52 protein-coding genes, 2 pseudogenes and 1 riboswitch (1 of these 55 cut by a window edge) are annotated in these 55,127 nt (G+C 72.0%); of the genes and pseudogenes, 32 read left to right on the forward strand and 22 right to left on the reverse strand.

Going from position 1 to position 55,127, the window contains the following annotated elements; all coding sequences use genetic code 11:
• The first annotated feature begins 233 nt into the window (after positions 1 to 233).
• From ACLJWH_RS08845 to ACLJWH_RS08855, 3 genes are all read left to right on the forward strand, one after another.
• A complete protein-coding gene (locus ACLJWH_RS08845; RefSeq protein WP_411141048.1) occupies positions 234 to 1,208 on the forward strand; it encodes an ABC transporter substrate-binding protein in 975 nt (324 codons plus the stop codon).
• A 66-nt stretch (positions 1,209 to 1,274) separates the two neighbouring features.
• Positions 1,275 to 2,216, forward strand: a complete 942-nt coding sequence (locus ACLJWH_RS08850; RefSeq protein ID WP_411141049.1) for an amino acid ABC transporter permease — start codon at positions 1,275 to 1,277, stop codon at positions 2,214 to 2,216.
• Positions 2,217 to 2,263: 47 nt separating this feature from the next.
• Entirely contained in the window at positions 2,264 to 3,016 is a 753-nt protein-coding gene (locus tag ACLJWH_RS08855) for an amino acid ABC transporter ATP-binding protein (protein WP_411141351.1), read from the forward strand.
• A 173-nt stretch (positions 3,017 to 3,189) separates the two neighbouring features.
• On the opposite strand, the gene ACLJWH_RS08860 is transcribed toward ACLJWH_RS08855, so the two are convergent.
• Positions 3,190 to 3,951, reverse strand: coding sequence for a class I SAM-dependent methyltransferase (locus ACLJWH_RS08860; RefSeq protein WP_411141050.1), 762 nt, complete (start codon positions 3,949 to 3,951; stop codon positions 3,190 to 3,192).
• 93 nt (positions 3,952 to 4,044) lie between these two features.
• Between ACLJWH_RS08860 and ACLJWH_RS08865 the strand changes: the two genes are divergently transcribed.
• Positions 4,045 to 4,674, forward strand: coding sequence for a CGNR zinc finger domain-containing protein (locus tag ACLJWH_RS08865; RefSeq protein WP_411141051.1), 630 nt, complete (start codon positions 4,045 to 4,047; stop codon positions 4,672 to 4,674).
• On the opposite strand, the gene sodX is transcribed toward ACLJWH_RS08865, so the two are convergent.
• Entirely contained in the window at positions 4,578 to 5,054 is a 477-nt protein-coding gene (gene sodX, locus ACLJWH_RS08870; protein ID WP_411141052.1) for a nickel-type superoxide dismutase maturation protease, read from the reverse strand. The two genes, ACLJWH_RS08865 and sodX, sit on opposite strands and share 97 nt — an antisense overlap.
• A gap of 167 nt (positions 5,055 to 5,221) precedes the next feature.
• Here sodX and sodN point away from each other — a divergent pair, with 167 nt between their 5' ends.
• Positions 5,222 to 5,617 (forward strand): superoxide dismutase, Ni, encoded by a 396-nt coding sequence (gene sodN, locus ACLJWH_RS08875; protein ID WP_033298259.1) that lies wholly within the window; start codon positions 5,222 to 5,224, stop codon positions 5,615 to 5,617.
• Positions 5,618 to 5,759: 142 nt separating this feature from the next.
• Here sodN and ACLJWH_RS08880 read toward each other — a convergent pair whose 3' ends face one another.
• Complete coding sequence (locus tag ACLJWH_RS08880) at positions 5,760 to 6,719, reverse strand: LysR family transcriptional regulator (protein ID WP_411141053.1); 960 nt, start codon at positions 6,717 to 6,719, stop codon at positions 5,760 to 5,762.
• A 219-nt stretch (positions 6,720 to 6,938) separates the two neighbouring features.
• Here ACLJWH_RS08880 and snpA point away from each other — a divergent pair, with 219 nt between their 5' ends.
• On the forward strand, positions 6,939 to 7,583 hold the full coding sequence (snpA, locus tag ACLJWH_RS08885) for a snapalysin (protein ID WP_411141054.1): 645 nt from the start codon (positions 6,939 to 6,941) through the stop codon (positions 7,581 to 7,583).
• Positions 7,584 to 7,754: 171 nt separating this feature from the next.
• Here the strand turns inward: snpA and ACLJWH_RS08890 are convergent, their stop codons facing one another.
• The 4 genes from ACLJWH_RS08890 to ACLJWH_RS08905 all read right to left on the reverse strand — a co-directional run bounded on the left by ACLJWH_RS08890 (position 7,755) and on the right by ACLJWH_RS08905 (position 9,882).
• The gene (locus ACLJWH_RS08890; protein ID WP_411141055.1) at positions 7,755 to 8,297 is read right to left on the reverse strand and encodes a GNAT family N-acetyltransferase; all 543 of its coding nucleotides are present in this window, start codon (positions 8,295 to 8,297) and stop codon (positions 7,755 to 7,757) included.
• A gap of 306 nt (positions 8,298 to 8,603) precedes the next feature.
• Positions 8,604 to 8,978 (reverse strand): fluoride efflux transporter CrcB, encoded by a 375-nt coding sequence (gene crcB / locus ACLJWH_RS08895; protein ID WP_411141056.1) that lies wholly within the window; start codon positions 8,976 to 8,978, stop codon positions 8,604 to 8,606.
• Positions 8,975 to 9,433 (reverse strand): DUF190 domain-containing protein, encoded by a 459-nt coding sequence (locus ACLJWH_RS08900; RefSeq protein WP_411141352.1) that lies wholly within the window; start codon positions 9,431 to 9,433, stop codon positions 8,975 to 8,977. Before ACLJWH_RS08900 ends, crcB begins: the two co-directional genes overlap by 4 nt.
• Positions 9,434 to 9,444: 11 nt before the next feature.
• Positions 9,445 to 9,882, reverse strand: coding sequence for a fluoride efflux transporter FluC (locus ACLJWH_RS08905; RefSeq protein ID WP_411141057.1), 438 nt, complete (start codon positions 9,880 to 9,882; stop codon positions 9,445 to 9,447).
• Between the two features lie 281 nt (positions 9,883 to 10,163).
• On the opposite strand from ACLJWH_RS08905, the gene ACLJWH_RS08910 reads away from it, so the two are divergent.
• Both ACLJWH_RS08910 and ACLJWH_RS08915 read left to right on the forward strand, forming a co-directional pair.
• Positions 10,164 to 10,985, forward strand: a complete 822-nt coding sequence (locus ACLJWH_RS08910) for a FadR/GntR family transcriptional regulator (RefSeq protein WP_411141058.1) — start codon at positions 10,164 to 10,166, stop codon at positions 10,983 to 10,985.
• Positions 10,978 to 12,267 carry a CynX/NimT family MFS transporter gene (locus ACLJWH_RS08915; RefSeq protein ID WP_411141059.1) on the forward strand — a complete coding sequence of 430 codons (1,290 nt, stop codon included), beginning with the start codon at positions 10,978 to 10,980 and terminating at the stop codon, positions 12,265 to 12,267. The genes ACLJWH_RS08910 and ACLJWH_RS08915 overlap by 8 nt, the downstream gene beginning before the upstream one ends.
• A gap of 46 nt (positions 12,268 to 12,313) precedes the next feature.
• Here ACLJWH_RS08915 and ACLJWH_RS08920 read toward each other — a convergent pair whose 3' ends face one another.
• Together ACLJWH_RS08920 and ACLJWH_RS08925 are read right to left on the reverse strand one after the other, a co-directional pair.
• A complete protein-coding gene (locus ACLJWH_RS08920) occupies positions 12,314 to 13,399 on the reverse strand; it encodes a magnesium and cobalt transport protein CorA (RefSeq protein ID WP_411141353.1) in 1,086 nt (361 codons plus the stop codon).
• 136 nt (positions 13,400 to 13,535) lie between these two features.
• Complete coding sequence (locus ACLJWH_RS08925) at positions 13,536 to 15,065, reverse strand: MFS transporter (RefSeq protein ID WP_411141060.1); 1,530 nt, start codon at positions 15,063 to 15,065, stop codon at positions 13,536 to 13,538.
• Positions 15,066 to 15,293: 228 nt separating this feature from the next.
• On the opposite strand from ACLJWH_RS08925, the gene ACLJWH_RS08930 reads away from it, so the two are divergent.
• The 3 genes from ACLJWH_RS08930 to ACLJWH_RS08940 all read left to right on the forward strand — a co-directional run bounded on the left by ACLJWH_RS08930 (position 15,294) and on the right by ACLJWH_RS08940 (position 19,107).
• Entirely contained in the window at positions 15,294 to 16,427 is a 1,134-nt protein-coding gene (locus tag ACLJWH_RS08930) for a helix-turn-helix transcriptional regulator (RefSeq protein ID WP_411141061.1), read from the forward strand.
• A 107-nt stretch (positions 16,428 to 16,534) separates the two neighbouring features.
• Positions 16,535 to 16,750, forward strand: a complete 216-nt coding sequence (locus ACLJWH_RS08935) for a hypothetical protein (RefSeq protein ID WP_411141062.1) — start codon at positions 16,535 to 16,537, stop codon at positions 16,748 to 16,750.
• Positions 16,747 to 19,107: a heavy metal translocating P-type ATPase gene (locus tag ACLJWH_RS08940; protein ID WP_411141063.1), complete on the forward strand. Its 2,361-nt coding sequence runs from the start codon at positions 16,747 to 16,749 to the stop codon at positions 19,105 to 19,107. Before ACLJWH_RS08935 ends, ACLJWH_RS08940 begins: the two co-directional genes overlap by 4 nt.
• 89 nt (positions 19,108 to 19,196) lie before the next feature.
• On the opposite strand, the gene ACLJWH_RS08945 is transcribed toward ACLJWH_RS08940, so the two are convergent.
• A complete protein-coding gene (locus tag ACLJWH_RS08945; protein WP_411141064.1) occupies positions 19,197 to 19,472 on the reverse strand; it encodes a hypothetical protein in 276 nt (91 codons plus the stop codon).
• Between the two features lie 493 nt (positions 19,473 to 19,965).
• Here ACLJWH_RS08945 and ACLJWH_RS08950 point away from each other — a divergent pair, with 493 nt between their 5' ends.
• Together ACLJWH_RS08950 and ACLJWH_RS08955 are read left to right on the forward strand one after the other, a co-directional pair.
• A complete protein-coding gene (locus ACLJWH_RS08950) occupies positions 19,966 to 20,904 on the forward strand; it encodes a beta-ketoacyl-ACP synthase III (RefSeq protein ID WP_411141065.1) in 939 nt (312 codons plus the stop codon).
• Between the two features lie 141 nt (positions 20,905 to 21,045).
• The gene (locus tag ACLJWH_RS08955; RefSeq protein ID WP_411141066.1) at positions 21,046 to 21,513 is read left to right on the forward strand and encodes a VOC family protein; all 468 of its coding nucleotides are present in this window, start codon (positions 21,046 to 21,048) and stop codon (positions 21,511 to 21,513) included.
• Positions 21,514 to 21,597: 84 nt separating this feature from the next.
• Here the strand turns inward: ACLJWH_RS08955 and ACLJWH_RS08960 are convergent, their stop codons facing one another.
• The 3 genes from ACLJWH_RS08960 to ACLJWH_RS08970 all read right to left on the reverse strand — a co-directional run bounded on the left by ACLJWH_RS08960 (position 21,598) and on the right by ACLJWH_RS08970 (position 23,553).
• The gene (locus ACLJWH_RS08960) at positions 21,598 to 21,831 is read right to left on the reverse strand and encodes a hypothetical protein (RefSeq protein WP_411141067.1); all 234 of its coding nucleotides are present in this window, start codon (positions 21,829 to 21,831) and stop codon (positions 21,598 to 21,600) included.
• Positions 21,832 to 21,917: 86 nt separating this feature from the next.
• Positions 21,918 to 22,835, reverse strand: a complete 918-nt coding sequence (locus ACLJWH_RS08965; protein WP_411141068.1) for a glutaminase — start codon at positions 22,833 to 22,835, stop codon at positions 21,918 to 21,920.
• A 10-nt stretch (positions 22,836 to 22,845) separates the two neighbouring features.
• Complete coding sequence (locus ACLJWH_RS08970) at positions 22,846 to 23,553, reverse strand: helix-turn-helix domain-containing protein (RefSeq protein ID WP_411141354.1); 708 nt, start codon at positions 23,551 to 23,553, stop codon at positions 22,846 to 22,848.
• Between the two features lie 212 nt (positions 23,554 to 23,765).
• Between ACLJWH_RS08970 and ACLJWH_RS08975 the strand changes: the two genes are divergently transcribed.
• The 5 genes from ACLJWH_RS08975 to ACLJWH_RS08995 all read left to right on the forward strand — a co-directional run bounded on the left by ACLJWH_RS08975 (position 23,766) and on the right by ACLJWH_RS08995 (position 29,881).
• Positions 23,766 to 24,002 (forward strand): hypothetical protein, encoded by a 237-nt coding sequence (locus ACLJWH_RS08975; protein WP_411141069.1) that lies wholly within the window; start codon positions 23,766 to 23,768, stop codon positions 24,000 to 24,002.
• A 244-nt stretch (positions 24,003 to 24,246) separates the two neighbouring features.
• Complete coding sequence (locus tag ACLJWH_RS08980) at positions 24,247 to 24,837, forward strand: N-acetylmuramoyl-L-alanine amidase (protein ID WP_411141070.1); 591 nt, start codon at positions 24,247 to 24,249, stop codon at positions 24,835 to 24,837.
• Between the two features lie 71 nt (positions 24,838 to 24,908).
• A complete protein-coding gene (locus ACLJWH_RS08985; protein ID WP_411141071.1) occupies positions 24,909 to 25,883 on the forward strand; it encodes a 1-aminocyclopropane-1-carboxylate deaminase/D-cysteine desulfhydrase in 975 nt (324 codons plus the stop codon).
• A 147-nt stretch (positions 25,884 to 26,030) separates the two neighbouring features.
• Positions 26,031 to 27,368, forward strand: a complete 1,338-nt coding sequence (locus ACLJWH_RS08990; protein WP_411141072.1) for an alpha/beta hydrolase — start codon at positions 26,031 to 26,033, stop codon at positions 27,366 to 27,368.
• Entirely contained in the window at positions 27,365 to 29,881 is a 2,517-nt protein-coding gene (locus ACLJWH_RS08995) for a bifunctional lysylphosphatidylglycerol flippase/synthetase MprF (RefSeq protein ID WP_411141073.1), read from the forward strand. Before ACLJWH_RS08990 ends, ACLJWH_RS08995 begins: the two co-directional genes overlap by 4 nt.
• Positions 29,882 to 29,904: 23 nt before the next feature.
• Here the strand turns inward: ACLJWH_RS08995 and ACLJWH_RS09000 are convergent, their stop codons facing one another.
• Positions 29,905 to 31,506: a Na+/H+ antiporter gene (locus tag ACLJWH_RS09000; RefSeq protein ID WP_411141074.1), complete on the reverse strand. Its 1,602-nt coding sequence runs from the start codon at positions 31,504 to 31,506 to the stop codon at positions 29,905 to 29,907.
• Positions 31,507 to 31,567: 61 nt separating this feature from the next.
• Here ACLJWH_RS09000 and ACLJWH_RS09005 point away from each other — a divergent pair, with 61 nt between their 5' ends.
• The 4 genes from ACLJWH_RS09005 (at position 31,568) to ACLJWH_RS09020 (ending at position 34,269) form a co-directional block, all read left to right on the forward strand.
• Positions 31,568 to 31,828 (forward strand): UBP-type zinc finger domain-containing protein, encoded by a 261-nt coding sequence (locus ACLJWH_RS09005; protein WP_411141075.1) that lies wholly within the window; start codon positions 31,568 to 31,570, stop codon positions 31,826 to 31,828.
• Between the two features lie 196 nt (positions 31,829 to 32,024).
• The gene (locus ACLJWH_RS09010; RefSeq protein ID WP_411141076.1) at positions 32,025 to 32,531 is read left to right on the forward strand and encodes a GNAT family N-acetyltransferase; all 507 of its coding nucleotides are present in this window, start codon (positions 32,025 to 32,027) and stop codon (positions 32,529 to 32,531) included.
• Between the two features lie 294 nt (positions 32,532 to 32,825).
• Positions 32,826 to 33,239 carry an anti-sigma regulatory factor gene (locus tag ACLJWH_RS09015; protein ID WP_052860744.1) on the forward strand — a complete coding sequence of 138 codons (414 nt, stop codon included), beginning with the start codon at positions 32,826 to 32,828 and terminating at the stop codon, positions 33,237 to 33,239.
• A gap of 43 nt (positions 33,240 to 33,282) precedes the next feature.
• The gene (locus ACLJWH_RS09020; protein WP_411141355.1) at positions 33,283 to 34,269 is read left to right on the forward strand and encodes an RNA polymerase sigma factor SigF; all 987 of its coding nucleotides are present in this window, start codon (positions 33,283 to 33,285) and stop codon (positions 34,267 to 34,269) included.
• 39 nt (positions 34,270 to 34,308) lie between these two features.
• Here the strand turns inward: ACLJWH_RS09020 and ACLJWH_RS09025 are convergent, their stop codons facing one another.
• Positions 34,309 to 34,764 carry a hypothetical protein gene (locus ACLJWH_RS09025; protein ID WP_411141077.1) on the reverse strand — a complete coding sequence of 152 codons (456 nt, stop codon included), beginning with the start codon at positions 34,762 to 34,764 and terminating at the stop codon, positions 34,309 to 34,311.
• 84 nt (positions 34,765 to 34,848) lie between these two features.
• Between ACLJWH_RS09025 and ACLJWH_RS09030 the strand changes: the two genes are divergently transcribed.
• Both ACLJWH_RS09030 and ACLJWH_RS09035 read left to right on the forward strand, forming a co-directional pair.
• Positions 34,849 to 35,832, forward strand: coding sequence for a diacylglycerol/lipid kinase family protein (locus tag ACLJWH_RS09030; protein WP_411141078.1), 984 nt, complete (start codon positions 34,849 to 34,851; stop codon positions 35,830 to 35,832).
• 320 nt (positions 35,833 to 36,152) lie between these two features.
• Positions 36,153 to 36,410 carry a WhiB family transcriptional regulator gene (locus tag ACLJWH_RS09035; protein ID WP_003983230.1) on the forward strand — a complete coding sequence of 86 codons (258 nt, stop codon included), beginning with the start codon at positions 36,153 to 36,155 and terminating at the stop codon, positions 36,408 to 36,410.
• Positions 36,411 to 36,588: 178 nt separating this feature from the next.
• Here ACLJWH_RS09035 and ACLJWH_RS09040 read toward each other — a convergent pair whose 3' ends face one another.
• Positions 36,589 to 38,061 carry a sensor histidine kinase gene (locus ACLJWH_RS09040; RefSeq protein WP_411141356.1) on the reverse strand — a complete coding sequence of 491 codons (1,473 nt, stop codon included), beginning with the start codon at positions 38,059 to 38,061 and terminating at the stop codon, positions 36,589 to 36,591.
• Positions 38,062 to 38,494: 433 nt separating this feature from the next.
• Positions 38,495 to 38,656 (reverse strand): annotated as a pseudogene (locus ACLJWH_RS09045) (TetR/AcrR family transcriptional regulator); the annotation flags it as partial.
• Between ACLJWH_RS09045 and ACLJWH_RS09050 the strand changes: the two are divergent.
• Both ACLJWH_RS09050 and nagB read left to right on the forward strand, forming a co-directional pair.
• Positions 38,652 to 38,996 (forward strand): annotated as a pseudogene (locus ACLJWH_RS09050) (SDR family NAD(P)-dependent oxidoreductase); the annotation flags it as partial. The pseudogenes ACLJWH_RS09045 and ACLJWH_RS09050 sit on opposite strands and share 5 nt — an antisense overlap.
• Before the next feature lie 206 nt (positions 38,997 to 39,202).
• The gene (gene nagB / locus ACLJWH_RS09055; protein WP_411141079.1) at positions 39,203 to 39,985 is read left to right on the forward strand and encodes a glucosamine-6-phosphate deaminase; all 783 of its coding nucleotides are present in this window, start codon (positions 39,203 to 39,205) and stop codon (positions 39,983 to 39,985) included.
• A 476-nt stretch (positions 39,986 to 40,461) separates the two neighbouring features.
• Here nagB and ACLJWH_RS09060 read toward each other — a convergent pair whose 3' ends face one another.
• From ACLJWH_RS09060 to ACLJWH_RS09075, 4 genes are all read right to left on the reverse strand, one after another.
• A complete protein-coding gene (locus ACLJWH_RS09060) occupies positions 40,462 to 41,994 on the reverse strand; it encodes a glycoside hydrolase family 3 protein (protein ID WP_411141080.1) in 1,533 nt (510 codons plus the stop codon).
• An 8-nt stretch (positions 41,995 to 42,002) separates the two neighbouring features.
• A complete protein-coding gene (locus ACLJWH_RS09065) occupies positions 42,003 to 42,833 on the reverse strand; it encodes a carbohydrate ABC transporter permease (protein ID WP_411141081.1) in 831 nt (276 codons plus the stop codon).
• Positions 42,830 to 43,810: a carbohydrate ABC transporter permease gene (locus tag ACLJWH_RS09070; protein WP_411141082.1), complete on the reverse strand. Its 981-nt coding sequence runs from the start codon at positions 43,808 to 43,810 to the stop codon at positions 42,830 to 42,832. Before ACLJWH_RS09070 ends, ACLJWH_RS09065 begins: the two co-directional genes overlap by 4 nt.
• Before the next feature lie 257 nt (positions 43,811 to 44,067).
• Positions 44,068 to 45,297 (reverse strand): extracellular solute-binding protein, encoded by a 1,230-nt coding sequence (locus ACLJWH_RS09075; protein WP_411141357.1) that lies wholly within the window; start codon positions 45,295 to 45,297, stop codon positions 44,068 to 44,070.
• 280 nt (positions 45,298 to 45,577) lie between these two features.
• Here ACLJWH_RS09075 and ACLJWH_RS09080 point away from each other — a divergent pair, with 280 nt between their 5' ends.
• From ACLJWH_RS09080 to mctP, 3 genes are all read left to right on the forward strand, one after another.
• Positions 45,578 to 46,339 (forward strand): GntR family transcriptional regulator, encoded by a 762-nt coding sequence (locus ACLJWH_RS09080; RefSeq protein WP_052860734.1) that lies wholly within the window; start codon positions 45,578 to 45,580, stop codon positions 46,337 to 46,339.
• Positions 46,340 to 46,524: 185 nt separating this feature from the next.
• A complete protein-coding gene (locus ACLJWH_RS09085; protein ID WP_411141083.1) occupies positions 46,525 to 46,785 on the forward strand; it encodes a DUF3311 domain-containing protein in 261 nt (86 codons plus the stop codon).
• 56 nt (positions 46,786 to 46,841) lie between these two features.
• The gene (gene mctP / locus ACLJWH_RS09090; RefSeq protein ID WP_411141358.1) at positions 46,842 to 48,464 is read left to right on the forward strand and encodes a monocarboxylate uptake permease MctP; all 1,623 of its coding nucleotides are present in this window, start codon (positions 46,842 to 46,844) and stop codon (positions 48,462 to 48,464) included.
• Positions 48,465 to 48,557: 93 nt separating this feature from the next.
• Here the strand turns inward: mctP and ACLJWH_RS09095 are convergent, their stop codons facing one another.
• A complete protein-coding gene (locus tag ACLJWH_RS09095) occupies positions 48,558 to 49,151 on the reverse strand; it encodes a Uma2 family endonuclease (protein WP_411141084.1) in 594 nt (197 codons plus the stop codon).
• A 116-nt stretch (positions 49,152 to 49,267) separates the two neighbouring features.
• Positions 49,268 to 49,427, forward strand: a riboswitch (cobalamin riboswitch).
• A 161-nt stretch (positions 49,428 to 49,588) separates the two neighbouring features.
• Here ACLJWH_RS09095 and ACLJWH_RS09100 point away from each other — a divergent pair.
• The 3 genes from ACLJWH_RS09100 to ACLJWH_RS09110 form a co-directional block, all read left to right on the forward strand.
• Positions 49,589 to 52,036 (forward strand): ribonucleoside-diphosphate reductase subunit alpha, encoded by a 2,448-nt coding sequence (locus ACLJWH_RS09100; RefSeq protein WP_411141085.1) that lies wholly within the window; start codon positions 49,589 to 49,591, stop codon positions 52,034 to 52,036.
• Positions 52,036 to 53,136 (forward strand): ribonucleotide-diphosphate reductase subunit beta, encoded by a 1,101-nt coding sequence (locus ACLJWH_RS09105; RefSeq protein WP_411141359.1) that lies wholly within the window; start codon positions 52,036 to 52,038, stop codon positions 53,134 to 53,136. Before ACLJWH_RS09100 ends, ACLJWH_RS09105 begins: the two co-directional genes overlap by 1 nt.
• Positions 53,137 to 53,309: 173 nt before the next feature.
• Positions 53,310 to 55,127 carry the 5' portion of a transglycosylase domain-containing protein gene (locus ACLJWH_RS09110; protein WP_411141086.1) on the forward strand. 120 nt of this gene lie beyond the right edge of the window, so only the first 1,818 of its 1,938 coding nucleotides appear in the window; its start codon is at positions 53,310 to 53,312; the stop codon falls past the right edge of the window.

Here is a 55,127-nt window from a genome sequence, read left to right on the forward strand (position 1 = left end):
GACGGCCGCGCTCCACCAGGGACTTCGCGCGCTCCAGCGCCGTCGGGCCCTCCTTGGCACACAAGGCCCGCGCACCGCTCGCGCATTCCCGTTATCCGATTTTGACCTCTTCGGCAGTCCGGATTCCGGTGTCCGGATGGCAGGATTCCCAAATCAACCGGGGGCTCGACAGTCGAATCCGGGTGCCCCGGTCGCTGCCCGTCAGCTACTCCCTCATCAGCAGGAGGAACAGCATGACCGCACGCACCAGCCGTCGCCCGGCCGTCGGCAGGTCTCGCTCAGCCGTGGCCGCCGCGACCGCGGTCGCGGCCTCGTTGCTGCTGCTCAGCGGCTGCGGGGACCAGACCGACGCGGCGATAGCCAAACGCGAGGCGCAGAAGAACCGGAACACCGGCGCGCCGCTCTTCAAGATGCTCCCCAAGGACATCCAGGAGAAGGGCCTGATACAGGTCGGCTCGGACATCACGTACAAGCCGGTGGAGTTCCGCACCAACGGCGTGGTCGAGGGCATCGACCCGGATCTGGCGGCCGCGCTCGGCAAGGAGCTGGGCGTCAAGCTCAACTTCAACAACGCCACCTTCGACACCCTCATGGGCGGCCTCAAGTCCAAGCGCTACGACCTGGCGATGTCGGCGATGACCGACACCAAGGAGCGCCAGCAGGGTATCGACGGCAGCACCGGCAAGAAGATCGGTGAGGGCGTCGACTTCATCGACTACCTCAACGTCGGTGTCTCGCTCTACACGCAGAAGGGCAAGACCCAGGGGATCGACGGCTGGGAGGCGATGTGCGGGAAGAAGATCGCGGTACAGCGCGGCACCGTCTCGCACGACCTGGCCAAGGACAAGTCGAAGGCGTGCGAGTCGGGCGGTGAGGCGGCCATCTCCATCGAGGCGTTCGACAACGACTCGGAGGCCCAGACCCGGCTGCGCACCGGCGGCGTGGACGCCGTCTCCAGCGACTATCCGGTCGCCGCGTACGCGGTGAAGATCTCCGGCAAGGGCAACGACTTCCAGATGGTCGGCGGCGCACCGCTCAAGGCGGCGCCGTACGGCATCGCGGTCCCCAAGGACAAGCCGCAGCTGCGCGACGCCCTCAAGGCCGCCCTGGAGAACGCCATCAAGAACGGCTCCTACGCCGACGCCCTCAAGAAGTGGGACGTCAAGGACGCCGCGGTCAAGGACGTGCAGATCAACGGCGGTTCCTGACCCGCCCCTCGGCCGTCCCCCCGTTCCCTTCGCGCCACTCCCGCCGAACGCTGAAAGGCAACACCCGTGTCAGCTGACGTCGACAAGCCGGCCCAGCCGCCGGCGGACGCCCCGCCGTCCCCACCCGAGCCCATCAGGGCGATACCCGTCCGGCACTACGGGCGCTGGATCGCGGCGCTGGCCGTCCTCGCGGTGCTCTTCCTGCTCGTCCGCGCCTTCGCCGCCGGGAACGTCAACTGGGACGCCATACCGGAGTACTTGTTCAACGCGGACATCCTCAAGGGCCTGCGCAACACCCTGCTGATCACCCTGCTGTCGATGATCATCGGCATCGTCCTCGGGGTGATCCTGGCCGTGATGCGCCAGTCCAAGAACCCGGTGACCTCGACCGTCGCATGGTTCTACGTCTGGTTCTTCCGCGGTACGCCGGTCTACGTCCAGCTCTTCCTCTGGTTCAACCTCGGCCTGGTCTTCCAGTACATCGACATCATGCCGATCTACAAGGACGAGTGGTCGGACTTCATGACCCCGTTCCTGTGCGCGCTGCTGGGCCTGGGGCTCAACGAGGCCGCGTACATGGCGGAGATCTGCCGGGCCGGTCTGAACGCCGTCGACGAGGGCCAGACCGAGGCGGCGCACGCGCTGGGCATGAGCCACGGCAAGACCCTGCGCCGGATCATCGTGCCGCAGGCCATGCGGGTGATCGTGCCGCCGACCGGCAACGAGGTCATCAACATGCTCAAGACCTCCTCACTGGTGATCGCCGTGCAGTATTACGACCTGTTGCAGGCCGCGCAGAACGTCGGACGCGACTCCGGTGTCGTGGTGGAGATGCTGATCCTCGCCGCCGCCTGGTACCTGATCGCCACCACCGTCCTGAGCATCGGCCAGTACTACCTGGAGCGCTACTACGCCCGCGGCTCCAGCCGCCAGCTGCCGCCCACCCCGTTCCAGCGCGTCAAGGCGAAGCTGTCCGGCGGCCCCCACCGCGCCGGAGGCACCGCATGACCGCCAGCAGGACCACCAGCACGACGGCCGGGCAGAAGGCCGTCCCGATGGTCCGGGCCGAAGGCGTCCACAAGTCCTTCGGCTCGGCCCACATCCTCAAGGGCATCGACCTCGAAGTGGCGCCCAAGGAGGTCTTCTGCCTGATCGGCCCGTCCGGCTCCGGCAAGTCGACGTTCCTGCGCTGCATCAACCACCTGGAGAAGGTCAACGCGGGCCGGCTGTCGGTCGACGGCGAACTGGTCGGCTACCGCGAGCGGGACGGCAAGCTCTACGAACTGCGCGACCGCGAGGTGGCCGCCCGCCGCCGCGACATCGGCATGGTCTTCCAGCGCTTCAACCTCTTCCCGCACATGACCGCGGTGGAGAACATCATGGAGGCGCCGATCCAGGTCAAGGGCGAGTCGAAGGCCGCCGCCCGGGAGCGCGCCACCAAGCTGCTGGACCGCGTCGGACTGGCCGACAAGGCCGCCAACTACCCCTCCCAGCTCTCCGGCGGCCAGCAGCAGCGCGTGGCGATCGCCCGCGCGCTCGCCATGGAGCCGAAGCTGATGCTCTTCGACGAGCCGACCTCGGCCCTCGACCCGGAGCTGGTCGGCGACGTCCTGGACGTCATGAAGGACCTGGCGGCGGACGGTATGACGATGATCGTCGTGACCCATGAGATGGGGTTCGCCCGCGAGGTCGGCGACTCGCTGGTCTTCATGGACGACGGCGTGGTCGTCGAATCCGGCCATCCGCGCGAGGTGCTCGGCGCCCCGAAGCACGAGCGCACCAAGTCGTTCCTGTCCAAGGTGCTCTGAGCGCCGCGCCCGCTCTCCCCGTGCCCCACCGGAAAGGCGGTACGCGGCCCGCGCGGGGCCCCGTACCGCCTTCGTCCGTACCCGGCGGCGTCAGCCGGCCGCGCCGCGCCCGGTCACGCCGCGCCCGGTCACGCCGCCGCCCGTCGCGTCCGCACCGGCCGCACCGGCTCCGCTCACTTCAGCGCCAGCACCAGTGCGTCCGACGGCGAGCGCCACACCGTCCGCGCCTCGCCGAAACCGGCGTCGCGCAGCGCCTGGGCGTGCCACGCGGCGGAGGGGGTGTCGCCGTCCGCGTGCTCGCCGTAGATCTCGAAACGCTCGGCGGTCGGCCCGGCCAGCCGCGGGTCGGCGGCGGCCAGCTGCCACCAGCCGGCCCAGTCGACCGCGCCGGCCTCCTTGGCGCGGTCCATCCGCCGGTGCCGGAACTCCCGCTCCGCGGCGTTGATCCGCGGGGTGGCCTCGTCCGGCATGTGATCGGCGTTCATGAAGACCCCGCCGCCCCGCACCAGCGAGCCGAGCTGTCCGTACAGCGTCCGCAGATCGTCGCTGTAGAGCCAGTGCAGCGCGGTGGCGGTCAGCACCGCGTCGTACGCATCGTGCGGCAGCGCCTCCGTCCACCGCGGGTCCTTGAGGTCCGCCCGGACGAACCGGACCCGGTCCTCGCCCTCGAAGTACCCTTCGGCGATGGCCAGCAGCGCGGGATCCAGGTCCACCCCCACGCTCTCGGCCTTCGGGAACCGCTTGAGCAGCCGGTCGGAGATGGTGCCCGTACCGCAGGCCAGGTCCAGCACCCGGGGCGCGGTGCCGACCAGTGCCTCGACCATGTCGAGCATCACCCCGAACCGCTCCTCGCGGTCGGGGAGGTACCACTCCTGCTGCCGGTCCCAGCTGTGCTGCCACGACTGCCAGTCGGTACCGGTGACATGCTCGGTCATCGCTTCCCCTTCAGTCCGTAATACCCTCTAAGGGATAACACCCATTACGCACGCTCAGTACGCACCTTAGACCGCCCCCCGTAAGGACTACAAGTGGAACTGGCCTATTACTCGGACTACGCCGTGCGGCTGGTCAACACCGAGCAGCCCGAGCGCGGCGGCGACACCCTCACCTCCGTCGAGGCGGTACGCGAACTCTTCGGCGTCGCCCAGCAGGCCGCCCGGCGCGCGACGGACAGCGACGTCACCCGGCTGCGCGCGGTCCGCACCCGGCTGCGCGCCGTGTTCGAGGCGGCCGACGCCGGTGACGAGGTGCTCGCCGTCGACCTGCTGAACGCGCTGATGATGGAGTTCCCGGTCAGCCCGCAGATCTCCGGCCACGAGTTCCGGGACGACGACGGCCGCCCCGACTGGCACATGCACATCGCCGACCACGCGGCCAACGCCACCGCCGGCTACACCGCCACCGCCTGCATGGGCCTGGCCTTCCACCTCACCGCGCTGGGCGTCGACCGGCTGGGCATCTGCGAGGCGCGCCCCTGCCGCAACGTCTACCTCGACACCTCGACCAACCGCTCCCGGCGCTACTGCTCCGACCGCTGCGCGACCCGCGCCAACGTCGCCGCCTACCGCGCCCGCAAACGCCTGGCGAGCGAACGGTCCGCCCGCACCGGCCGGACCGCCGACAGCACCCAGGAGAGCGCCGCGCGCGGCGACCGCTGAACCCCGTGCGGCGGCCGCACCCGGACCCAGGCGCGGGCGACGACCAGTTCGTCCGGCACCGTCCCGAACTCCCGGCTGTCGTTCTCGACGTACGGGTTGTCGCCCTGCACCCACCACCCGCCGTCGCGCCGCTCCACGGCCCGCTTGACGATCAGCAGGTCCTGCCGGAACGGATGCCGCAGCACCACCACGTCACCGGGCCGCACCGCCGCGCCGTACTGCACCACCAGCTGGTCACCCGGCCGGAGCGTCGGCACCATCGACGGGTTGTAGACCTCCGCCAGCCCGAACGCCCGCAGCAGCCCGCGGCGCCCCCGGTCCTCCTCCGGATCGTCCCCCCGCTCGCGCTCCGGCCCGCGCTCGTGCACCCGCTCCGGCATCCCGTACCTCCCCGTCCCGCACCGGTCCGACCCGCTCACCGGTCCATCCTCCCTCAGTCCCGGTCCGGCACCGGACTTTTGCCCTAAGCCTCCGGGCCACCCGAGAAAACCCTTCCCGCACCGAGTAATCTCGCACCTGAGAAGACGATCACGAGGAAGGATGGAACATGCTCTCCCGCCTGTTCGCCCCCAAGGTCAAGGTAAGCGCCCACTGCGACCTGCCCTGCGGCGTGTACGACCCGGCCCAGGCCCGCATCGAGGCCGAGTCCGTCAAGGCCGTCCAGGAGAAGTACCAGGCCAACGAGGACGCGGACTTCCGCACCCGGGCCGTCCTGATCAAGGAGCAGCGCGCCGAGCTCGCCAAGCACCACGTCTCGGTGCTGTGGAGCGACTACTTCAAGCCCCCGCACTTCGAGAAGTACCCCGAGCTCCACCAGCTGGTCAACGACACCCTCAAGGCACTCAGCGCCGCCAAGGGCTCCAACGACCCGGCGACGGGCCAGAAGGCCCTCGACCTGATCGCCCAGATCGACAAGATCTTCTGGGAGACGAAGAAGGCTTGATCTCTGGTTAGGCCGTCTGACCTGCGAGTCCGCGGGTCGCATCGCCTACCTGCCCGCACCCGGTCCGCAGGCCGCCGAACACGGCGTCCACCGCGGACCGGGTGCGGTCGTATGTCCGGGCCGGGGCGACCGCCCGGCCCGTCTAGGTCGCCACCGGCAGCGGCCCCTCATTGCGCATCAGCCAGGCCCGGTAGGCGGTGCTCGCCCAGGCGATCTCGCGGTAGGAGGAGACCAGGTCCGCGAAGAGGGCTTCGGCGGGGGCGGCGAGGGGGGTGTCGGGGCGGCAGGCCATGAAGAGGCGGACGGCCAGGGGGTCGCCGTGGAGGGGGCGGATGGTCATGCCGTGGCGGGGGCGGGAGGTGGGCTGGCAGGGGGTGACGACCTCGCCGGCGGCGACCAGGTCCGCGGCGGTGAGGTAATCGCCGTGCACCACCCGGGGGTTGACGCCGGCCGCGGTCCAGATGCGGCGCAGGCCGGCCCATTCGCCGTCCACCGTCGGGTCGACCATCCACTGGTCGCCGGCGAGGTCCGCCAGTTCGACGACCGGCCGGGCGGCCGCCGGGTGGCTGATGGGCAGCGCGATGAACTGGGGCTCGCGGGCGATGAGTTCATGTATGGCGAGGCCCTCGGGGACCCGTAGCGGTGCGCCCTCGACCTCGTGCACGAAGGCGACGTCGAGCTGGCCCACGGCGACCATCTGGAGCAGCGCGTTGGCGGAGACGTCGATCCTTATCGTCGGGTCCGTCCCCGGCAGCCGGGCCCGCAGCCGGCGCAGCCAGCCGGCCACGGCGCGGCTGCTGGTGCTGCCGATGTGCAGCCGGGTGTCCCGGTCCCGTACGGTCGCCGCGGCGATCTCGTCGATCAGCGCCCGCATTTCGGCCAGTATCGGGCGGGCCCGGCAGAGTACGGAGTGGCCCAGGGGCGTCGGCCTGCTGCCGGTCGTTTCGCGGAAGAACAGCTGGCCACCGAGGGCTTTCTCGATGCGGTGGAGCTGGGTCGACAAGGAGGGCTGGGTCATCCCCAGCTGTCGGGCCGCTTTGCGTACGCTGCCGGAGTCGGCGATGGCACACAGTGCGCGAAGGTGCCTCACTTCGAGCTCCACGCCGGGAGCATAACGACGTTCGCGCCTGTCACACCAGACTCTCAAACCTGCTCGAACACTCCTTTTTTGTCCGGGGTATTGCCTGGTGCTATCGCCACCTGACATCTCCGTCCCCCAGGTGAACTCCGTCCAGACTCAGCGGCACCAAGAAATCCGCAGGGCCCCGGCCGCCGCCCCACACGGCGACCGTACGGCCCTCGGAAATTAAGGAGCCCCCACATGAGATCTCCCAAGACGGCGCTGTCGGCAGCGCTCGGCCTGGGCCTCGCCGCCGCACTCACCGCCGCAGCACCGGTGTCGGCAGCCTCCCCCACCTCCCCCTCCCACAGCACGCGCGCCTCCATCGCCGCGTACACCGGTTCGGCCGCGGAGAAGGCCGACACGAAGGCGTTCTTCCAGGCCGTGATGAAGTCGGCCAAGGCGAAGATGAAGGCGCACCCGGGCCTGAAGACGGTCACCGTCACCTATGACGCCAGCGGCGCCCCCACGTTCGCCGGCGAGATAGCGCAGACCGCGCAGATATGGAACAGCGCGGTACAGAACGTGAAGCTCCAGGCGGGCAGCGGCGGCGACTTCCAGTACCGCGAGGGCAATGACCCGCGCGGCTCGTACGCCAGCACCGACGGTCACGGCTCGGGTTACGTCTTCCTGGACTACCAGCAGAACCAGGAGTACAACTCCACCCGCGTCGCCGCGCACGAGACCGGTCACGTCCTGGGTCTGCCGGACCACTACTCGGGTCCGTGCAGCGAGCTGATGTCCGGCGGCGGCCCCGGCACGTCCTGCCAGAACACCCAGCCGGACGCGAACGAGCGCGCGCAGGTCAACCAGCTCTGGGCGAACGGCCTGGCCGGCCTGCGCTAGGCCCGCGGCCCGGCGAAACCGCGTCCTTCGCCTGCGATCACACGGTGGGGCTCTTCCCGGGCCCCACCGTGTGCGCGTGTCCGGGGCCGCTTCCCGGCCCGGACGTACCCGGGGCACCCGCGCGCCCGGGGAGCGGCACCGCCCGGAGCGCGGCGCCGCCCGGCCGCCGGGTCACGGCAACGACCGGCTCCACGCCTCCCGGTCGGACCGCTCACCGGCCGGCTGCGGCCAGCCGGCGGGCTGCCAGCCCCATGAGCGGAACGCGGCCCCGGCCGGTGCGTTGTCCGGTGCGACCAGGGCGACCGCCATCGCGGCCGTACTGCGGATCAGCAGCGTCTGCTGGAGCCGGGTGGCCACCCGGGTGCGCCGGTAGGCGGGCAGCACCATCAGTTCCGCGATGATGAACAGCCGCCCGGCGGCCCCCAGTTCGCGCATTTCCTGCGGCACCTCGCCGCGGAAGTCGCGGCACCACTCGCCGTCGCGGTCCGCGGCGTAGCCGTAACAGCAGCCGGCCAGCGCCGGATCGCTGCCGATGACCATCTCGAAGCCGGGGCGCTGGATGTCGTGCTCGGCGAACCGGCGCAGGAACTCCTCCCGCCCCTCGCCGCCGTCGGCCGGCCCGCCGCGCCGCGCCGCGACGTACAGGTCGGCTACGGACTCCCGTTGGGTCTCCGCCTGCCACCTGGTCAGACGCCGTAGGAACACCTCTGCCATGGGCTCTCCCGATTCTCCCGATTACGCGAATTCCAGCGGTTCTGCCGGTCCCGCCGACCCCATCCGTCCCGCCGAACTCGCGGCGGGACTGCGCCGGAACCCGTGTCGGAGATACCCGCAAGTTTACGGGGTGATCGTTCGTCAGGCCCCGGTCGGAATCAAGCCGGTGATCAGGGACGGGGAGCATCGGCAGCGGGGACGGGTCGCGTCGGTGTCGAGGACGGCGTCACGTCGGGTGTCAGGGCAGGTTCAGGGGCGGGCCGGGGCGGTGTGGCACCGCGGCCGACCGGTGTCCGCCCGGCCGGATCAGCCCCAGAGCGCCTGGGCCGCCGCCGCGCCGGCGAACGCGGCGCCCAGGCCGGCGACCACGCCGGCCAGGACGTTGGCGACGGCGTAGAACCGGGCGCCGTCCTCGGCCAGCCGGAGCGTCTCGTAGGAGAAGGTCGAATAGGTCGTCAGCGCGCCGCACAGCCCGGTCCCCACGAGGAGTTGGACGTGTGCGGAGGCGGCGCCCGCGACGACCGCGCCGGTCAGCACGCCGAGGATCAGACTGCCGACGACATTGACGGTGAAGGTCCCCCAGGGGAAGACCGTGTCGTGCCGGGACTGCACGAAACGGTCGGCGAGGAATCGCAGCGGCGCCCCCACCATCGCACCCGCCACCACCAGCACCCAGTTCACCCGCGCCCGCCCTTCTCCGCTCCCCTGTCCGTACCGCCCGTGCCCGTGCGGGTGCCCGCGTCCGGGTGCGCGCCGCCCGCCGGGGCCGGGCCCCGGTAGGTGATGACCTCACAGGCTTCGAGGGTCACCAGGCCGCCGGTCACGAGGAGTTCGTCCACCTGCGGGAGGAAGGCGCGCACCCGTTCCTCCGTATCGACGATGACGACCGCGACCGGCAGCTCCTCGCTCAGCGACAGCAGCCGCTGGGTGTGGATCAGGGAGGCGGCGCCGAAGCCCTCGATACCGCGGAAGACGCTGGCGCCGGCCAGCCCCGCCGCGCGGGCGCGGTGCACGATCTCCACGTACAGCGGCCGGTGGTGCCACACATCGCGTTCGCCCACCAGGACGGTGAGCCGCAGCGCCGGGCCGTCGAGGCGGGCCGCGCCGCGCGCCCCGTCGTGCCGCACGTCCCGCATCGCGTCACGCGTCATACCGATCGCCGCCTTCGTTCGAGGAGTCCGCGGGTGACCGCCATCGCGGCCCAGACGGCGGTCAGCGCGGCGAGCACCGTGGCGCCGAGACAGGCCATGCCCAGGGCCGCCCGCCGGGCGTCCACCAGCCGCTGGATGTCCACCGCGTACGTCGAGAAGGTGGTGAAGCCGCCCAGGATGCCGGTGCCGAGGAACGGGCGGACCAGCCGGTGGGGCGACCACACCTCGGTGATCAGCACCATCAGGACGCCCATCAGCGCGCAGCCGGCGGCATTGACGCCCAGGGTCGTCCAGGGGAAGGTGCCGCCGGGCGTGGGCCAGATCAGCGAGGCGCCGTAGCGGGCCGTGGCGCCGATGCCGCCGCCCACCGCGACCGCGCCGATCACCGGCCACTGTCCGCGCCAGGGCGGCTGCCCGCCCGGTTCCTTGCTCATACGTCTCCCACTCGCCGCCGCGTCGCGTCGCGTTCCGGTGCAAGCAGGGACCGTTGGCGGCGGATGCGCCGCGGTTCGGGTACGGCGGGCCCCACCGCCGCGCGGCGGTCACGGGGACCGCCGACCCCCTCAGGCTAACCCCGCCCATTTGACAGCGCTAAACATGGGATGTTCCCATCACCGGTGGAATATCCATGCTGAGGAATACCTGTGCGGAGGGCATGCCCATCCGCCCGGGGACGCCATGGACGTGGCCGACGAGAGAGGGAGGACGGCGCCCGATGCCGCTGCGCAGCACCGCCCGTACCAGCCTGGTGGACCTGGTCATCGAGCAACTGGAACGGCTGATCGCCGAGGGCGAGTGGGAGGTCGGGACGAAGATCCCCGCGGAACCGGTGCTGGTGGAGCAGCTCGACGTCGGCCGGAACACCGTCCGGGAGGCGGTCCGCGCGCTGGTGCACACCGGGATGCTGGAGCCGCGGCAGGGCGACGGGACATACGTCCGCGCCCGCAGCGACTTCGGCGCGGCCGTGCAGCGGCGGCTGCGGCGGGCCGAGCACCTGGAGGCGTACGAGGTACGCGCCAGCCTGGAGCGGGACGCCGCGCGCTACGCCGCCGAGCGCCGCACCGACGCGGACCTCGCCGCGCTGCGCGGTGCGCTGGCCGAGCGCGGCCGGGCCTGGGACAGCGGCGATGTGGCCGCCTTCATCGACGCGGACATGCACTTCCACCGCACGGTCGCCGCCGCGGCGCACAACAGCGTGCTGGCCGAGCTGTACGAGCATCTCGGCGACGCGCTGCACGCGACGTTGCAGGCGGTGGTGCGGACGCCACTGCCCGACGCGGTACGCCATCAGCTCCACGCGCACACCGCCATCGTCGACGCCATCGAGGCACGGGACGCCGACGCCGCCGAGCGGGCGGCGCTCGCACACCTCACCGAGGCCATGGACGCACTGCGCGAGCCGGGCCCCGACGACGGCGCCGCCACGGCCGGGCACACCCCGGCGGCGACCACGACGGACACCACCACGGACAGCTCGGCGGGGACCTCGGCGGACAGCCCGGGGGACGGCTCGGACGGAGAGGGCGACCATGCCTGACGAAGGACCGATACCGACCGGTGGCCCGACGGCCACCGTCTCCCCCGCCGGCCCGGCACCTGCACCGTCCGGACCCGCGCCCGCCGCCGCCCCGTCCGGCGTCACCGGACGGCAGGCGCTCTATCTCGGCGTCGGCGTCATCCTGCTGGCGCTGAACCTGCGCCCCGCCCTGGTCGCCGTCTCCCCGCTGGCCGGCACCATCCGCGCCGACAGCGGGATGTCGGCCGCCGCCACCAGCCTGCTCACCGCGCTGCCGCTGCTCTGCTTCGGCCTGCTGGCGCCCCTCGCGCCCCGGCTGGGGCGGCGGCTGGGCATGGAACGGTCGCTGCTCGCCACGATGGCGCTGATCTGCGCGGGCACCGCGCTGCGGCTGCTGGACTCGGTGGTGGCGCTGTTCGCCGGGACGATCGTGATCGGCGCCGGTATCGCCGTCGCCAATGTGCTGCTGCCCGGCCTGATCAAGCGGGACTTCCCGGCCCGCGCCGGGCTGATGACCGGTCTGTACTCCATGTCGCTGTTCGGCGGCGCCGCGCTCGCGGCCGGTGTCACCGTGCCGGTCCAGCAGGCGACCGGGATGAACTGGCAGGCGACGCTCGCCTGCTGGGGCGCGCTGGCGGTGATCGCGCTGGTCTGCTGGCTGCCGCAGACCCGCGCCCGTACCCGGGTGTCGGCGGACGCGGCCCGGCAGGCGGCGCACCCCGTGCGCGGGCTGTGGCGCTCCCCGCTGGCCTGGCAGGTCACCGGCTTCATGGGCCTCCAGTCGCTGAGCTACTACGCGGCCGCCGCCTGGCTGCCGACGATGCTCAAGGACGCGGGGATGAGCGCGGGCGACGCCGGCTGGATGCTCTCCTTCTCGTCCCTGCTGGGTATCGCGGGCTCCTTCCTGGCCCCCGTCGTCGTCGGCCGGCGGCTGCGCGCCGGGACGCTGGCCACCCTCGGTACGGTGCTGTGCGCGGCGGGCTTCGGAGGGATGCTGGTGGCGCCGGTCGGCGGCGCCTATGTCTGGATGACGCTGCTCGGCCTCGGCCAGGGCGCGGCGATCAGCCTGGCGCTGCTGTTCATCGTCCAGCGCGCGCCGGACACCCGGCACACCGCCCAGCTCTCCAGCATGGCCCAGTGCTTCGGCTACATCCTCGCGGCCACCGGCCCGGCCGTCCTGGGCGCCGTCCACGACGCCTCCGGCAGCTGGACGGTCCCCCTCGTCGTCCTGCTGGTGCTGCTGGTGCCGCAGATCGCGGTGGGCTGGGGCGCGGCACGGCCCCGGCACGTGTCCGGACGGTAGGCGGGGCGGGCGGTGCGGCCGGGCGCCCCGCGCCTTCCCGCCGGTCCTACAGCCAGCCGTTCCGTTTGAAGCCGCGGTGGATCAGCCCGCACACGGCGAGGGTCACGGCCACCACCAGCGGATAGCCGAACGGCCAGTCCTTCTCCGGCATGTACCGGAAGTTCATGCCGTAGATGCCACAGACCATGGTCGGTACGGCCAGGATCGCGACCCAGGAACTGATCCGGCGCATGCCCTCGTTCTGGGCGACGGTGACCTGGGCGAGATGCGCCTGGAGTATCGAGTTCAGCAGTTCGTCGAAGGCCGTGATCTGTTCGGTGACCCGGTCGAGATGGTCGGCGACGTCCCGGAAGTACGTCGTCAGCCGCGGGTCGACATGGTCCATCGGCTCACCGGCCAGCGCCTGCACCGGCCGGACCAGCGGGGCCACCGCCCGCTTGAGTGCGAGGAGTTCGCGCTTGAGCTGGTAGATCCGGCCGGCCCCGCGGCTGCCCCGGACGGAGAAGACCTCGCTCTCGACGTCGTCGATGTCGTCCTGGACGGCGGCCGTCACGTCCAGGTAGTCGTCCACGACCAGGTCCGCGACGGCGTGCAGCACGGCGGACGGGCCGAGCGCCAGCTGCTCGGGCACGCTCTCCAGTTGCTCGCGGAGCGGGCCCAGCGAGCCGTGCCCGCCGTGCCGCACGGTGATCACGAAGTCGGCGCCCGTGAAGAGCATGATCTCGCCGGTCTCCACCACTTCGCTGACGTCGGTCAGCCGGTCGTGCTCGACATAGCGGACCGTCTTGAAGACGGTGAACAGCGAATCGTCGTAGTGCTCCAGCTTGGGCCGCTGGTGAGCGTGGACCGCGTCCTCCACGGCGAGCGGGTGCAGCCCGAACAGCTCGACGATGCCCGCGAATTCCCGCTCGGAGGGCTCGTGCAGCCCGATCCACACGAATCCGTTCCCGCACTCCCGGACCTGGCGGATCGCCACGTCGGCCGGGTGGTCGCCGGGCTGCCGTACCCCGTCGGCGTACACCGCGCAGTTGACGACGGCGGTGCCGAGCGGCGAGCGCGCGGGGTGGCTGAGGTCGACCCCGCGGGTGCGCGGCTGCGGCAGCCGGACGGCTCTGCGGAGGTTGCTGATCATCGACACCGCGCCAGTATCCCGCGCGGGGCGGAGCAGCGGTATGTGCCGGACCCGGCTTCCGTACGGGGCGGCACGGGGCCGGGGACGCGCGTCCCCGGCGGCGCGCCCCGCCCCCGCCCGGACCGCGGGCCGGCCCTCAGACCAGCGCCGGCTGCTCCCGCCCGGTCTCCGTCCCGGCCTCCGCCCGGCCGTCGGCCGCCGGCTTCGCCGCGCCCCGCGTCCGTGCCCGCCGCGGCAGCAGGAACAGCAGCCCGAAGACGAGGACCAGACCGCCCGCCACCCACCACAGGGCGTTCGTGGTGGCGGCGACGAACGAGGCTCCCGGGGCGGTCCCGGCGCCGCCCGGGTCGCCGACGGCTCCGAAGAAGGCCACCGACGACAGTCCGAGTCCCAGTGCCATGCCCAGCTGGCCGGTGGTGTTGAAGATCCCGGAGGCCGAACCGGAGTGCTCGGCCGGCACCTCGGAGAGCACCGAGTCGGTGATCGGGGCGACGATCAGGCCCATCCCGACGCCCATCAGGACCATCGCGGGCACCATCTGCCAGGACGCCAGCGCGGTGCCGTAGTGGCCGGCCACGCCGATGTAGAGCAGCGCGCCCGAGAGCATGATCAGCGCACCGGCTTGCAGGACCCGCCGGCCGAAGCGCGGCACCAGCTTCTGTACGGACAGCCCGGCGGCGGCCGAGCAGGCGACCGAGAACGGCACCCCGGTCAGTCCCGCGTGCAGCGGACTCCAGCCCAGCCCGAGCTGCATATGGAGCGTCCAGATCAGGAAGAACAGGCCGTTGACGGCGCCGAAGGTCAGCTGGACACCGCTGCCCGCCGCGAACGTCCGGACCCGGAAGAGGGAGAGCTCCACCAGCGGCGAACCGTCCTTACGGGCCTTGGCGCGCTCGTAGCGGACGAACACCGCGAGGACGAGCGGGCTCGCGGCCATCGAGACGAAGCCCCACACCGGCCAGCCCGCCTCGCGCCCCTGGGTGAGCGGGTAGAGCACCATCAGCAGGCCGACGGTGGCCAGTGCCGTGCCGACGAGGTCGAGGCGGAGTGCCCCGGCCGCCCTGGACTCGGTGATGAAGCGGCGGCCGAGCAGGATGCCGGCGAGTCCGACCGGCAGATTGATCAGGAATATCGGCCGCCAGGCGAGGCCGAAGAGGTCTCCCTCGGTGAGCAGGGCCCCGATGAGCGGACCGCAGACCGCGCCGAGGCCGATGACCGCGCCGAACATCCCGAAGACCTTGCCACGCTCGTGGGCCGGAAAGCTGACGTGGATGATCGCCAGCACCTGCGGGACCATCAGCGCCGCCATCGCACCCTGCACGACCCGCGCGCCGATCAGCATTCCCGGGCCCGCGGCGAACCCGCACAGCGCGGAGGCGAGCGTGAAGCCGCCGATGCCCAGCAGGAAGAGCTTCTTGCGGCCGAAGATGTCGCCGAGCCGGCCGCCGGTGATCAGGCCGATGGCGAAGGCGAGGGCGTAGCCCGCGGTGACCCATTGCAGCGCGGTGAAGGACGCGCCGGTGTCGCGCCGGATGCTCGGGATGGCGATGTTGACGATGGTCGCGTCGACCAGATCCATGAAGCTCGCGGTCAGGACGACGGCGAGCGCGATCCAGCGTCTGCGGTCGGCCGCCTCGGGTGGTGCGGACGGGGCGGTGGTGGTCAAGACGTTCTCCTGAGTAGCGGAAAGGCTGAGCGAAAGGGCTGCGCGGACCGGCCGGCACGGACCGGCCGCAGCAGACCGGCCGAACGGACCGGCTGCGGGCGGCACCGAGGACGGCGCCGCGGGTGCGCCGTGGCGCGCCGGGGTCCGGCGCCACTGCCGCGTGACGTCCCGACACTAGGTCCCCTGTAGGACGGCTTCGGTCCTATATCGAGGGGCATCATCGGTGCCATGAGTGAGACATCGGCACGCCTGCTGAATCTGCTGTCCCTGCTCCAGACCCCGCGCGAATGGCCGGGCCGCGAGCTGGCCGAGCGGCTGCGGGTCACCCCCCGGACGATCCGCCGCGACATCGGGCGGCTGCGCGAGCTGGGCTATCCGGTCCACGCGACGATGGGCGCGGACGGCGGCTACCGGCTGGCCGCGGGGACCGCCATGCCGCCGCTGCTGCTGGACGACGAGGAGGCGGTGGCCATCGCGGTCGGCCTGCGGTCGGCCGCGGGGCACGCCATCGAGGGCATCGAGGAGGCGTCGGTGCGGGCGCTCGCCAAACTCGAACAGGTACTCCCCGCCCGCCTGCGCCGGCGGGTCGGCACGCTCGGCACCGCCACCGTACCGATGCCGGCCGGCGACGACCCGACCGTCGACCCGGAGCATCTGACGGTGCTCGCCGCGGCGGTCACCAACCACGAGCGGGTGCGGTTCCGCTATCGGGCGGGCGCGGGAGCCCGCAGCGAGCGCCTGGTGGAACCGCACCGGCTGGTCGCGGCGGGGCGCCGCTGGTACCTCGTGGCGTACGACAACGGCCGCGAGGACTGGCGGATCTTCCGGGTGGACCGGCTGACCGAGCCGTTCCCCACCGGCGTACGGACCCCGCCGCGCACGCTGCCCGCCACGGACGCCGCCGCGTACGTCCGGGAGCGGATGCGCGGGATGCACCCCTCGTACCGGGCGGTGGCGACGGTGTACGCACCGGCCGCGGTGGTCTCCGCCCGGCTGGGCGGCCCGGCGGCGGGCACGGTCGAGCCGGTCGACGCCGGGTCCTGCCGGGTGGTCAGCCGACCCGATGTACTGGAGCGGCTGGCCATGCGGCTGGCCATGCTGGGCTGCGAGTTCACGGTGCACGAACCGCCGGAACTGGCCGCGTACCTGCGCGCGCTGGGCGGCCGGGCCACGCGCGCGGCGGAGCCGGACACCGGGGACGCGAGGGATACCGGGGTCACGGAGGTGACGGGGGTCGCGGGGCCGGACAGGCCGGCGGGCACCGCCTCGGGCGCCCCCGCGGACACCGCCCCGGAGACGGTCCCCCCGGCTGCCCCACGGGCGGCCCCCGGCGCGGCGGACGAGGAAGCCGGTGCCGTATGACGGACGCGTGGCGGGAATACCCCAGGGGGGTATATGGTTCTCCGTGATGGATGACGGTCCCGCTGTCGTCCGACGGCATACGGGAGTCTCGCGATGAGGAGTACGCCATGACGGCCCTGACCACCCCGGTGAAGCTCGGCGGCTACGCACTGATCCTGCTCGTCGTCCTCGCCGGCGGCTTCGGCCTCGGCCGCGCGGTCGGCGGCGACGAGCGGGCCGGTCCCGCACCGCACTCCCGGCCCGCCCAGCACTCGCAGCACTCACAGCCCGTGCTTCCCGTGCAGCCCGTCCGGCACTCCCAGCCCACCGAGGAGCAGTCATGACCACCGCGACCGGCGCGCACCGCGTCGAGCTGGAGATCGGCGGGATGACCTGCGCCTCGTGCGCGGCCCGCGTCGAGAAGAAGCTCAACCGCATGGAGGGCGTCACCGCCACCGTCAACTACGCCACCGAGAAGGCCGAGGTGGCGCTCGCGGAGGGCAGCGGGATCGAGGCCGCGGACCTGATCGCCACCGTCGAGAAGACCGGATACACCGCCGCGGTCCCCGAGCCGCCGGCCGCCCGCGAAGACGCGGCCGGCGCGGACCGGGACGCCGACGCGCTCGCCCCGCTGCGGCAGCGCCTGCTCACCGCCCTGGCCCTCTCCGTACCGGTGATCCTGATGGCGATGGTCCCGGCCCTCCAGTTCACCAACTGGCAGTGGCTGTCGTTGACCCTGGCCGCCCCGGTGGTGGTGTACGGCGCCTGGCCGTTCCACAAGGCCGCCTGGACGAACCTGCGGCACGGCGCCGCCACGATGGACACGCTGATCTCGATGGGCACCCTGGCGGCGTTCGGCTGGTCGCTGTGGGCGCTGTTCTTCGGCACCGCGGGCACGCCCGGTATGACCCACCCCTTCGAGCTGACCATCGCGCGCACCGACGGCAGTGGCTCCATCTATCTGGAGGCGGCGGCCGGTGTCACCACCTTCATCCTGGCCGGCCGCTACTTCGAGGCGCGTGCGAAGCGGAAGGCGGGCGCGGCGCTGCGGGCGCTGCTCGAACTGGGCGCCAGGGACGTCGCCGTACTGCGCGACGGCCGCGAAGTCCGTATCCCCACCGCGGAGCTGAGCGTCGGCGACCGGTTCGTCGTACGCCCCGGCGAGAAGATCGCCACCGACGGACGGGTCGTGGAGGGGTCCTCCGCGGTGGACGCGTCGATGCTCACCGGCGAGTCCGTCCCGGTCGAGGTCGCCCCCGGCGACCCGGTCACCGGCGCCACCGTCAACGCGGGCGGCCGGCTGGTCGTCGAGGCCACCCGGGTCGGCGCGGACACCCAGCTCTCCCGGATGGCGCGGCTCGTCGAGGACGCGCAGAACGGCAAGGCCGCGGCGCAGCGGCTCGCGGACCGGATCTCCGCGGTCTTCGTACCGGTCGTCATCGCGCTCGCCGTCGGCACCCTCGGCTACTGGCTCGGCACCGGCGAGGGCGCGGTGGCCGCCTTCACCGCGGCGGTCGCGGTCCTGATCATCGCCTGCCCCTGTGCCCTGGGCCTCGCGACGCCGACCGCGCTGATGGTCGGTACGGGCCGCGGCGCCCAGCTCGGCATCCTGCTCAAGGGGCCCGAGGTACTGGAGTCGACCCGGCGGGTGGACACCATCGTCCTGGACAAGACCGGCACGGTCACCACCGGTGTGATGACGCTGACCGGCGTCCACCTCGCCGACGGTGTGACCCGGGACGAGGCGCTGCGGCTGGCCGGGGCGCTGGAGCACTCCTCCGAGCACCCGATCGCCCGTGCCATCGCCGCCGCGGCCGAGGCCGCCGAACCGTCCGGCGCGCTGCCGGTGCCCGAGGACTTCGCGAACGTACCGGGCCTCGGCGTCCAGGGCATCGTCGACGGGCACGCCGTGCTGGTCGGCCGCGAGCGGCTGCTGAACGACTGGAGCCAGCAGCTGACGCCCGAACTGGCCGCCGCCAAGTCCGCGGCGGAGACGGCGGGCCGAACCACCGTCGCCGTCGGCTGGGACGGCGCGGCGCGCGCGGTACTGGTCGTCGCCGACGCGGTGAAGCCCACCTGCGCCGAGGCCGTCCACCGGCTCCGCGCCCTCGGACTCACCCCGGTCCTGCTCACCGGCGACAACGAAGCCGTGGCCCAAGCGGTCGCCACCGAGGTCGGCATCGACGAGGTCATCGCCGAAGTCCTCCCCGAGGACAAAGTCGCCGTCATCCAACGACTCCAGGCCCAAGGCCGCTCCGTCGCCATGGTCGGCGACGGCGTCAACGACGCCGCCGCCCTCGCCACCGCCGACCTCGGACTCGCCATGGGCACCGGCACCGACGCCGCCATCGAAGCCGGCGACCTCACCCTCGTCCGCGGCGACCTCCGCGCCGCCGCCGACGCCATCCGCCTCGCCCGCGCCACCCTCGGCACCATCCGCACCAACCTCTTCTGGGCCTTCGGCTACAACGTCGCGGCGCTCCCGCTGGCCGCGGCCGGACTGCTCAACCCGATGATCGCGGGCGCCGCGATGGCCTTCTCCTCGGTCTTCGTCGTCGGCAACAGCCTGCGCCTGCGCCGCTTCCGGGCCCTGACGTCCCGGCCCGCCGCGGCGGGCCCGACGGGTACGGCGGACACGGCCGAGCCGACCGACCCGACGCATACGACGCATACGACGCATACGGCGAGGGCACGCGGCTGATCCTCGGCACCGACGGGGGCGGTCCCGGCAGCACCAGCTGCCGGGACCGCCCCCGCACCACGACCACGAGTCCGGCGCGGAGCGGCCGCCTACGGCACCGGCACCCGTGCCCCCTCCGGCGCCGCCGCGCGCCGCACCCGGCGCGTCATCAGCCCGCCCGCACCGACCCGCCAGTGCGGGCCGCTCTCCTCGGGCAGCCAGCCCCGCTCCCGCGCGAAGCGCAGCGCACCGCGTTCGACCTCCCCCACCGCCTCGTAGTGCAGCAGGGTGGCCGACGCCAGGATGCAGCCGTCCGCATCCGTGATGTCCATGACCGCGCCGTCCGTCTCGAACCGGACCTTCACCGCGCCGTACTCCGTCCCCATGTCCTGCCTCCTCGTCCCGTCCCGCCCCGCACCCGCCCGTATCGCCGTACGGGCGGCCGCCCGTACGTCCGCCCGCCCCGGGAATCCATGCCTCTGCACCTGCCAGCCTCTGCCCGTACCGGCGCCGTGTCACCGGCCGTTCGGCCCCTTCTGCCCAAAGGCACCGGGACTTCGGTCCCATCGGGTCGGCAGCGGGGAGCTGCCGGGACGCGCCCCGTCCGGAGCGACGCCAACGGGACGCCGTACGCCTGCCGTTGGACCGGCGAACGGCCGCCGCCCCGCCACGCGTACCCGCCACCCGTCCGACGAGAGCCCGCGGGCAGCCGCCTGCCGCCGTTACGTCCCCTACACGATGTGAGGCGTCCGTGGGGCGTGTGCGGCGGTCGGATGTCTCCAGATCTGGCGGCCGAAGATTGGCGGATCGCGCAACCGTCCGCCCTCACCGGCGGGTGAGACTGGTCGGGTATCGCTCGCCCACGTACAGGGGGAACTCATGACGGGGTCACGCGTCCTGTCTCTCGGCCACTACCAGCCCTCCGACGTGCTCACCAACGACGATCTCGCGAAGATCGTCGACACCGATGACGCCTGGATCCGCAGCCGGGCCGGCATCCGTACCCGTCATATCGCGGCGGCCGACGAGACCGTGGACGCGATGGCGTCCGCCGCGGCGGCCAAGGCGCTCGCCGCGAGCGGGCTGGCCCCGCACGACATCGATCTGGTGCTGGTCGCGACCTGCACGGCCGCCGACCGCAGCCCGAACACCGCGGCCCGGGTCGCCGCCCGGCTCGGCCTCGACGCGCCCGCCGCCATGGACATCAACGTCGTCTGCTCCGGCTTCACCCACGCGCTGGCCACCGCGGACCATGCCATCCGGGCCGGTTCCACGACGAACGCGCTGGTCATCGGCGCGGAGAAGTTCACCGACATGGTCGACTGGACGGACCGTTCGACGTGTGTGCTGGTCGGCGACGGCGCGGGGGCCGCGGTGGTCACCGCCTCACCGGAACCCCTGGTCGGACCGGTGCTGTGGGGTTCGGTCCCGGAGATGGGCAGCGCGGTGCGGATCGAGGGCGAACCGCCGCGGTTCGCCCAGGAGGGCCAGACGGTCTACCGCTGGGCGACGACCCAGCTGCCGGCCATCGCCCGCCAGGTGTGCGAACGCTCCGGCATCCGGCCCGAGGAGCTGGCCGGTGTCGTGCTGCATCAGGCCAATCTGCGGATCATCGAGCCGGTCGCGGAGCGGCTCGGCGCGGTCAACGCGGTGATCGCCCGGGACGTCGTCGAGTCCGGCAACACCTCCGCCGCCTCGGTGCCGCTCGCCCTGTCCAAGCTGGTCGAGCGCCGCGAGATCGCCTCCGGTGCCCCGGTGCTGCTGTTCGCGTTCGGCGGCAACCTCTCGTACGCGGGCCAGGTCATCCGCTGCCCGTAGGGCCGGCCGCGGCCGCCGGGGCCCGGCGGACTCCCGCGCGGTGGCGGCCCCCTGGGGCGGGGTGCGCGCCGCACGCGGAGCCGCCGCCCGGCGTCCGATTCGTTCAAGACCGGGCCCGCCCGCGCTGCCTACGCTCGCCGCATGAGCACTTCGCACCGGACCACGCACCGGACCGCCGAGCACGCCCCGGCACCGGCTCCACGGTTCTCCGCCATCGGCATGACCGTCGCCGACATGGCCGCCTCCCTCGCCTTCTACCGCCGCCTCGGGCTGGACATCCCCGCCGGCGCCGACACCGCCCCGCACGCCGAGGCCCCCCTCCCCGGTGGCCTGCGGCTGATGTGGGACACCCACGAGACCGCCCGCGCCATCGACCCGGACTGGACGCCGCCGCAGACCGGCACCCCGACCGGGCTCGCCTTCGCCTGCGCCGACGCCGCCGGGGTGGACACGGTCTACGCGGAACTCACCGCCGCCGGTTACGCGGGCGACAAGGCCCCCTGGGACGCGCCCTGGGGCCAGCGCTACGCCGTCGTGCGCGACCCCGACGGCCACGGCGTGGACCTCTTCGCCCCGCTGCCGCCGGCCGGGCCCGAGCAGGAGCGGTAGACCGGAGCGGCAACGCGTACGAGGGCGCTGCCCGGACCGGCCCCGGACGGAGCCGATCCGGGCAGCGCCGCCACCGCACCCGCCCTACCCGGTGTCCTGGGGGTGCTCCCGCAGGTACATCGCACCGCACGAGTGGCAGAACGGCTCTCCGGCGGGCGTCCCCCAGGCTTCGGCCGACTGGGTGGCGGCGGCCGGGTCCAGTTCGCGTCCGCACATCGCGTGCGCCCCGTCCAGCCGGACCATGTGCCAGATCTTGACCGGGGCGTCGGCCCGCGGCCGGCCGCTCTCCTCGTACTCGGCGCGCATCTCGTGCTCCATCGCGGTGCACCTCCTACCGCCCACGATGCGTCAGCGGGCCGGTGCCCACAACGGCAGTGGGCGCCCCGCCGGGGCCCGCCGGACGCTCAGAACACCGACCACCCGGTCAGCGTCGTGAAGTGGTCCAGGGCCGCGGCGCCCGCGACGGAGTTGCCGCGGGCGTCGAGACCCGGGCTCCAGACGCAGAGCGTGCAGCGGCCGGGGACCACGGCGATGATGCCGCCGCCGACGCCGCTCTTGGCGGGCAGCCCGACACGGTAGGCGAACTCACCGGCCGCGTCGTAGGTCCCGCAGGTCAGCATCACCGCGTTGATCCGCTTGGCCTCGCGGGCCTCCAGCAGCCGGCTGCCGTCGGCGCGCAGGCCGTGCCGGGCCAGGAAGCCACCGGCCGCGGCGAGATCCCGGCAGCTCATCTCGATAGAGCACTGCCAGAAGTAGTGCTCGATGACGCTGGGGACGGGGTTCTCCAGGTTCCCGAAGGACGCCATGAAATACCCGAGGGCGGTGTTGCGGTCGCCGTGCTCGGCCTCGGAATCGGCCACCGCCTGGTCGAAGGCGAGGTCCGGGTTGCCGCTCTCCTCGCGCAGGAAGTGCAGCATCGTGGTGCTGGCGTCACCGGTCAGGGTCTGCAACCGGTCGGTGACGACCAGCGCGCCCGAGTTGATGAACGGATTGCGCGGAATGCCGTTCTCCCACTCCAGCTGGACCAGCGAGTTGAACGGCGTACCGGACGGCTCACGGCCGACCCGGGTCCAGATGTCCTCGGTCGTACCGGAATGGGCCATCACCAGTGCCAGCGAGAAGGTCTTGGAGATCGACTGGACGGAGAACGGGGTCTCCCAGTCGCCGACCCCGTACACCTCGCCGTTGATGTCGGCCACGGCTATGCCGAACCGGTCGGCGGCCACCCGCTCCAGCGCGGGTATGTAGTCGGCGACCTGTCCCTGCCCCGCATACGGCCTGGCGTAGGCCGCTACCTCTTCGAGAACGGCCTGGTAGTCCATGACGGACACGCTAACCCGACCCGAGGAGCACCCCCATCGGGGCCCCCGCCAGCGCCTTCACCTCGCGCGCGAGATGCGCCTGGTCGGCATAGCCGGCGCAGGCCGCGACATGGGCGTACGGCATCCCGGAGCGGGCCAGGCCGAGTGCCCGGACGAACCGCAGCACCCGGGTCAGGGTCTTGGGGCCGTAGCCGAACGCGTCGAGGCAGTGGCGGTGCAGCTGGCGCTCGCTCAGCGCCACGGCGCGGGCGACCTCGGCGACCGGGTGGCCACGGTCGAGCGCCGCCGCGATCGCGGCGGTACGGCCGGACCGGGGCGGCGGGGCGGACCGGGCGGCGGGGCCGGATGCGGTCCGGTCGGCCGCGGCCCGGAGCCGGGCCACCGCGGTCTCCTCCAGGACGCGGCCCGGCGCCCCGCCCGCCGCCATCCGCCCGGCCAGCTCGCGCACCTGTGCCGCGGGCCACAGGTCCGCCAACGGCACCCGCAGATCGCGCAGTTCACGGGCCGGTACGCCGAAGACGGCGGGGCCCTGGCCGGGCGCGAAGCGCAGCCCGGTGTGGCGGGTGCCGGGCGGGGCCGCGTCCGGGAGGTGCGGGCCGGTGTCCGGCCCCGCCACCAGCAGCCGGCCCTCGCTCCAGATCAGGTCGGTACAGCCGTCGGGGAGCACCGGCCGGGTCGTGGCCGAGGTGGTGTGGGTCCACAGCACCGCGCCGGACAGCCGGGACGCCCGCTCGCGGTAAGCGCTGTGCGCGCTGTCCCCGGCGGGCGCCGTCGAGCCGGTGTCCGCACTGCCCTCACCCGTCCGGCCCACCGCACCGTGCGGCTCGCCCCTGTCGCGCTCTTCTCCCACATGCCCCAGCCTGGCACGGGAACCGGGCAGCCGGGTACGCCGTTGATCCGTTACGACACCGACCTTCACGGAGGCAGCACATGGCAGGGTTTCTCGACCGCGCCAAGGAGCAGGCACAGAACGCTCTGGAGCAGGGAAAGCAGAAGGTCGACGAGGTACAGCAGCAGCGGGCGGGCAACGACCTGCTGAAGAAGCTGGGCGCCGCCTACTACGCCGAACGGCGCGGCAGCGGTTCGCCCGACGCGACCCAGAGCGCACTCCAGGCCCTGGAGTCACACATCAACGCGCACGGGGACGGCTTCCTGCGCGGCGCCTGACGCGAGCGGCAGCGGGTGAGCGGGCCGGCCGGCGGCAGCACCGCCGCGGCCGGCCCGGCGGCGCGCGTACCGGACGGCCGCGCGCCGGACGGCTGCCTGCCGGGCGGCCGAAACCGCTCGCACGGACACCGAACGGCCGGTCCGTCTTGTGTTTTCCCCCTCCCCCGGTACCGCTCCGTCCCGTACAAGCGGGACAGGGGGCGGTGCGCGGTCGGCGGCCGCCGCGCACCGATCGGAGTCGGCCATGTCCACACCGCTGTCCGCCGCCCGTTTCCTCGACGCCCTGAAGAGCGAGGGGCTGCGGGTCGTCGAGGTCGGCGACTGGCAGACGCACAACCGCGACGGCCACGGCCCGTGGGGCCCGGTGCACGGCGTGGTGATCCACCACACCGCGACCACGGGGTCCGACAGCACCGTCCGGCTCTGCCAGGAAGGCCGCCCGGACCTGCCGGGTCCGCTCTGCCACGGCGTCATCACCAAGGACGGCACGGTGCATCTGGTCGGCTGCGGCCGCGCCAATCACGCGGGTCTCGGCGACGGCGACGTCCTGCGCGCCGTGCTCGCCGAGAAGCGGCTGCCCCCGGTCACGAAGGCCGATACGGACGGCAACCTCTGCTTCTACGGCTTCGAGTGCGAGAACCTCGGCGACGGAGCCGACCCGTGGCCGCCGGCCCAGATGGCGGCCGTCGAAAAGGCCGCCGCGGCACTGTGCCGGGCGCACGGCTGGCACGAACGCTCGGTGATCGGCCATCTGGAGTGGCAGCCCGGCAAGGTCGATCCGCGCGGCTTCACGATGGACGCGCTGCGCGAGCGGATCGCCGAACGGCTGAAGTGAGCCGGGCCACCGGCCGGCGCGCACCGGGCACCGGCCCGCGCCGGTCCGCGGCGCGCGGGGACAATGAGGGCGTGACCAGCACCGTCCCCGACCCGCCGGCCCCGCCACCGGACCGGCGGCCACCGCCCGCGCCCGGCGCGCTGCGGCCGTGCCTGCCGTCCCCGCTCCAGGAGATCGAGGACGCGCCGTTCGCCCGCCGCGGCATCCGGCTGCTGCTCAAACGGGACGATCTGATCCACCCCGATCTGCCGGGCAACAAATGGCGCAAGCTGGCGCCCAATCTGCGGGCCGCCGCCGCGGCGGGCGACCGGACGCTGCTCACCTTCGGTGGCGCGTACTCCAACCATCTGCGCGCCACCGCGGCGGCCGGCCGGCTGCTGGGCTTCGCCACCATCGGCATCGTACGCGGCGAGGAACTGGCCGGCGCGCCGCTGAACCCGTCGCTGGCCCGCTGCGCGGCCGACGGGATGCGGCTGCACTTCCTCGACCGCGCCGGCTACCGCCGCAAGGACGGCCCGGAGGTGCTCGGCGCGCTCCGCGACCGCTTCGGCGCCTTCCGCCTGATACCGGAGGGCGGCAGCAACTCCCTGGCCGTCCAGGGCTGTACGGAGCTGGGCCGGGAGCTGCGCGGGGCGGTCGGCACGGTCGCGGTGGCCTGCGGGACCGGCGGCACCCTGGCCGGGCTGGCCGCCGGGCTCGGCCCCGGTCAGCGGGCCCTCGGCTTCCCCGTCCTCAAGGGCGGCCGCCCGCACTTCCTCCAGGAGGCCGTCGAGCGGCTCCAGCACGCGGCGTTCGGCGGGCCGCGCGGCGACTGGCGGCTGGCGGACCGCTTCCACTGCGGCGGGTACGCCCGCCGTACCCCGGAGCTGGACGCGTTCGCGGACGCCTTCGAGGACCGGCACGGCCTGCCGCTGGAGCGGCTCTATGTCGCCAAGATGCTGCTCGGGCTGACGACGCTCGCCGGCGAGGGGGCCTTCGCACCGGGCAGCACCGTCGCCGCCGTGATCACCGGCACCCCCGAACCCGGCCCCGGCCCCGGCCGCTGAACGGCCGTCCCGCACGCGCCCGTCCGCCCGTCGCGCGCTCCCCCGCCCCGGCGTCACCCTTCCGGTCCCGCCCGGCGTGTACCGCCGCACGGACCCTGATGAGGTCGTCGAGAACCCGTAGGGCGCACCCAGGAGGGACCGGACCGGATGCCGCCGCCTTCCTCCCTCACCGCGCTCGCCGACGGCCCGCTCGACCGGTCGCTGGTCTCCGGCGCGGTCCCGGCCGTCCTCCTGGTCCTGGGGCTCTGCGCGCTGACCGCGCTCTGCTGCTCCCGGGACCGCGCCTGGTGGCGACGCCGGGCCCCGGCCGCCGTCCTCCTGGCGGGCGGACTGACGTATCTGGCCACGGCCGCCGTGGACGACTGGTGGCGCCCCTTCCCCGACCCGCTGCCCCTCGGTGTCGTGAGCTGGCTCGGCATCGCGGTCCTGGGTGTGCTGCTGGCGCTCGGCCGGCTGCCGGGGCTGCGCCCGTGGGGCCGTACCGGTGCGGTGGTGGCCGCCGCGCTCGTCCTGCTGACGAGCCTGTCGCAGGTCAACCGGCACTATGACCAGTACCCCACGCTGCGGGCCGTACCGGGCCCCTGGACACCGCGGACGGTCGATCTGGCGCGCGCCGCGGGGGCACGGGCACCGGCCTTGGAGGTACCGGCCGGCAAGGCGCTCTCCCAGGTGTGGCGGCCGCCGGCCGGCCTCCCGCGGCGGGGCACGCTGTCCCGGGTGGCGTTCCCCGCCACCGCGTCCGGCTACCGGGCCCGCGACGGCCTGGTCTATCTGCCGCCCGCCTACCAGGCGTCGCCGCGCCCGCTGCTGCCCGTACTGCTGCTGATCCCGGGGCAGCCCGGCGGCCCCGACGACTACCTCCAGTCCGGCCGGCTGGTCGCCACGATGGACCGGTTCGCCGCCGGTCACCGGGGGCTCGCACCGGTCGTCGTGGTCGCCGACGCCAACGGTTCGCAGTTCGCCAACCACCTGTGCATGGACTCCCGGCTCGGCAGGGCGCAGACCTATCTGGCCCGGGACGTGCCCCACTGGGTGCGGGCCCACCTCCAGACCGCGGCCGGTCCGGCCCGGTGGGCGGTCTCCGGCTACTCCTTCGGCGGCACCTGCTCCCTCCAGCTGGCCGTCAACGCCCCGCGGGTCTTCGGCCGGTTCATCGACATCTCCGGGCAGGACGAGCCGACGCTCGGCGACCACGGGCGGACCGTCCGCGCCGCCTTCGGCGCGGACCGCGCGGCGTTCGCCAGGGTCGACCCGGTGCGGGTGATGGCCCGTACGAGGTTCCCGGACACCGCGGGCGTCTTCGTCGCGGGCACCGGCGACGACCGCTACGGTCCGCAGCAGCGCAGGGTCTACGCGGCGGCGCGGCACAGCGGTATGGACGCCACGTTCGTACCGCTCTCCGGCGGCCACGGCTGGCAGGTCTGGCGGCCCGGTCTGGTGACCCAGCTCCCGTGGCTCGCCCGGCGGACCGGACTGATCCCGTGACCGCGCCCGCCGCCGCGACGGCCGCGCCCGGGGCCCCGCGCCCGCGGCACGCCGTCGGCCGGGTCCTCGCGCCGGTCCGCCGGGCGCCGTTCACCGTCGCGCTGATCCTGGTGCTGTGGGCGGTGGGGGCCGCCACCGGCAGTCTGGCCGCCGGCCCGGCCGACGCGCTGCTGGACCGGATCGGCGTCGGCGTACCGGCGCTCGCCGACGGGCACTGGTGGGCGCCGCTCAGCTCCCTCGGCTGGGCCCCCGGTCCCGGCGGCTACCTGGGCACGACCCTCGTCGTCCTGCTGCTGCTCGCCCCGGCGGAACGGCGGCTGGGCGCCGCGCGCACCGCCGCCGTCCTGGTCACCGGCCAGATCCTGGGCACGCTGCTGGGCACCGGGCTGATCGCGCTGGGCGCGGCGGCCGGCGAGACGTGGCTGACGGAGCTGTCGGCCTTCCGCGCCACCGCGCCGGGCACCGGCGTCCTCGCCGTCGCCGCCGTCCTCAGCTTCGAGCTGACCGCGCTGTGGCGGCGCCGGCTGCGGCTGCTGATCACGGCCGTCCCGCTGGTCCTGGTGCTGTACGTGGGCCATGTCCAGCAGGTGCTGCACATCGGCGGGGTGGCCGTGGGCTGCGCACTGGGCGCGGTGCTGCACCGCGGCACCCGCCGGCTGCGGACGCGCGCCGCGTCCCGTGCCGAGGGCCGGGTCCTGGTGGCGCTGGTCGTCGCGGCGTTCGCCGTCGGCCCGGCCGTCGCCGCGTTCTCCAGGGACGCGCTGGGCCCGTTCGCGCTGCTCTCGAACCTGTTCTTCTCCAGCGGCCCCGACCAAGAGCTGACCGCCCTCTACTGCGCGTCCTCCGCCCAGGAGTGCCACCTGGTGCACGCCATACAGCACTTCTACGACTCCCCCGCGCTGCTGATGGGCGCGATGGTCTCGGCGCTGCTGCTGGTCCTGGCCGAGGGGTTGCGGCGGGGGCTGCGGCTCGCCCGGCGGACCACCGTCGCCGTACTGGCCGTCTGGCTCGCCCTGATGGCCTTCCTGGCGGTCGACATCTCCGCCCGGCCGGACCTCTACCGGGTGGGGCCGGCCGGGGTCACGCCGACCGTCCAGGCCCTCGTGGAGCAGATGGCCCTGGTGGTGCTCGTGCTGCTCCTGTTGGTGGTCACCCGCGCCCTGTTCGCGCTGCGGCTGCCGGGGGCGGCGGTGCGCCGGCTGACCGCGACGGTACTGGGCACCCTGCTGCTGGCCTGTGCCGCCTATGTGGGCATCGGGCTGGCGGTACGCGACGAGTACGAACCGCGGGCGGGCCTGCCCCAGTTGCTGGCCGGGCTGCCCTCGGAGTTCCTGCCGCCCGACTACGACGGGCTGTTCTGGGACACCCCGGTGCCGGTCGGCGGCACCGCGCTGGCGCTGTACGAGTACGTGGGGCTGTGCTTCTGGGCGGTCACCCTCGGCGCGCTGTTCCTGACCTTCCGGCGGCCGCGGGTGCGCCAGGAGGACGCGGCGGCGCACCGCGCCCGGGAGCTGCTCACCACGCACGGCGGTGCGACGCTCTCGTACCTGACGACCTGGCCGGGCCAGCACTACTGGTTCGACGACGCGGGGCGGGCCGCGGTCGCCTACCGGGTGCACTCGACGGTGGCGCTGACCACCGGTGATCCGTTCGGCGATCCGGCGGCCCGGGGCGACGCCGTGGCGGGGTTCGCCCGGCACTGCGACGCGCACGGCTGGACGCCGGCCTTCTACTCCGTCACCGGCGCGACCAGGGCCCGCGCGGACGCGCTGGGCTGGAAGGCGGTGCAGGTCGCCGAGGACACCGTCGTCCCGCTGGCCCGGCTGGCCTTCACCGGCAAGAAGTGGCAGGACGTGCGCACCGCCCTGAACAAGGCCGGCAAGGAGGGCGTCACCGCCGAGTGGTACGCCTTCCCGGAGGCGCCGCGCGCCCTCCGGGAGCAGGTCCGCGCCCTCTCCCGGGAGTGGGTCGCCGACAAGGGCCTGCCCGAGATGGGCTTCACCCTGGGCGGTCTGGCCGAGCTGGACGATCCCCGGGTGCGCTGTGTGCTCGCCGTCGGCCCGGACCGCACCGTGCACGGTGTCACCAGCTGGCTGCCGGTGTACGAGAACGGTGCGCCGGCCGGCTGGACTCTGGACTTCATGCGCCGCCGCGCCGACGGCTTCCGCGGCGCGATGGAGTTCCTGATCGCGTCCGCCGCGCTGGGCTTCCAGGCGGAGGGCGCGGCGTTCCTGAGCCTGTCGGGCGCGCCGCTGGCCCGTCAGGACACCGCCGGGCCGCCGCTCCCGCTCCAGCGCCTGCTCGACTCCGCGGGGCGGGCCCTGGAGCCGGTCTACGGCTTCCGCTCGCTGCTCCATTTCAAGGCGAAGTTCCAGCCGGAGTACCACCCGCTGTATCTGGTGTACCCGGACCCGGCGGCGCTGCCGAGCATCACCCGGGCCATCGGCAGGGCGTATCTGCCGCGTCTGTCACCGGCCCAGGGGCTGCGGCTGGCCCGCCGGCTGTCGTCGTGAGGGCCGGGCACGGGCCGCGCGGCTCAGGAGGCGCGCTCGCGGTACGCCGTCGCCTCCTCCAGGTCCAGGCGGCGCAGCAGCGTCCGCAGCATCTCGTCGTCGATCCGCCGGGCGTCCCGCAGCTGGACGAAGACCCGCCGCTCGGCGTCGATCACCTCGCGGGTCAGGCGCCGGTAGGTCTCGTCGGCGGACTCCCCGGTCTCCTCGTTGACCGTGCCGAGCCGTTCCCACACCGCGTTGCGGCGCCGCTCCAGGACGGCGCGCAGCCGGTCGGAGAGGGGCCCGGGGAGGGCGTTGCGGTCGTCCGCCAGCAGGGCGTCCAGGCGGGCTTCGGCGGCCTGCGAGGCGTCGTTCTGCGCCTGCGCCTCGGCGAGCGTCTCGGCCCGTACGTCCCGGGCGGGCAGTTTCAGGGCGCGGATCAGCGGCGGCAGCGTCAGCCCCTGGATGACGAGGGTGGCGATGACGGTGGTGAAGGTCAGGAAGAGCACGAGGTCGCGGGCCGGGAAGGGGGCGCCGCTGTGGACGGTGGCCGGGATGGAGAAGGCGATGGCCAGGGAGACCACCCCGCGCATCCCGGCCCAGCCGACGATGACCGGCGCGGCCCAGGTGGTCTCGGGCTCCCGGGCGCGGATCCGGGCCGACAGGGCGCGCGGCAGGAAGGTGGCGGGGAAGACCCACACGAAGCGGGCCAGGACCACCACCGCGAACACCACGGCCGCGTACCAGGCGGCCCGCGCGGCGCCGAACTCCCCCAGGCCACGCAGGACGACCGGCAGTTGCAGTCCGATCAGCGCGAAGACCGCGGACTCCAGGATGAAGGAGACCATCTTCCAGACGGCGGCCTCCTGGAGCCGCGTCTCGAAGTCCACCTGCCAGGAGCGGTGCCCCAGATAGAGGCCGACCACGACGACGGCGAGCACTCCGGAGGCGCCGACCTGTTCCGCCACCGCGTACGCCACGAACGGGATGAGCAGCGAGAGCGTGTTCTCCAGCAGCGCCGAATTCCGCAGCCGGCGGCGCAGCCAGTGCAGCGGCACCATCAGCACCACGCCGACCCCGGCCCCGCCCACCGAGGCGATGGCGAACTCCCGGATGCCGCCGCCCCAGGTGGCGCCGACCCCGACGGCCGCGCCCAGCGCCACCTTGTAGGCGGTGATCGCGGTGGCGTCGTTGACCAGGGATTCGCCCTGCAAGATCGTGGTGATCCGGCTGGGCAGCCCGAGCCGGCGGGCGATGGCGGTGGCCGCGACGGCGTCGGGCGGCGCGACGACGGCGCCCAGGACGAGCGCCGCGGTCAGCGGCAGCTCCGGGATGAGCAGGTGGGCGGCGTAGCCGACCGCGACGGTCGCGAAGAGGACGTAGCCGACCGACAGCATCGCCACCGGCCGCAGATTGGCCCGCAGGTCCAGGTAGGAGCTCTCCAGCGCCGCGGTGTGCAGCAGCGGGGGCAGCAGCAGCGGCAGCACGACGTGCGGATCGAGGGTGTAGTTCGGCAGGCCCGGCAGGTAACCGGCCACGAGCCCGGCGGCGACCAGCAGCAGCGGCGCCGCGACGGGGGTGCGCCGCGCCAGTCCGGCGACCGCCGTGCTCCCCGCGATCAGCAGCAGCAGCGGCATCACATTCATCGGCCCGTCCCGTCCCCGTAGTCTTCGTGGTCACCCGTCCCGGCGATCTAACCTGGTCATCATGAGCGAGTGCACGCATGTTCCCGAACTGCCGCGCGCCGAGCCGCCCGCGCTGAGCGTCACCTGCCTGGAGTGCCTGGCGGCCGACAGCCATCCCGTACAGCTGCGGCTCTGTCTGGTCTGCGGCCACATCGGCTGCTGCGACTCCTCCCCGTACCGCCATGCGACCGCGCACTACGAGGAGACCGGCCACCCGGTGATCCGGTCGTTCGAACCGGGCGAGTCCTGGCGCTGGTGCTTCCCCGACCAGCAATTGGTGTGAGGTGTCCGGGGGTGTCTGGTCAAGGGCTGTCCTGTCATACCTGGTGGATCAGCGCGCGGCGTCAGATGCGGTGCATCGCACGGCGGAGGAGCGTCCGCATACCGGGTGTATGTGGACGTTCCGACAACGCGGCGAGGTGCCGTAGCTGCCGTCGCGCGCCCGCCAGGTATGACGGGACAGCCCTTAGCCTTTCGGGATGATTCGTGAAGCCGTCCCCACCGATGTCCCCGTGATCCTCGCCATGATCGGCGAGCTGGCCGCCTACGAGCGCGTCCCCGAGGCGGCGCAGGCCACCGAGCCACAATTGCACGAGGCCCTTTTCGGCGCCCAGCCGGCGGCTTTCGCACTGATAGCGGAGGCAGAAGGGGCAGACGAGGCGGGCGGTGCGCCCGTGGGCTTCGCCCTGTGGTTCCGCAACTTCTCGACGTGGACGGGCACGCACGGTGTCTATCTGGAGGATCTGTACGTACGGCCCGAGGCGCGCGGCGGCGGGCACGGCAAGGCGCTGCTGGCCGCCCTCGCTCAGGTGTGCGTGGCTCGCGGCTACGAGCGTTTCGAGTGGTCGGTCCTGGATTGGAATGAACCGTCCATCGGCTTTTACCGGTCGATCGGCGCCCGGCCCATGGACGGATGGTCGGTCTTCCGGCTCACTGGAGGGGCGCTGCACGATCTGGCGGACACCTCGCGCGTCAACGCAGCGTAATCGGCATGGATTTGACACCACAGACCCCTAGCCACTGTCCGTACTCATATGTTTACAATCAGTGACACCGACGGTGGCGGGTGACCGCGTGCCGGATCGCCGTCCTGATGGCAGCCGTGCTCCTTCTGGGCGACACCGGCCCGCAGATCGCGATAGCGTCGCAGCCGAACCATGTGCTGCGCCGGATCGTTCCCCTCTCGACCCGACAGGGGAATCGCCCGGCGCGGACAGCCCGAAATATCGCGAAGAGCACGCATACCAGCTCAACCAGCTTGTGCCACCTTGGAGGTGAGGGTGTCCCAGATCGCAGGCGAGCCCGGGAACCAGGACTTCGTGGAAGTCCGTCTGCCCGCAGCGGGTGCCTACCTGTCCGTGCTGCGTACGGCCACGGCCGGACTCGCAGCCCGCTTGGACTTCACCCTCGACGAAATCGAGGATCTGCGCATCGCGGTGGACGAAGCCTGCGCGATCCTGCTGCAACAGGCCGTCCCCGGCAGTGTGCTGAGCTGCGTCTTCCGTCTCATCGACGACGCACTACAGGTCACCGTGTCGGCCCCGACGACCGACGGCCGCGCCCCGGAGCGTGACACCTTCGCCTGGACGGTGCTCTCCGCACTGGCCGGCAAGGTCGATTCCACCGTCGCCGAGGACCGCACGGTCACCATCAGCCTGTACAAGGAGCGCGGCGCCGGTCCCGGACCGTCATGACCGAACAGGGGGCCCCGTGAAAGATCTCGAACGCGGCTCGCGGATGGCGCCCAGGGTGGCCATCCCCGAGCAGCAGGCCCGGCCGCACCCGGTGGGGGTGGATGACCACGGCGGCCGGTTGGACGCGGCGGAGCAGGCAGAGCGGGCGGACCACATGGACCAGAGCGAGCAGCAGGGGCAGCAGGCGCATCAGCATGATCCGCCCCGGCCCGACCAGCACCCCCAGGACCCACGAAAGCCCCACGAGCCGCGTAATCCCCGTGAGCCGCACGATCCGCACGACCGCGGCGGCGCTCGGGCGATGTTCTACGAGCTGCGCGAGCTGCCCGACGGCTCCCCGGAGCGCGCGGAGCTGCGCAACACCCTCGTCCGGATGCATCTGCCGCTGGTCGAGCATCTGGCCCGGCGGTTCCGCAACCGCGGCGAACCGCTGGACGATCTGACCCAGGTCGCCACCATCGGCCTGATCAAGTCCGTGGACCGTTTCGACCCGGACCGGGGCGTGGAGTTCTCCACGTACGCCACCCCCACCGTCGTCGGCGAGATCAAGCGGCATTTCCGCGACAAGGGCTGGGCGGTCCGCGTCCCGCGCCGCCTCCAGGAACTGCGCCTGTCCCTGACCACCGCGACCGCCGAGCTCTCCCAGCGGCACGGCCGGGCCCCCACTGTCCACGAGCTGGCCGAGCATCTCGGGATCTCCGAGGAAGAGGTCCTGGAGGGCCTGGAGTCGGCCAACGCCTACAGCACCCTGTCGCTGGACGTCCCGGACACCGACGACGAGTCCCCGGCCGTCGCCGACACCCTGGGCGCCGAGGACGAGGCGCTGGAGGGCGTGGAGTACCGCGAGTCCCTCAAACCGCTGCTGGAGGACCTCCCGCCGCGCGAGAAGAAGATCCTGCTGCTGCGGTTCTTCGGCAACATGACCCAGTCGCAGATCGCCCAGGAGGTCGGCATCTCCCAGATGCACGTCTCGCGCCTCCTGGCCCGCACCCTCGCCCAGCTGCGCGAAAAGCTCCTCATCGAGGAGTGACCGATGCGGGCCGGCTCCGGCCGGCACCGCCCGTGCCCGCTACGCCCTCGGCCCGATGCCCAGCGCCTGGGTGGCCGTCGGGTTGACCAGCAGGGCGAGCACCAGGATCGCGGCCACACCGAGCCCGGCGCCGGCCGCGATCAGCGCGCCGCCCCCCTTGATGAGCGTCCAGGCCACCGGCAGCGCCACGATCTGGGTGATCAGTGAGGGGCCGCGGCTCCAGCGGCGGCGCAGCCACAGCCCGCGCGCGGCGACCAGCGGCAGCGCCGCCAGCGCGAGCACCGTCAGCCCGCCCATCTCCGCCTGCTGCGGACTGTCGGGCGACCCGGCGAGCCCCACGTACAGCATGTACACGCCGAGTGCGGCCAACGCCACACCCTCCACCCCGGTGAGCACCGCGGCGGCGCTCAGCCGGGCGGGCCGCGGACCGCTCGGCTCGGGCACGGCGGGGGCGCCGGCGGCTCGGGTCGCGGACTGCTTCTGCTGACTGCTCACCCCAGCAGGGTAGCGCCGGCGGGACGGGCCGGCGGCGGCGGACGGAAGTGAGACGGGTACCGGCAGGTAGGTACCCTGCTGCTCATGCGCGCACTTCTCGTGGTCAACCCCGCCGCCACCACCACCAGTGTCCGCACCCGTGAAGTGCTCACCCACGCGCTCGCCAACGACCTCAAGCTGGAGGTCGCCGAGACGCAGTACCGCGGACACGCCCGTGACCTGGCGCGGGAGGCGGCCGAGGGCGGCCAGATCGAGCTGGTCGTGGCGCTCGGCGGCGACGGCACCGTCAACGAAGTCGTCAACGGACTGCTCACTCAGGGCCCCGATCCGGACTCGCACCCCCGGCTGGCCGTCGTCCCCGGCGGCTCCACCAATGTCTTCGCCCGCGCGCTGGGACTGCCCAACGACGTCGTGGAGGCGACCGGCGCCCTCCTGGACGCGCTGCGTGACCGCAGCGAGCGCACCGTCGGCCTGGGCCTCGCCTCGGGCACCCCGGGCACCGAGGACGAGGGCATCCCGGAGCGCTGGTTCACCTTCTGCGCGGGCTTCGGCTTCGACGCGGGGGTCGTCGGCCGCGTCGAACAGCAGCGCGAGCGCGGTAAGCGTTCGACCCACGCCCTGTACCTGCGGCAGTTCGTACGGCAGTTCCTGGGCGAGACGAACCGCCGGCACGGCACCATCACCCTGGAGCGGCCGGGCGACACCGAGGGCTCCACCGAGGTCACCGAGGACCTCGTGATGTCGATAATCTGCAACACCGCCCCCTGGACCTACCTGGGCAATCGCCCGGTCTACCCGTCCCCGGAAGCCTCGTTCGACGCGGCCCTGGACCTGTTCGCGCTGAGTAAGTTCTCGGCCCCCGCGGTGACCCGGTACGCCACCCAATTGCTGACCTCGACGCCGGACCGCGGCCCCCACGGCAAGCACGTGGTCTCACTGCACGACCTGACGGACTTCACCTTGCATTCCCAGGCGCCACTGCCCTTCCAGATGGACGGCGACCACCTGGGACTGCGTACGAGCGTGACGTTCACAGGCGTTCGCCGTGCACTGCGTGTGATTGTGTGAGCAGTAGGGGCTAAAGTCCTTCCACTCGAACGTTTAGGCTGTCTTCCACCCCCTGGAAGTACGGCTGTGAGCTAGGCGACACCAAGGATTCAAAAAAAAGTTTCCAGAAGGGGTTGTATCCGTCGCCGAGGTTTGCGAGTCTCTTCATGGCGATCGGGACGGCCGCTTTTTTCGGCCCCCTTGAGAGCCCGAATCCCCTCCTCATTCCACTGGACCGCGCCAGTTCGTCACTGGATTTCGGCCCTTCCGTTGCGGAGGGATTCGTGAAAGCGTTCACATTCACAAGCAACGTTCCCGTCACACGAGGAGATGGAGCAGCCATGGACTGGCGTCACCGCGCCGTTTGCCGCGAAGAAGACCCCGAGCTCTTCTTCCCCATCGGCAACACCGGTCCTGCGCTCCTGCAGATCGAGGAAGCCAAGGCCGTCTGCCGCCGCTGCCCCGTCATGGAGCAGTGCCTGCAGTGGGCGCTCGAGTCCGGCCAGGACTCCGGCGTCTGGGGTGGTCTGAGCGAGGACGAGCGCCGCGCAATGAAGCGCCGTGCAGCTCGTAACCGGGCGCGCAACGCCAGCGCCTGAGCCAGCCGCCCCGTGGCCCCCGAGCCGCAGCGCGCAGTATCCGATGCTCCCCCAGAGCTGAACGCCTGGCGGTAACCGCATCGCAAAAGCTTTGAGCCCCGGACCGGACGGTCCGGGGCTTGCTGCTGTTCGGGGTGCGGTTACTCTCCGGCGCCGGCCCAGCCGGGCGGACGCCGCCTCAGTGCCGCTTCTCGGCGCAGACCGGCACGTCCAGGATGACCTGGGTGCCGCGCTCGGGGCCGGGCACCATGTCGAACTTCCCGCCCAACTCCCCTTCCACCAGGGTCCGTACGATCTGAAGCCCCAGGTTTCCGGCGCGATGCGGATCGAAACCCTCGGGCAGACCGCGGCCGTTGTCCCGGACGGTGACCAGCAGACGCGGCTCCGTACGGCTGCCGCCACGCACCGCGCCGACCTCGACCGTGCCCTGTTCGCCCTGGTCGAAGGCGTGTTCCAGGGCGTTTTGCAGCACCTCGGTGAGCACCATCGACAGCGGTGTGGCGACCTCGGCGTCCAGAATGCCGAAGCGGCCGGTGCGGCGGGCGGTCACCCTGCCCGGGGAGATCTCCGCGACCATGGCCAGCACCCGGTCGGCGATCTCGTCGAACTCGACCCGCTCGTCGAGGTTCTGGGACAGCGTCTCGTGCACTATCGCGATCGAACCGACCCTGCGCACGGCCTCGTTGAGCGCCTCGCGGCCCTGCTCCGAGTCCATCCGGCGGGACTGGAGCCGCAGCAGTGCGGCGACGGTCTGGAGGTTGTTCTTCACCCGGTGGTGGATCTCCCGGATGGTGGCGTCCTTGGTGATCAGCTCCCGCTCGCGGCGGCGGAGCTCGGTCACATCGCGCAGCAGCACGAGCGAGCCGATGTGCGTCCCCTTGGGCTTGAGCGGGATCGCGCGCAGCTGGATCACGCCGTCCGCGCCCTCGACCTCGAACTCCCGCGGGGCCCAGCCGCTGGCCAGTTTGACCAGGGCTTCGTCCACCGGGCCGCGGGCGGGTGCCAGTTCCGCCGTGGTCCGGCCGAGGTGGTGGCCCACCAGGTCGGCGGCGAGACCGAGCCGGTGGTAGGCGGAGAGCGCGTTGGGGCTGGCGTACTGGACGACGCCGTCCGCATCGAGCCGGATCAGACCGTCGCCCGCGCGCGGCGAGGCGTCCATGTCGACCTGCTGCCCGGGGAAGGGAAACGTTCCGGCAGCGATCATCTGCGCGAGGTCGGAGGCGCTCTGGAGGTAGGTGAGCTCCAGGCGGCTGGGGGTGCGGACGGTCAGCAGGTTGGTGTTGCGGGCGATCACGCCGAGCACCCGGCACTCGCGGCGGACCGGGATGGACTCGACGCGCACCGGCACCTCCTCGCGCCACTCCGGGTCGCCCTCGCGCACGATCCGGCCCTCGTCGAGCGCGGAGTCCAGCATCGGGCGGCGGCCGCGCGGAACGAGGTGGCCGACCATGTCGTCCTGGTAGGAGGTGGGGCCGGTATTGGGCCGCATCTGGGCGACCGACACATAGCGGGTGCCGTCGCGCGTGGGCACCCACAGGACGAGGTCGGCGAAGGACAGGTCGGAGAGCAGCTGCCACTCCGAGACCAGCAGATGCAGCCACTCGAGGTCGGAGTCGCTCAGAGCGGTGTGCTGACGTACGAGATCGTTCATGGAGGGCACGTCTGGGAGCCTACCGGCGTACGGTGTATCGGTTGTCCCCGCAAGGGCATGGACAGATGAGAATGGTCTAGTCCACAATGCTGGGCACAGACCTCCGCTCTCCCCGCACAGGAGAGCGGAACGAGGTCCGAGGCGCTCTCTGCCCTGACTGCGCCGCGGCCTCCGATCGACCGGTCCCGGGACGGGGACCGTGCCCCTACCGCACGTCGGGGCACCCCCCGTCCGGCAACGGGGCCGGCCGATGTCAGCTCCGGGCTGCGGTGCCGGACAGGTTGAGGGTCCTGTCCCGGCGCCGCGGCCCGCGGGTGTTCTACGGGGCGGGGTGCGGGAGTGTCGCGCGGCGCGGACGCAGCGGCGCACCACCGCCGGCCGCCGGGTCCCCGCGGGTCTCCTCGGCCGCCTCCGCCCCCTCACCGGCCTCGGCGGTCTCCGGCCAGGCCCGCATCGCGAGGGCGGCGATATCCGCCAGCGTCGCCCGGTCCGCGCCGTCCCGCGCCTGTTGCGACATGCCCTGGATGACGGCGCCCACGTACTGGGCCAGCGCGCTCGCGTCCGTTTCCGCGGGGAGTTCACCGGCCGCGATGTCCACCGGTCTGACGCACGGGGCGGCCATGCCCGAGCTGATCGCCTACTCCATGACGAAGGGCGCGATCGATGTCTTCACCGCGACTCTCGCCAAGGAGCTCGGCCCGCGCGGCATCACGGTCAACGCCGTGGCCCCGGGCGTGGTCGACACGGACCTGAACGCCGGCTGGCTGCGCGGCGAGGAGAACGCCGGCGCGCGCGAGGTCGTCCGGGCGATGTCACCCCTGGGCCGGATCGCGGATGCCACCGACATAGGGGACATCGTGGCCTTCCTGGCCTCGGACGACAGTCGCTGGGTGACCGGACAGTGGATCGACGCGACGGGAGGTTCGTTCCTCTAGCGGAGGCGCCGCCCGGCCCCGCCGCCATCCCGCCGGGACCGGGGCCCGCCGCCTGTGCGACGCTCGGAGCAGGGGCCGACTTCCCCTGCGCGGCGCCGCGGGACCGGGGCCCGGCCGCCGCCCGAAGTCTCCTGGGGTTCGGGGCCCACCCTCTGATAGATTGGTCTATACCACATGAGTCCATTCTCCAGAACGGCAGGCCCAGCGTGGAAGTTGTCATCGTCCCGGACGCCACGGCAGGCGGCGAACTCATCGCGGAGGCCATCGCCGCCCTGGTGCGCCGCAAGCCCGACGCTCTGCTCGGTGTGGCCACCGGCTCGACCCCGTTGCCCATCTACGAGGCGCTCGCGGGCAAGGTCCGGGCCGGCGCGGTGGACGCCTCGCGTGCCCGCATCTGCCAGCTCGACGAGTACGTCGGCCTGCCCGCCGGTCACCCCGAGTCCTACCGTTCGGTGGTCCTGCGCGAGGTCGTCGAACCGCTCGGGCTGGACGAGAGTTCCTTCATAGGGCCCGACGGCTCGGCCGAGGACGTCCAGGCCGCCTGCGAGGCGTACGACCGTGCGCTGAGCGAGGCCGGTGGCGTGGATCTCCAGCTGCTCGGCATCGGCACCGACGGCCACATCGGCTTCAACGAGCCGTGCTCCTCGCTCGCGTCCCGTACCCGCATCAAGACACTGACCCGGCAGACCCGGGCGGACAACGCCCGGTTCTTCGACAGCCCCGACGAGGTCCCGCACCACGTCATCACCCAGGGCATCGGCACCATCCTGGAGGCCCGTCACCTGGTCCTGCTGGCCACCGGCGAGGGCAAGGCCGAGGCCGTGGCCCAGTCGGTGGAGGGCCCGGTCGCCGCGCTGGTGCCCGCCTCGGCCCTGCAACTGCACCGGCACGCGACGGTCGTCGTCGACGAGGCCGCGGCCTCCAAGCTGAAGCTCGCCGGCTACTTCCGCGCCACCTACGCCGCCAAGCCGGCCTGGCAGGGCCTTTAGCCACCGGGCTCCGCGCGCACCCGCGCCCCGTTCGGCCACCGGAGCCCCTATGGGCCCGGCCGGCCGGATGCCGCGCGCAACGGCCGGGACGTCCCTGCGGGATGTCCCGGCCGTGTCGTGTCCGGGGCGCCCCGGCCGATGCCCGGACGTGCGCCAGGCTCCGCGCCCCGGGCCGGCGGAGCACACGCAGCGACGTGGCGAAGAGCGGCGGGGACAGGGCAGGAGCGAGCGGCCCCGGGCACGGCGGAGGCGAAGCAGCTCGGGCGAAGCTGGAGCAGCGGGCCCCGGGCCAGGAGCGGCAGGGCCCCGGGCGCGGCGGGCCGCTGCGGCGGGCGGCCCTCCTCCGGAGCCCCGGCCGGCCCGGCTCCCGTACCGCCCCTCAGCCCGTCCGCCCTTGAAGCCGGCCTCCGGAGAACCCCCGTACGCCGTCAGCCCCCGACCGGCCCGGCGCCACGGCCCCTCACCCGTGGTCGCCCTCAGCTCCCGGTGGTCCCCGTCAGCGCCTCCGCGGCCGCCTGGCCGCAGACCCGGGCGGCGCCGTGGGTGGCGATATGCGGGGCGCCCTGGGGCGGTGACAGGGGTACGCCCATCTCCACCACCGCGGTGTCCGGACGGGCGGCGACGAGGGCGGTCAGGGCGGCGGCCATCCAGGGGTGACGGTGGACGTCGCGCACGACCGCGACGATGCGCCGGTGCCCGGCGGCCTGGAGCAGGCCGGTGACCAGGGCCGGGGTGCCGGCCGCGACGGCCGCCTCCGCGGCGTAGGCGGCGGTCTCGGTGCCGGGCAGGACCCGGGCCAGTTCGGCGGCGACCCCCCAGGGCGTTTCGTCACCCACGGCGATGTTCGCGAGGGGGGTGAAGGCGGCGACATAGGCCGGGGCGGTCAGCGGCTCGAACGGGCCGTCAGGGGTGATGCGCAGGGCACGGCGGGCGGCGGTGAGGCCGGCCTCGGGTGCGGGCGCGCTCTCCGCCGCCGCGTCCGCGCTCCGGGTCCAGTGCGCCAGGGCGCGCACCCGGGCCGCGGCGTCGGCGAGCCGCTGCTCCGGCAGTTCGCCCCCGTGCACCGCCCGTACCAGGGCGTCGCGCAGCCGCAGCACGGTGTCTTCGTCGGACAGCCCGCCGCCCACGCAGATCGCGTCCGCACCGGCCGCGATGGCCAGGACGGTGCCGCGTTCGATGCCGTAGGTGGCGGAGATGGCCCGCATCTCGATCCCGTCGGTGACGATCAGACCGTCGAAGCCGAGGCCGCCCTCGTCGGCGGGTGCGCGCAGCAGGCCGTGCAGGGCGGCCGGGCTCAGCGTGGCGGGCCGGCTGCCGTCCAGGGCGGGCAGCAGGATGTGCGCGCTCATCACGGCCTTGGTGCCGGCCGCGACGGCCGCGCGGAACGGCACCAGTTCGCGTTCCCGGAGGGTGGACAGATCGGCGGCGATCCGCGGCAGGTCGTGGTGCGAGTCGACGGCCGTGTCGCCGTGGCCGGGGAAGTGCTTGGTGCAGGCGGCCACCCCGGAGGACTGCATGCCCTCGACGTACGCGGCGGTGTGCCGGGCGACCAGCTGCGGGTCGGCGCCGAAGGAACGGACGCCGATGACGGGGTTGTCGGGGTTGGAGTTGACGTCGGCGGACGGCGCCCAGTTGAGGTTGACGCCGCAGCCGGCCAGCCGGCGGCCGAGTTCCCGGGCGACCTCGCGGGTCAGCGCGGTGTCGTCGACGGTGCCGAGGGCCAGGTTGCCGGGGAAGGAGGAGCCGCCGCGCACTTCGAGGCGGGTGACATCGCCGCCCTCCTCGTCGATGGCGACGAGGACGTCCTCGCGTTCGCCGCGCAACTGGGCGGTGAGCGCCGCGAGTTGTCCGGCACTTGCGACATTGCGGCCGAAGACGCCGACCGCCGCCAGGCCCTCACCGAGCCGGCGCAGCAGCCAGTCGGGGGCGGTGGTGCCGGTGAAACCGGGCTGGAGGACGGCGAGCGCGTCGCGGGTGAGGGTGTCGGCGGAGCGTACGAGTGTGGTCATGCGGGGTGTCATCCCTTCACTGCGCCGGAGGTGAGACCGCCGACCGCCTTGCGTTGCAAAAACAGGAAGAGCACCAGGATCGGGATGGCGAAGATCGAGGCGGCGGCCATGGTGGCTCCCCAGTCGTCCCCGAACTGGCTCTGGAACTGCGAGAGCCACAGCGGGAGGGTGCCCTGGGCCGGTTCCTTGTTGAGCACCAGCACCAGCGGGAACTCGTTCCAGGCGGTGATGAAGCCGAACAGGGAGGTGGCCATCAGGCCGGGGGCGAGGAGGGGGAGGACGACCTTGACGAATGCCTGGCGGCGGGAGCAGCCGTCGACCATCGCGGACTCCTCCAGCTCCTTGGGCACCGCGGCGACGTAACCGCGCAGCGTGAGCAGGGTGAAGGGCAGCACCATCAGCATGTAGAAGAAGGTGAGCGGCACGAGGCTGTTGAGCATGTCCGCGTCCCGGACGATCATGTAGATCGAGATCACCATGACCTCCCAGGGCGCCATCTGGGCCACCATGAAGGTCAGCAGGATGCTCTTGCGCCCCTTGAAGCGCATCCGCGCGATGGCGAACGACCCGCAGAGCGCGATCAGCAGCGACATCCCCACCGCGAGCACGGTCACCAGAACCGAGTTGCCGGCCAGCGTCCAGAAGTTGGGGGCGTGCACGGCGGTCACGAAGTGCTCGAAGGTGCCGTGGAAGGGGAACCACACCGGTTCCTCGGTGAGGATGTCCTGGGTCGGCTTGAAGGCCGTGTTGAACATCCAGTACACGGGGAAGACGAAGCCGATCGCGAGCACGACCGCCGTCGCGTTGGGCCAGATCCGGCCGGCCAACGAGCGCTTCACAGCTCGTCCTCCTCTTGCTTGAGCGTCAGGCGCAGGTAGTACGCGGTCATGGCCAGCAGCACCACGATCGTGAGCAGCGAGATCGCGGCGCCCATGCCGAAGTGCAGATTGCCGACGCCCTCGGTGAAGGCGTAGACCGGCAGGGTCTCGGTGAGCCGGTCCGGGCCGCCCTGGTTGATCGCGAAGATCTGCGGAAACGCCTTGAAGACCCAGATGACTTCGAGGAACGTCGTGGCCAGGAAGAACGGCTTGAGGAAGGGGAAGGTCACCGACGTGAAGATCTTCCAGGTGCCGGCGCCGTCCATCCGGGCCGCCTCGTAGAGCTCCTTGGGGATGGTCGTGGTGGCGGCGTAGAGGTTCAGGGCCACGAAGGGCAGCGACTGCCACACGATCAGGACGGTGATGACGAAGAAGGTCGACAGCTGGGTGCCGACCCAGTCGTAACCGGCCATGGAGTGCCAGCCGAGTTTGTCCAGCACCCAGTTGACGACGCCGTAGCGGGAGTCGAAGAGCCACTGGAAGACGGTGGTGGCGGCGATCACCGGCATCGCCCAGGCCAGCACCAGCGCGACGGACAGGGTCAGCCGCATCTTCTTGCCGAGCCGGGCCAGCAGCAGTCCGATCAGCACGCCGAACAGCATGATCAGGGTGACGTTGACGGCGGTGAAGACGATGGTGCGGAGGGTGACCCGCCAGAACTGCTCGCTGCCCAGGATCTCCTGGTAGTTGCCGATCCCCCGCCACTCGGTGAGGTGCTGGATCAGCTCCTTCATGTTGAGGTTCTGGAAGGAGAGCAGGATGTTGCGCACCATCGGCCAGCCCAGGAAGACCGCGGTGGCGGCCAGGGCGGGGAGCAGCAGCAGATACGGGGCGCCGCGCGCGGCCCGCCGGCTGCCGGAGCTGCGGGCCGGCGGTGCGCCGCCCTTGCCGATCCGCGGCGCGGACTTGCCCACCGCGTCGTCGAGCTGCACTGCCATGGCCGTCTTCTCCCCATCGAACCGGTGGTGCGCGTGCTGGGACCGCGTACGGGCCGGGGACGGCCGGCCCGTACGCAGCCGGGTGTCACCGCTGTCCGGCGGTTACCCGGTTGTTGTCCGGTGCGTACCGCTCGGTGAAGAGCACAGGGTGACTGGTGAAGTGGTGACCACTTGCCGATGACCGGTGGTGGTGTCCCGTATCGGTCATCGGCAAGTGGCGGGTACCGCGTGCCGAGTTCTCCTCGGTGAGCCGGTGCCTACTGCTTGGCGAGGCGCGAGTTGATCTCGGACTCGACGTCCTTGGCGGCGTCCACCGGGGCCTTGCCGTTGAGAACCGCGGTCATGTAGTTCTTGATCGGGTTCGGCACGTTCTCCACCGCGGCCCACTGCGGGATCAGCGGTGTGGTGCCGCCGGACTTCTCCGCGGCGGGTGCGGCGGCCGCGGCGGCCGGGTTCTCCTTGGCGGCAGCCGCCAGGTCGGGGGACTTGGGGGTCCAGCCGACCTCCTTGACCATCTGTCCGTCGTTCTCCTTGGACAGGGCGATCTTCAGGAACTCCTTGGCGAGGTCCTGCTTCTTGCCCATACCGGCGACGGCGAAGTTGGAACCGCCGAGGAAGACGCCCTCGGGCTTGTCGGCGGTCTCACCGGGGATGGTGAAGAAGCCGATGTCGTCCTTGATCTTCGGGTTGGCCGCGATGGCGGTCTTGGCCTCGTAGCCCATGGCGATGACGGCGCCGGTCTTGCCCTTGGCGAAGACCTCGGCCTGCTGCGGGGTGGCCTCGTCCTTGTTCTTCGGCGCGGCGCTGAACGCCTGGTACTGCTTGTAGATGTCCATGGCCTTGGAGACCTTGGGGTCACCGAGGTTGGAGACCCACTTGTCGCCGTCCTTCTTCACCAGGTCGGCGCCGGTGCCGATGGTCAGACCGTCGAAGAAGTACCAGTTCTGGCCGGGGAGGTAGAGCGGCTCGGCGTCGGTCTTCTGCTTGATGGTGTCGAATGCCTTGAAGAGCTCGGTGCGGGTCTTGGGCGTGTCCTTGAGACCGGCCTCGGCCCAGATCTTCTTGTTGTACATCACGACGCGGTTTCCGGCGTACCACGGAAGCGCGTACTGCTTTCCGTCCGCCATCGCGGCCTTGTTGAAGGCATCGTTCCAGTCGGCGCCGATTTCCTTCTTCAGGTCGCCGAGGTCGGCGAGTGCACCGGCCTTGGCGTACGAAGCGGTCTGGGTGTTGCCGATTTCGACGATGTCCGGCGGAGTGTCCTCGGAAAGGGCGGTGCTCAGCCTCTGCTGAATGCCGTTCCACTGCTGGACCTTGAAGTCGACGGTGGCACCGGTCTTCTTCGTGAACTGCTCGGAGACCTGCTTGGTCCACTGCTCCGGATTGGAACCCGACATCACCCAGACGGTCAGCTTCTGGCCCTTGAAGCCGTCGGCACTCGCCTTCTTGGTGTCGCTGGACCCACAGGCAGCGACACTCACCAGCATTCCCGCGACTGCCGTCGCTGCTATGAGTCCACGCTTCATTGCGCTCTCCCCTAAAGGCCGGATGTGGTCTTTAATGGTTTAGACCAGTTCCCGCAGCTTGGCCTAGACCTTTTGGGGTGTCAAGGGTGTATAAGAGTCGCTGTCAGGTCCGTTACCGGACCGACATCTGGCAGGCCGGGACCAGCAGGTGAACACGGGAGTCGCGGCCGTGCCACGATGTGAGCCGCTACGTACGGAGGAGCCGGTGACGGCAGCGCGTCAGGAGTCGGAGAGGCGGGTCATGGAGACCGACGGGGGCAGTGCCGAGAACGGCGGCAGCGGCGCGCGGACCGCCCGCGTGCCCAAGTACTACCGCCTCAAGCGGCACTTGCTGGAGATCACCGAGACCCTGCCACCCGGCACCCCGGTCCCGCCCGAGCGCACCCTCGCCGCGGAGTTCGACACCTCCCGCACGACGGTGCGGCAGGCCCTTCAGGAGCTGGTCGTCGAGGGCCGCCTGGAGCGCATCCAGGGCAAGGGCACCTTCGTCGCCAAGCCCAAGGTCTCCCAGGCGCTGCAACTGACCTCCTACACCGAGGACATGCGCGCCCAGGGCCTGGAACCCGCCTCGCAGCTGCTGGACATCGGCTACGTCACCGCCGACGACCGGCTGGCCGGGCTGCTGGACATCACCGCCGGCGGCCGGGTGCTGCGCATCGAGCGGCTGCGGCTGGCCAGCGGCGAACCGATGGCGATCGAGATCACCCATCTTTCGGCCAAACGGTTTCCGGCGCTGCGCCGCAACCTCGTCAAGTACACCTCCCTCTACACCGCGCTCGCCGAGGTCTACGACGTACGGCTCGCCGAGGCCGAGGAGACCATCGAGACCTCGCTCGCCACCCCGCGCGAGGCCGGTCTGCTGGGCACCGACGTCGGGCTGCCGATGCTGATGCTCTCCCGGCACTCCGTCGACGCCCAGGGGCAGCCGGTGGAGTGGGTGCGCTCGGTCTACCGCGGCGACCGCTACAAGTTCGTCGCCCGGCTGCGCCGCCCCACCGACTGAACGGCCCACGGACGGCGGCGGTTTCCCGGCCGGGGTCCCGCCGCCACCGACGCGGCAACGGCGCCGCCACCGGGAACGGCGCCGTTTCCGTACTGATATGCGGACAGCTAGTGACGTGTGCCACGCCCCTGCCATAGATTTCCTAGCCGATCACACAGGAGATCGCCAGGGACGGAGCCGTCACCATGCCAGAGCCAGCCGAATCACCGGATACCGGACCGGTCGTCACCCCCACACGTGTGGTGGCCGCCGTATGCCTGATCGCTCCGTTCGTGGCGATGCTGTGGGTGAGTTCGTACGCCAAGGTCGAGCCGACCCTCATCGGGGTCCCGTTCTTCTACTGGTACCAGATGCTCTGGGTACTGATCTCGACCGCGCTGACGCTGCTCGCGTACCGGCTCGTGCTGCGTGAGCAGCGCGCCCGCAAGGGCGGTGCGGCCAAGTGACCGTGGCGCTCCCTCCAACCGGGCCCGGTGAGCTGGCCGCCGCCGCGGCCAAGGGCGTGAACGGCGTCGCACTCGCCGTCTTCGTGTTCTTCTTCGTGGCCGTGACGGTCATGGGCTTCCTGGCCGCCCGCTGGCGCAAGGCCGAACAGTCCGCGAACCTCGACGAATGGGGCCTGGGCGGCCGCAGCTTCGGCACCTGGGTGACCTGGTTCCTGCTCGGCGGCGACCTCTACACCGCGTACACCTTCGTCGCCGTCCCGGCGGCGATCTACGCGGCGGGCGCGGCCGGCTTCTTCGCCGTCCCGTACACGATCCTCGTCTACCCCCTCATCTTCACCTTCCTGCCCCGGCTCTGGTCGGTGTCGCACCGGCACGGCTACGTCACCACCTCCGACTTCGTACGCGGCCGCTTCGGCTCCAAGGGCCTGTCGCTGGCCGTCGCGCTCACCGGCATCCTGGCCACGATGCCGTACATCGCGCTCCAACTTGTCGGCATCCAGGCCGTCCTGGACGTGCTGGGCGTCGGCGGCGGCGAGCACACCGGCTGGTTCGTCAAGGACCTGCCGCTGCTGATCGCGTTCGCCGTGCTGGCCGCCTACACCTACTCCTCGGGGCTGCGGGCACCCGCGCTGATCGCGTTCGTCAAGGACGGGCTGATCTACCTCGTCATCGCGGTGGCGATCATCTACATCCCGATCAAGCTGGGCGGTTTCGACGCGATCTTCGATGCGGCCGGGAAGGCGTTCGCACAGCCGGGGCCGACCGGCAAACCGCGCGGCGAGCTGGTGAGCGGCGCCGGCAGCCAGTGGGCGTACGCCACGCTGGCGCTCGGCTCGGCGCTGGCGCTCTTCATGTACCCGCACTCGATCACCGCGACGCTCTCCTCGCGCAGCCGCGAGGTGATCCGCCGCAACACCACCATCCTGCCCCTGTACTCCCTGATGCTGGGCTTCCTGGCGCTGCTCGGCTTCATGGCGATCAAGGCCGGTACGGACATCCAGGGCAATCCGCAGCTGGCCATCCCGCAGCTGTTCGCGGACATGTTCCCGAGCTGGTTCGCCGGCGTCGCGTTCGCGGCCATCGGCATCGGCGCGCTGGTGCCCGCGGCCATCATGTCGATCGCCGCCGCCAATCTCTTCACCCGTAACGTCTACAAGGACTTCCTCAAGCCCGACGCCACGGCGGCGCAGGAGCACAAGGTCGCCAAACTGGTCTCCCTGCTGGTGAAGGTGGGCGCGCTGATCTTCGTCCTGACCATGGACAAGACCGTGGCGATCAACTTCCAGCTGCTGGGCGGCATCTGGATCCTCCAGACCATGCCGGCGCTGGTCGGCGGCCTGTTCACCCGCTGGTTCCACCGCTGGGCGCTGCTGGCCGGCTGGGCGGCCGGCATGCTCTACGGCACCCTCGCGGCGTACGGCGTGGCCAGCCCCACCCAGGCGCACTTCGGCGGCTCCAGCAAGGAGATCCCCGGTATCGGCCAGATCGGCTACATCGGCCTCACCGCGTTCGTGCTGAACGTCCTGGTGACGGTCGTGCTGACGGTCGTCCTGCGGGCCCTGAAGGCCCCGGACGGCGTCGACGAGACCAGCCCCGCCGACTACACCGCGGACGTCGGCGACAAGGGCGTCACCCCCGATCTGCCCCCGGCCACGGTGAGTTCCCCGGCCGGGCACTGAGCCGGCGGCTCGCACGCGGTCAACGGGCCGTCGCGTCCCCTCGGGGCGCGGCGGCCCGTCGGTGTGCCGGGGCGCGGCGCGCCATGCGCGCGCTCAGCCCACCCAGTCCTTGAGCGCCTCGGTTTCGAGCATGATGCCCACCGGGTCCGGCAGGCGGAGCGCCCTGCCGAACGGGACGGTGTGCACGTCCTCGTAGCGGCTACCGTCGGGCTCGCTGTAAAGAGTCACCTGACAGGCTTGACGGTCGATCAGCAGGTACAACGGGATACCGGTCTCCGCGTACGCGCGGGGCTTCTCCACCCGGTCGTGCTGGTCGGTGCCGGAGTCGGAGTCGCAGGAGGCGACCTCGACCACCATCAGCACCGGGTCGGGATCGGCCCATTCGCCCTGGCCGACGAACGCCTCGCTGGACGCGAGCGAGCCGTCCGGGCGGGCACGGCCGCCGCGGTGCGCCTGCACCCTGAGTCCCTGGCCCGGGTGGAGCCACAGCTCAGGGCGTGAGCGGAGGCAGCGCCGCGTCAGCCACTCGACGATCCGCCCGTGGTCCCCGTCCGGCAGGGATCTGCTCCGGATCCGCCCGTCGACGAACTCCAGCCGCGCGCCTTCCTCTCGGCGGGCGAGTATCCGGGCGGCCTCTTCGAAGTGCTCGGTGAGCGTGATGTGCGGCCGGTCGGTGAGCGCGGCCATGGGGCCTTCTCCTCGCTGTCAGACGTAGCAAGAAACCTGAAATCAACCATAGCGGCGAGCACTGACAGATACCGCTCCATCACTGACGACTCACTACATGTGGGGGTGCGCGCGAGGGGCCACCCCCACATGTATGCTCGTCCTCGCTGTCGCCGCAGGGAAATCCGGTGGGAATCCGGAACTGTCCCGCAACGGTGTATGAGCGCGCATATATGGCCATTCGGCCCCTTCGCGCGCCCGTGAGTCCGAGGACCTGCCGACGGTACGTCCGCGCCGCCGTCGGTGCGGGCGTTGATACGTCCGGGCCTCGCGGGTTGGGCCGGTGGACGCCGCGCGGTGTGCCCGCGCACCCCGAACCGTACCGGGGTGCCGCACGCCCGCGTGCGCCCGTCGCGCCCCGCCCCTCCTGGCCCCCGCCGAGTGAGGGAGAGCACCACGTGACCATCGCGCCAACGGAGCCCGCGTCAGACGCCGAGGTCGGACAGCCCGCGGTGACCACGCTCGGCGTCCCCGCCGGCCGCACCGGAGCGGGCGAGGACGGTCCGGGGGTCGCCCTGCTGCGCACCCTGACCGAGCTGACCGAGGACCTGACCGCGACCGACCCCGGCAAGGTGGCCGCCGCCGCGCTGCGCGGCCGGCACCCCGGCTCCGACGAGGCCGAGCTGCGGTCACTGGCCATCGACGCGGCGGCCGGACTGATCGGCGACGAGCCGCAGTACTCCAAGCTCGCCGCGCGCCTGCTCACCCTCGCCATCGCGGAGGAGGCCGCGGGCCAGGGCGCCGTCTCCTTCTCCGCCTCGGTCGACACCGGCCACCGCGAGGGCCTGATCGCCGACGCGACCGCCGCGTTCGTGCGGACCCACGCGGCCCGCTTGGACGCGCTGGTCGACGCGGCCCTGGCCGACGGCGCCGACGACCGGTTCGGCTACTTCGGGCTGCGCACCCTGCACTCCCGCTATCTCCTGCGCCACCCCACCACCCGGCAGGTCATCGAGACCCCCCAGCACTTCCTGCTGCGGGTGGCCTGCGGTCTCGCGGAGAACGACTCCGTGGCCGCGCTGGACGATGTCGCCGAGCTGTACCGCCTCACCAGCTCGCTCTCCTACCTCCCCTCCTCCCCCACCCTCTTCAACTCCGGCACCCGCCACCCGCAGATGTCCTCCTGCTATCTGCTGGACTCGCCGCTGGACGAGCTCGACTCGATCTACGACCGCTACCACCAGGTCGCCCGGCTCTCCAAGCACGCCGGCGGTATCGGCCTCTCGTACTCCCGGATCCGCGCCCGCGGGTCGCTGATCCGCGGCACCAACGGGCACTCCAACGGCATCGTGCCGTTCCTGCGCACCCTGGACGCCTCGGTGGCCGCGGTGAACCAGGGCGGCCGGCGCAAGGGTGCCGCCTGTGTCTACCTGGAGACCTGGCACGCCGACATCGAGGAGTTCCTGGAGCTGCGCGACAACACCGGTGAGGAGGCCCGCCGTACGCACAACCTGAACATCGCGCACTGGATCCCGGACGAGTTCATGCGCCGGGTCGAGGCGGACGCCGACTGGTCGCTGTTCTCGCCGTCCGACGTGCCGGAGCTGGTGGACCTGTGGGGCGACGAGTTCGACGCCGCGTACCGCAGGGCCGAGGCCGAGGGCAAGGCGCTCAAGCAGATCCCCGCCCGGCTGCTGTACTCCCGCATGATGCGCACCCTGGCGCAGACCGGCAACGGCTGGATGACGTTCAAGGACGCCGCCAACCGCACCGCCAACCAGACCGCCGAGCCCGGCAAGGTCGTCCACTCGTCCAACCTGTGCACCGAGATCCTGGAGGTGACGGACGACGGGGAGACGGCCGTCTGCAACCTGGGCTCCGTGAACCTGGCGGCCCACCTGGGCGAGGACGGTGAGATGGACTGGGCGCGGCTGGACGCGACCGTCCGCACCGCCGTCACCTTCCTCGACCGCGTCGTGGACATCAACTTCTACCCGACCGAGCAGGCCGGCGCGTCCAACTCCCGCTGGCGCCCGGTCGGGCTGGGCCTGATGGGCCTCCAGGACGTCTTCTTCCGGCTGCGGCTGCCCTTCGACTCGCCCGAGGCGCGGGAGCTGTCGACGCGGATCTCCGAGCGCATCATGCTCGCCGCGTACGAGGCGTCCGCCGACCTCGCCGAGCGGCACGGCCCGCACCCGGCGTGGTCCGCGACCCGCACCGCGCGCGGTGTGCTGCACCCCGACCACTACCCCGACGCCGAGCCCCGCTGGGCGGACCGCTGGGCCGCGTTGCGGACCAGGGTCGCGGCGACCGGGATGCGCAACTCGCTCCTCCTGGCCATCGCGCCGACCGCCACCATCGCCTCCATCGCGGGCGTCTACGAGTGCATCGAGCCGCAGGTCTCCAACCTCTTCAAGCGCGAGACGCTGTCCGGCGAGTTCCTCCAGGTCAACACCTATCTGATCGAGGAGCTCAAGGCGCTCGGCATGTGGGACGCGCGCACCCGTGACGCGCTGCGCGAGGCCAACGGCTCGGTACAGGACCTCGGGTGGATCCCCGAGGAGATCCGGGCGCGGTACCGGACCGCCTGGGAGATCCCGCAGCGCGCCCTGATCGACATGGCCGCGGCCCGTACGCCCTATCTGGACCAGAGCCAGTCGCTGAACCTCTTCATGGCGTCGCCGACCATCGGCAAGCTCAGCTCGATGTACGCCTACGCGTGGAAGCGCGGCATCAAGACGACGTACTACCTGCGCTCGCGTCCGGCGACCCGGATCGCCCAGTCGGCGCGTGGCACCGCCGCCGCCACCGCCGCCCCGACCGTCCCCGTTCCGCAGCAGGCCACCGACCCCGAGGCCGTCGCCTGCTCCCTGGAAAACCCCGAGTCCTGCGAGGCATGCCAGTAATGTCCCACCCCTCCCCCGACCACACCGCCGTCCCGGCCCCCGCCGCCCCCGTCGCCGCTGGTAACGGGGCCGCGACCGGTACCAAGAACCTTCTCGACCCGGGCTTCGAGCTGACGCTGCGCCCCATGCGGTACCCGGACTTCTACGACCGCTACCGCGACGCGATCAAGAACACCTGGACCGTGGAGGAGGTGGACCTCCACTCCGACGTGGCCGACCTGGCCAAGCTCTCACCGGGTGAGCAGCACATGATCGGCCGGCTGGTGGCGTTCTTCGCGACCGGTGACTCGATCGTGGCGAACAACCTGGTGCTGACGCTCTACAAGCACATCAACTCCCCCGAGGCGCGGCTGTATCTGTCCCGGCAGCTCTTCGAGGAGGCCGTGCACGTCCAGTTCTATCTGACGCTGCTGGACACCTACCTCCCCGACCCGGACGACCGCGCCGCCGCCTTCGCGGCCGTGGAGAACATCCCGTCCATCCGGGAGAAGGCGCAGTTCTGCTTCAAGTGGATGGCCGCCCTGGACGGGGAAGGGGGGGTCGAGAAGATCGACCAGCTGGAGTCGAAGGCGGACCGCCGGCGCTTCCTGCTCAACCTCATCTGCTTCGCGGCCTGCATCGAGGGGCTCTTCTTCTACGGGGCCTTCGCCTACGTCTACTGGTTCCGTTCGCGCGGTCTGCTGCACGGCCTGGCGACCGGCACCAACTGGGTGTTCCGCGACGAGACGATGCACATGAACTTCGCGTTCGAGGTGGTCGACACGGTGCGCGCCGAGGAGCCCGACCTCTTCGACGAGGCGCTGGAGCAGCAGGTCACGGACATGCTCAAGGAAGCCGTCGAGGCGGAGCTCCAGTTCGGCCGGGACCTGTGCGGCGAGGGCCTGCCGGGCATGAACACCGAGTCGATGCGTGAGTACCTCCAGTGCGTCGCCGACCAGCGGCTCCAGCGGCTGGGCTTCGCGCCGGTCTACGGTTCGCAGAACCCGTTCTCCTTCATGGAGCTCCAGAACGTCCAGGAGCTGACCAACTTCTTCGAGCGCCGGGCCTCGGCCTACCAGACCGCCGTCGAGGGCTCGGTCTCCTTCGACGACGAGTTCTAGGGCCACCCCGGGAGACGTGCGGGGAGTGTGCCGGGAGCCCCCTCCCGGCACACTCCCCACCACCCCGGAATCCCCAACACCGCACGCTGCGACGCCTCTTCACCCGGCCGCCCCCAAAGCCGACCATTCGGTCAGGCGGCAACCGGAGCCTCTCCCGCCACATCTAGGTGGGCATGAAAGGCACGAAGGGGCGTCGTCGGTTCATTGACTATCCACGTCGGGGACGGGAGGGCCCGCGCCGCTGGCTGCCGTCATGGAGACAGTGGCTCGGGCTCTTCGCATGCGGGGTCCTCGCCCTCGCGGCGGCGTTCGGCGTCATCTACGCCAACGTCGACATACCGGGCGAGAACGCCCTCGCACGGAAGGAGGCGACGGTCTATTACTGGGCGGACGGCAGCCAGATGGTGAGCGTCGGCGCCGTCAACCGGCAGAACGTCCCCCTCGACCGGGTGCCGGAATCCGTCCAGCGCGCCGTGATCGCCGCGGAGAACGAGACGTTCTACAGCGACTCCGGCGTCTCCCTCAAGGGCATCGCCCGCGCCGTGGTGAACATGGTCTCCGGCGAGGACGCCCAGGGCGGTTCCACCATCACCCAGCAGTTCGTGAAGAACACCTATCTCTCGCAGGACCAGACGGTCACCCGCAAGGTCAAAGAATTCTTCATCGCGCTGAAACTGAGCAATCACCGGGACAAGAAGGAAATCCTGCGGGGATATCTCAACACCAGCTGGTTCGGCCGCGATTCGTACGGTATCCAGGCGGCCGCGCACGCGTACTACGGCGTCGACGTGAAGGAGCTGAACGCCAGCCAGGGTGCCTTGCTGGCCGCCCTGTTGAAGGGCTCGGAGTTGTACGACCCGGGTCTGAACAAGGCCAACCACGAGCGGGCCGAGGCGCGTTGGAAGTGGATACTCGACCGGGAGGTGGAGACCGGCCGGATGACCGAGGCGGAACGGGCGACGTACCGGGAGTTCCCGGAGCCGCGCGCCCTGGCCAAGCCGACCAGCCAGGCCGGCCAGACCGGCTATCTCATCGATGTCGCCAACAAGTTCATCAAGAGCGCCACCGGTCTGACCGACAAGGACCTGCTGCGCGGCGGCTATCGCATTTACACCACCTTCGACAAAGCGCGTACCCGCCGGCTGGAAAAGGCCGTCACCGATGTCCGCAAGAAGACGATCGACCCGAAGCAGCGCGCCGCCGACACCTTCGTGGAGTTCGGCGCGGCGTCCGTGCGGCCCGAGGACGGTGCGATCCTGGCCCTCTACGGCGGCGCCGACGCGACCAAGCACTTCGTCAACAACGCGGACACCTCCGCCGTCCCGGCCGGTTCCGCGTTCAAAGCGTTCGTCCTGGCGGCCGCCGCACAGGAGTTGGGCGAGCGGGGCGACGGGCCCTCGCTGATGACGGCCGCGGACCGCCGTTTCGGGACGCTGCGCGGGGCGCTGCTGAACTCCCAGAGCCAGCCGTTCGTCCAGGCCGGGAAGAGCCTCGGGCTGGAGAAGATCCGGGACATGGCGGTGGCCACGGGGCTGCGCAAGGAGAGCATGGCCCCCCTGGAGCAGACCTTCCCGCTCGGCACCTCGGCCCCCAGCGCGATCCGGATGGCGAACGCGTACGGCACCTTCGCCAACGAGGGGCGGCACGCCGAGCCGTACGCGGTGACCAGAATGACCCTCGACGGCGAGCCGGTGGACGGTTTCACCCGCCCGGCGCCCAAGGAGGTCCTCACGCTCTACCAGGCCCAGCAGATGGCCGGGGCGCTGGAGTCGCTGGGCTGGCTCATGACGGGCCGCACGTCCGGCGCTGCCCAGGATGCGGCGGACGATGCGGCCGGGCGCCCGGCCTCGGGCGTGGCGCCGGCCGAGAAGCCGGTAGCGGCGGGCGCCACCCTGCCCGGCGACCGGCAGAAGTCGGCGTGGTTCATCGGCACCCCCAGCCCCAACAGCGGTGCGGCCGCCGCCGGCGAACCGACCACCGCCATCACCATG

The sequence above is a fragment of the Streptomyces sp. x-80 genome (genome assembly GCF_046549095.1).
In the GTDB taxonomy this organism is placed as follows: Bacteria; Actinomycetota; Actinomycetes; order Streptomycetales; family Streptomycetaceae; genus Streptomyces; species Streptomyces celluloflavus.

Excerpts from the sequence above, each read along its gene's own strand:
- ACLJWH_RS08845 (WP_411141048.1), top strand. The coding sequence starts at position 234 with ATGACCGCACGCACCAGCCGTCGCCCGGCCGTCGGCAGGTCTCGCTCA.
- ACLJWH_RS08855 (WP_411141351.1), top strand. The coding sequence starts at position 2,264 with ATGGTCCGGGCCGAAGGCGTCCACAAGTCCTTCGGCTCGGCCCACATC.
- ACLJWH_RS08860 (WP_411141050.1), bottom strand. The coding sequence starts at position 3,951 with ATGACCGAGCATGTCACCGGTACCGACTGGCAGTCGTGGCAGCACAGC.
- sodX (WP_411141052.1), bottom strand. The coding sequence starts at position 5,054 with ATGCCGGAGCGGGTGCACGAGCGCGGGCCGGAGCGCGAGCGGGGGGAC.
- sodN (WP_033298259.1), top strand. The coding sequence starts at position 5,222 with ATGCTCTCCCGCCTGTTCGCCCCCAAGGTCAAGGTAAGCGCCCACTGC.
- snpA (WP_411141054.1), top strand. The coding sequence starts at position 6,939 with ATGAGATCTCCCAAGACGGCGCTGTCGGCAGCGCTCGGCCTGGGCCTC.
- ACLJWH_RS08890 (WP_411141055.1), bottom strand. The coding sequence starts at position 8,297 with ATGGCAGAGGTGTTCCTACGGCGTCTGACCAGGTGGCAGGCGGAGACC.
- ACLJWH_RS08900 (WP_411141352.1), bottom strand. The coding sequence starts at position 9,433 with ATGCGGGACGTGCGGCACGACGGGGCGCGCGGCGCGGCCCGCCTCGAC.
- ACLJWH_RS08905 (WP_411141057.1), bottom strand. The coding sequence starts at position 9,882 with ATGAGCAAGGAACCGGGCGGGCAGCCGCCCTGGCGCGGACAGTGGCCG.
- ACLJWH_RS08910 (WP_411141058.1), top strand. The coding sequence starts at position 10,164 with ATGCCGCTGCGCAGCACCGCCCGTACCAGCCTGGTGGACCTGGTCATC.
- ACLJWH_RS08915 (WP_411141059.1), top strand. The coding sequence starts at position 10,978 with ATGCCTGACGAAGGACCGATACCGACCGGTGGCCCGACGGCCACCGTC.
- ACLJWH_RS08920 (WP_411141353.1), bottom strand. The coding sequence starts at position 13,399 with ATGATCAGCAACCTCCGCAGAGCCGTCCGGCTGCCGCAGCCGCGCACC.
- ACLJWH_RS08930 (WP_411141061.1), top strand. The coding sequence starts at position 15,294 with ATGAGTGAGACATCGGCACGCCTGCTGAATCTGCTGTCCCTGCTCCAG.
- ACLJWH_RS08935 (WP_411141062.1), top strand. The coding sequence starts at position 16,535 with ATGACGGCCCTGACCACCCCGGTGAAGCTCGGCGGCTACGCACTGATC.
- ACLJWH_RS08940 (WP_411141063.1), top strand. The coding sequence starts at position 16,747 with ATGACCACCGCGACCGGCGCGCACCGCGTCGAGCTGGAGATCGGCGGG.
- ACLJWH_RS08945 (WP_411141064.1), bottom strand. The coding sequence starts at position 19,472 with ATGGGGACGGAGTACGGCGCGGTGAAGGTCCGGTTCGAGACGGACGGC.
- ACLJWH_RS08950 (WP_411141065.1), top strand. The coding sequence starts at position 19,966 with ATGACGGGGTCACGCGTCCTGTCTCTCGGCCACTACCAGCCCTCCGAC.
- ACLJWH_RS08955 (WP_411141066.1), top strand. The coding sequence starts at position 21,046 with ATGAGCACTTCGCACCGGACCACGCACCGGACCGCCGAGCACGCCCCG.
- ACLJWH_RS08960 (WP_411141067.1), bottom strand. The coding sequence starts at position 21,831 with ATGGAGCACGAGATGCGCGCCGAGTACGAGGAGAGCGGCCGGCCGCGG.
- ACLJWH_RS08965 (WP_411141068.1), bottom strand. The coding sequence starts at position 22,835 with ATGGACTACCAGGCCGTTCTCGAAGAGGTAGCGGCCTACGCCAGGCCG.
- ACLJWH_RS08975 (WP_411141069.1), top strand. The coding sequence starts at position 23,766 with ATGGCAGGGTTTCTCGACCGCGCCAAGGAGCAGGCACAGAACGCTCTG.
- ACLJWH_RS08980 (WP_411141070.1), top strand. The coding sequence starts at position 24,247 with ATGTCCACACCGCTGTCCGCCGCCCGTTTCCTCGACGCCCTGAAGAGC.
- ACLJWH_RS08990 (WP_411141072.1), top strand. The coding sequence starts at position 26,031 with ATGCCGCCGCCTTCCTCCCTCACCGCGCTCGCCGACGGCCCGCTCGAC.
- ACLJWH_RS09000 (WP_411141074.1), bottom strand. The coding sequence starts at position 31,506 with ATGAATGTGATGCCGCTGCTGCTGCTGATCGCGGGGAGCACGGCGGTC.
- ACLJWH_RS09005 (WP_411141075.1), top strand. The coding sequence starts at position 31,568 with ATGAGCGAGTGCACGCATGTTCCCGAACTGCCGCGCGCCGAGCCGCCC.
- ACLJWH_RS09010 (WP_411141076.1), top strand. The coding sequence starts at position 32,025 with ATGATTCGTGAAGCCGTCCCCACCGATGTCCCCGTGATCCTCGCCATG.
- ACLJWH_RS09020 (WP_411141355.1), top strand. The coding sequence starts at position 33,283 with ATGGCGCCCAGGGTGGCCATCCCCGAGCAGCAGGCCCGGCCGCACCCG.
- ACLJWH_RS09030 (WP_411141078.1), top strand. The coding sequence starts at position 34,849 with ATGCGCGCACTTCTCGTGGTCAACCCCGCCGCCACCACCACCAGTGTC.
- ACLJWH_RS09035 (WP_003983230.1), top strand. The coding sequence starts at position 36,153 with ATGGACTGGCGTCACCGCGCCGTTTGCCGCGAAGAAGACCCCGAGCTC.
- ACLJWH_RS09040 (WP_411141356.1), bottom strand. The coding sequence starts at position 38,061 with ATGAACGATCTCGTACGTCAGCACACCGCTCTGAGCGACTCCGACCTC.
- ACLJWH_RS09060 (WP_411141080.1), bottom strand. The coding sequence starts at position 41,994 with ATGACCACACTCGTACGCTCCGCCGACACCCTCACCCGCGACGCGCTC.
- ACLJWH_RS09070 (WP_411141082.1), bottom strand. The coding sequence starts at position 43,810 with ATGGCAGTGCAGCTCGACGACGCGGTGGGCAAGTCCGCGCCGCGGATC.
- ACLJWH_RS09075 (WP_411141357.1), bottom strand. The coding sequence starts at position 45,297 with ATGCTGGTGAGTGTCGCTGCCTGTGGGTCCAGCGACACCAAGAAGGCG.
- ACLJWH_RS09080 (WP_052860734.1), top strand. The coding sequence starts at position 45,578 with ATGGAGACCGACGGGGGCAGTGCCGAGAACGGCGGCAGCGGCGCGCGG.
- ACLJWH_RS09085 (WP_411141083.1), top strand. The coding sequence starts at position 46,525 with ATGCCAGAGCCAGCCGAATCACCGGATACCGGACCGGTCGTCACCCCC.
- ACLJWH_RS09095 (WP_411141084.1), bottom strand. The coding sequence starts at position 49,151 with ATGGCCGCGCTCACCGACCGGCCGCACATCACGCTCACCGAGCACTTC.
- ACLJWH_RS09105 (WP_411141359.1), top strand. The coding sequence starts at position 52,036 with ATGTCCCACCCCTCCCCCGACCACACCGCCGTCCCGGCCCCCGCCGCC.